This is a genomic window from Metallococcus carri, from assembly GCF_011440275.1.
In the GTDB taxonomy this organism is placed as follows: Bacteria; Actinomycetota; Actinomycetes; order Actinomycetales; family Dermatophilaceae; genus Metallococcus; species Metallococcus carri.
The window spans coordinates 452,413-509,262 of sequence record NZ_JAAOIV010000001.1; the positions used below are offsets into that span (position 1 = coordinate 452,413).

Sequence of the window (56,850 nt, forward strand, 5' to 3'; positions counted from 1 at the left end):
CGCCATCTCGACGTCGTCGACGGGCGCTCCGGTGAGCGCCCAGCCGATGTCCTTGGCGACGTGGTAGTCCCCGAAACTCACCGCGTCAGCGTCACCGAGAGCGCGCTGCGCGGTTTCGGCGGCGGTCCACAGCCCGACCCCGGGCACCGAGCGCAGCCGCGCCCAGGCCTGCTCGCGGGGCAGATCGACCGCGCGTTCGAGCGCGGCGGCGGCGTCGACGGCGCGCATGATGGTGCGCGACCGGGCCGGGTCCACCCCGGCCCGCAACCACTCCCAGGACGGGATGCGCTTCCAGTCTGCCGCGCTCGGCGGGGTCATCAGTCCACGGTCGGCGCCCGGGCCGGGTGCCGGGGCGCCGAACCGGCGCACCAGCTGGCGATAGGCGCCGAAGGCCTGCACGCCCGTCACCCGCTGCTCGATGATCGCCGGGACGAGGGAATCGATCACCAGGCGCGATCGGCATACCCGCCAGTGGGTATGCCGGCGTGCGGGCTCGCGCAGCACGTCGTGCCGGATCGTGAAGCCGGTGGGGTCGTCGCTGCCGCCGAGCAGCTCGGGCAGACCGGCGAGCAGCCAGGCGGCACCGGCGCCCCACGCCCGGGCGCGGACGCCGTCGCGGTGCTCGCGCAGGTTGAGGGTGCCCGCGCCGTCGGGGGTGACGCAGGCCCGCCAGACGCCGTCGTCGTCGGCGCGCCAGGTGGGGTCACCGCCACCGTGGCGCAGGGCGCCGAGGATCAGCCGGATCGGCACCGGCCGGCCCGGCGACCAGGTCGTCTCCAGCGGGTCGGTCACCGGCGCCGGAAGGTGAGCAGGGCCAGGCCGTAGGACGCGTCGGCGCGGTGCGCGGAGCGGTGGCGGGCACCGTCGCGGATGTCGAGGTCACCGACCACGCTGAGGCCTTGTTCGCCGGCGCGGGCGATGATCGAGCGCAGGTCGGCGAGCCCGACGCCGCCCTCATCGGCGGGGCCGAGGCGCATCGTCACCGACAGCAGTCCGCCCCGGCGCAGCGCCCAAGAGGCCCGGGTGAGGTCTTCGTCGACGGTCTCGGGCTGGGTCGAGTGCGGATGCAGCCGGGCGACCATGTCGACGCCGGCGCGCGGCACCTGCTCGCCGACCACGTCGGGGCGCATCACGTCGAAATGCACCGGCGCAAAGCCAGCCTGCTCGGCCCACCGACTGAAGGTCGACCGCGGACCGGCGGTGTCGACCACGACCGAGCGGCGACCACCGTCGTCGACCACGCGCAGCAGGGCGGCGAGCCCGCCGAGCGCGGCCCAGGCTCCGGTGTCGTCGACGGTGCGGGCCAGGCCGAGCGAACGGGCCATCCGCCGCGCGCGTCGCGCCACCGCGCCATCGGTCAACAGGTCGGTCAGCCGCACACCGCTCAAGTCGGCGGCGCGCAGCGGCGTGGGTTGGTCGGCACGCGGCATCCGGGCTGCGGTATCACGAGCCGCCTGACGTGCCCGGTCGACGATGCGTTGCACAGCCGGCGTGCCGCTGAGGCGGCTCGCCGAGGAGACCTTGCCCTTCACGACACCGACTCTAACCGTCCGTCCTGACGGACCCGGGTTGCTTGCGGCAGATGGCGGGCAAGCAGCGCGCGCTGATCGCGCCCCAAGGCGTCCTCGAGGTGCTCGAGCCCGGGGATCACCAGGCGGGTGGCCGGCCGGTCGAAGATCGCGGCGAGGTTGAGCAGCGCCGTGCTGGTGGAGCCGGCGACCTGGGCCGCGGTGACCACCCGGGGGTCGAGCTCCGCGGGCAGCGGACTGGTCACGAGCGGCAGCCCGGCATACATCGTGGTGTCCTCGGTGGGGTGGGGTCGCACGACCAGCCGCATCCCCTCGCGCCGGGCGTGGGCGGCAACCGCGTCGATGTGCGCGCGGTAGTCGGGTTCGGTGATCACGCCGAGCCGCACCCAGGGCTGGGTGAGCAGCACGAGGTCCCCGCTCGGGGTGCGGTCCACGTCGGCCGTATGCCGGTGGAACTCGCGCGCGATCTCCTCCCGCACCGCCCACTGCTGCTCCTTGACGTAGAGCGCGAAGCGTTCGCCGGTGAGCAGTCGGCTGGCTGAAGCGACTGCGGCCGCGCGGACGGTGCGTTGGGGTTCGCCCGCGCCCTCACGGGCGAGGGCGGCCCGGCGGGTGCGCCAGTCGCCATACGTCCCGAGACCCTCGTCGGTGACGACCACGCGGACGCGACGACGAATCTCCTTGCGGTGCAACGCGATCCACGGCTTGATGCCGGGTGCGCCGACGGACAGATAGGTGAGATCCCCGGTCGGCCAGGCGGCCGCGCGCGGCTCGAACCGCAGCTCGACGTGGTCGGGCAACAACGCTCGGATGTCGTCTTCGGACACCGCGGTGCGGGCGAGATCGTCGCCGACGGTCAGGGTCACGCTCTGCTGCGACCGCAGCCAGGCGGCGAGGTGGACCAGGTGGGTGCGGCTGCGGATCCCGGTGGTGAGGACCTGCATCTACAGCACCGGCGGCCGGCCGAGGCGGGTGAGTTCGGCGACCGTGCGCCAGCTGATCGGCCGGCGCGGGCCCGCCGGCTGGCGCAGTCCGTCCCTGAAGCCGTTGAACCACACCTTGAGATCCTGCGGGTTGCGGCGGCCCCGCAGCACGGTGATGGCCGCCCAGTCGGCGAGATAGATCGGCACCAGCGGCGCCGGCAGATTGCGGCGCGCGACCCAGACCCGGTTGCGCGCGGTGTAGGCGAGATAGCGCGGGTGGCGGTTGTCGGGCGTCGCCGGGTGGTTGACGACGATGCTCGGCACGTACTGGATCAGCCAGCCCGCGTCGATCAGCCGCCAGGCCAGGTCGATGCCCTCGTGACCGAAGAAGAAGTCGTCCGGCCAGCCGCCTACCTGCTCGAAGGCGATCCGCCGCGACAGGTGAATGCCCTCAAGGAACCAGGTCGCCGGGCCGGCTTTGCCGCCGTTCTTGACGTTGAGCCGCGGGATCCAGCGACGCGGCGTGGGTTTGCCGGTGGGGTCTTGCCCGCGCGGGCCGATCACCGCGTTGCGCGGATCCTGGTCCATCTCGGCGACCATCCGCGCCAGCGTGTCGGTGCGCGGGAGGGTGGCGTCGTCGTCGTAGAAGAACAGGTAGTCGCCGCGCGCTTCCTTCGCGCCGACATTGCGTCCACCCGGTATGCCGAGGTTGGTCGGCTGGTAGACCGTGCGCACCCAGTCGGGCAGGCCGGTGGGCTGCCAGCCATTGCCGACGACCACGATGTCGAGTTCGACGCCTTGCTGGGCGTGCACGGAGTTCAACGCCGTGGCCAGCACATCGAGGCGTTCGCCCATCGACAGCACCACCACCCCGACGGTGGGCTTGGGCTGTGCGGTGGGCCCTGGCTGGGCGGTCTGCTTCGGCTGGGCGGTTTGCTTCGGCTGGGTGGTCTGCTTCGGCTGGGCGGTTTGCTCCGGCTGGGCGGTTTGCTCCGGCTGGGCGGTCGCGCTCGGCCGGGCGGTTGGCGCCTGCTCGGGTGCGGGAGCCTGCTCGGAAGACGGCTTGCTGTCGGTCACGCCCCACATCCTCCCCGAAACGCCATCACTCCGGCGCGTCGCGGTCAACCGTTGACGCCGACGCGCCGGTGCGACGCGATTCCCCGGCGCGTCGCAGTCACCCATTGACGCCGACGCGCCGGTGCGGCGCGATTCCCCGGCGCGTCGCGACCACCCATTGACGCCGACGCGCCGAAATGCGGCAATTCCTCGGCGCGTCGCGGTCAACCGTTGACGATGACGCGCCGGGGTGGGGGCCTAAGGTCGAGGATCGTGGAGACGCTTCGCCGGGCCGTGCGCGCCGTGATCCTGGACGAGGCCGACCGCATCCTGTTGGTGCAGTTCCGCTGGCCCGGCATGCCCTATCCAGGAGGGCTCTGGGCCTGCCCGGGCGGCGGCATCGAACCAGGTGAGAGCACCGAGGACGCGTTGCGCCGGGAGCTGCTGGAAGAAGTCGGCCTCGACGAACCGCCGGTCGCGGCGCTCCTGTGGCGCAAGACCTCGCGGTGGGACCTCGGGCTCGCCGAGACCCGGTATGACGGACAGGTGGACGACTACTTCCTGATCCGCGTGCCCCACTTCGAGCCTCGCCCCGCCATGACACCGGAGGAGCTGCGCGCCGAGAACGTCCACGGCATGCGCTGGTGGACCCGCGGTGAAATCTCTTCCGGCACAGACGTTTTCGGCCCGCGGGCGCTAGCCGACCTGCTCGGTGGCGTGATCGCGAACGGAGCACCCGCCATACCGATCGAGATCGAGGGGTTCTGAGGTGGCACTCACGCGGTGGGAGCAGACCGACCACAGCGGCTACGGCCGCACGTTCGGCGAACTGGTGGCGGCGGGCGAGGACGTCGAGGGCGAGGCGCGGCTCGCCGACGCGATGATCGCGCGCGGGTCGCGGGTGCTCGACGCGGGCTGCGGCATGGGCCGGGTCGGTGCGGCGCTGCAACGCCGAGGGCACGACGTGCTCGGCGTTGACCTCGATGAGCAGCTGCTGGATCAGGCGCGCAACACCTATCCCGAGCTGGTCACGATGCTCGCGCGGTTGGACGATCTGACGCCCGAATCGCTTGCGGCACAAGGACATTCGACGACATACGACCTGGTCGTGTGCGTCGGCAATGTGATGATCCTGCTCGCACCCGACACCGAACGCGACGTGCTCGCCCGCTTGCGCGACCTGCTCGCCGACGACGGCCGCATGCTCGTCGGCTTCCACACCACGGGCAAACCGGCGAGTTCGCGCACCTACTCCGCCGACGAGTTCGCCGCCGACGCCGAAGCCGTCGGGCTGGTCGTGGAGCAGCGTTTCGGCAGCTACGACCTCCTGCCGTATGACGGTTCAGGAGACTATGTCGTGCACCTGCTAAAGCACGCGAATTCGCCTGAGCCGCAACGCAATTCGTGGGGCCTGCCGACGCGCTCCGCACCAGCGGACTGATCGGTCAGTCGGCGCGAACGCCGAAGCACAGCTGAATGCCGTCAAACTCGACATGGCGTAGCACGACGCGCTCGGCGATGGCTGCCGGCACCTCGAGCGAGGGCCAGTGCAACCACGACAGCACCGGCAGGTCGAGCACCTTGGCCGCCGCCTCACACGCTGTCCACCGCGGCCAGACCACTGCGGGATCGTCCGAACGCGCACATCGGGCGAGGCGGGGTGACACCCGCTGGCTCGCCAGCTCCGCGTCGACCGCGAGGGTCAGACCGTCCGGGTTGGGCGGGGCCCACGCGACACCCCGACCGTCGCCGAGATAGGTGCGCACCGAATCCGGGTGGGTGTCACCGTTCACGCCCGGCCCGATGGTGAGCCAGCGCGGGTCGGCATACGAGGCGAGATAGGCCTCGAGATCGCTTCGCACCTGACCAGCATGCCGACCCGGGTCGAGGCCCTCGTCACCGGGTGACCGCGACGCGCCGGGCTGACGCACTCCGTCGGCGCGTCCGCGTCAACCAGCGACCGCGACACGCCCGGGTGACGCACTCCGTCGGCGCGTCCGCGTCAACCAGCGACCGCGACGCGCCGAGGTGAAGTCTCGCGCTAAATCGAGCCGCCGCCGTCGACGACGATGACCTGGCCGTTCATGTTCGTGTCGTCGAAGAGCAGGCCGCGCACGATCGGCGCGATATTCGCCGGCGTGACGAGCCGGCCGGACGGCGTGCGCCGGCTGATCGTCGACAGCTGCTCGGTGCCGAGCACCGAGCTCATCTCCGAGGCGAAGAAGCCCGGCGCCACCGAGTTGACCAGGAAGCGCCCGTGCATCTCGCGGGCCAGCGTGCGGGTCGCCGAGTCCAGGCCGCCCTTGGTCGCCGAATAGGCCACCAGACCCGAATAGCCCCGCTGCGCGCAGATCGAGGTGACATTGACGATCCGGCCGCGGCCGACCTTCGACATCGCGTGCCGGATGAACTGGCGGGTCAGCACCAGCGGCGCGGTGAGATTGGTCTGGATGATCTGGGCGATGCGGTCCGGCGAGGTGTGCAGGTGCATCGAGTCCTGGCCGATCGCGGCGTTGTTGACCAGCGAGTCGATCGGGCCGAGCGCGTCGGCCGCAGCCTTGATGAAGGCCTTGCCGCCGGCCTCGTCGTTGATGTCGAGGGAGTCGGCATACAGCCGCTCGGGGTGCTCGGAGCGCAACTGCTCGATCTCCGGGGTCAGCGATCGCGAGAAGGTCGCGACCTTGGCACCTTGCGCGAGGGTGTCGCGGACGATCTGCAGGCCGAGGCCCTTGGTGCCGCCGGTGATGAGCACGCAGGACGCGGCGGGGATGACGGTGGGCTCAGACATCGCTCTTCAGCGTCTCCTTCATCGGGATCTCGTCACGCACGCGGATCCGCCGCGGCACGGAGTAGTCGGGCAGCCGCTCGGCACACCAGGCCTGCAGTTCGGCATCGGTCGCAGTCGCTCCGGGAGCCAGAACCACTTCCGCCGCAACGACATTCCCGACCAGCGGCGCGCGGCGGCCCTTGACCGAGGCCCACGCCACGGCCGGGTGCGCGAGCAGCACGGCACGCACCTTCGACGCGGACGCCTTCGACCCGCCGACGTTGATCTCGTCCGAGGCGATCCGCCCGGTGATCAGCACGCGGTCGTCCACGATCTCGGCCCGGTCGCCGGTGCGGATGTCGCCGTCCATGCCCCGGGCGGCCTTGTCGGAGCGGATGACGAGTTCACCGTCGACAACGCTCAGCACGGGGCGTCCGGCCGTATGCCGATCCAGCCAGTTCGCGGGGAAACCCGCCCGGCCGTCGTGGACGGCGATCGCGGCGCCGGCCTCGGACGAGGCGTAGATCCACGAGATGCGCGCCTGCGGGAAGGCCTCGCGCAGTTGGTCCAGCACGCCCTGATCGACGGGTTCGCCGCCGAGGGTGACCTGCTCGAAGGGGATCTGGGCGAGCACGTCGCCGGAGCGGAAGAGCGCCTGCCGCCAGAAGGTCGGCGTGCCGGACGCGGCGGTGACCCCCGCCGCGAGCGCTCGCTCGGGCCAGCTGTCGAGCTCGCCCGGCTCGACAAAGAGCACGTCCTGGCCGGGCAGCTGCAGCGACATCGTGACGACCTGCCACCACGCGTAAGCGCCTGTGGCATAAGGACATAGCCACATCCGCGGGGGTTGCGGCGAGCTGATCGTGGTGAGCGACTCAAGCGTGTGCGCCACCTGCTTCGGGCGTCCGGTCGAGCCGCTGGTCAGCAGCCAGATGCGACCCGCGTCGGCCGGCCGTTCGGTGGTCGCCGGAGTGATGCCGTCGGCGCGCACCAGCGCGAGCCCGTCCGCGCGGAACTGCTCTGCCTGCTCGGCGTCGACCCGCCCTGCCGACGCGACGAGGGTCTCGCGCTCGGGTTGCGTCGCGTGCGCCCACACCGCGCGCGCCGCGTCCAGATGGGAGTCCACGAGGTATGCCGACGCCGCGGGCCAGTCCTCGAGCGCCAGCCCGGACCACGGGCCGTCATACCTCGAGGTGACGATCCGGTTGGCCGCGCCGGCCGGCATACCGCTCAAGAAGCCTGCTGCAGCTGGTCGATGAAGGTGAGCACGTCGCCCACGGTCTCGATCGAGCGCAGGCCGGGGGCGTCGAAGTTGAGCTCGGTGTCGAGTTCGTCCTCCACCCGCAGCGCGAGCTCGGAGAAGTCCAGCGAGCGGAAGCCGATCTCGGACAGCTGCGCATCGTCGTTGGCGGGCAGTTCCTTGCCCTGCGCGGCGAGCACTTCGCCCATCATCTCGCGCACCTGATCGCGGCTCAGCGTGGTCATCGATCCTCCGTCGTCGTCCGGCATTTCGCTCCGCGTCAGTGTAGGGGCGAAGCGCGCCGATCCCACATTCGTCGCGGGACTACGCTGGCGGGCGTTCCAGTCCCCGACCCTCGGAGGCCCTCGTGTTGCGCCCGGCGACCGACCAGGACAAGGAAATCGTGCGCGTCTGGCGCAACCACCCGGACGTGCGCGCGGTGTCCCTCACGCGGGATGAGATCAGCCCACAGCAGCACGAGAACTACTGGAAGTCGTTGCGCGGCAACGAATCTCGCAAGGTGTTCATCTACGAGCGGGACGGCCGACCGGCCGGAGTCGTCACCTTCTTCGACATCGATCCGAGCGCGAAGCGGGCGATGTGGGGCTACTACCTCGACAACGACGGGCTGACCCGCACCGGCGAGTTGCTGCCTGCGTGGATCGAGATCCAGCGCCAGGCGGTGCGGTATGCCGACGACGAGCTCGGCCTGGACGTGCTTGAGGGCGAGGTGCTGGACGCCAACGCAGCGGTCCGGCGGATGAACAAGCGCAACGGTTTCGAAGAGGTCGCCACCGACCAGCGGGAGATCGACGGCGAGACGGTCACCGTCCACACCATCCGCCGCACGCGCCCGGACCGGTGAGTGACGCTTCGCGAGGCACTAGCGACGCTTCGCGAGGAACTAGCGACCTTTCGCGAGGAACTAGCGACGCTTCGCGAGGAACTAGTGACCTTTCGCGAGGAACTAGTGGCGCTTCGCGAGGATTTACTGACGGTTCGCGAGGAACTACTGACGCTTCGCGATGAACTAGTGACGGTTCGCGAGGAACTAGTGACGTTTCGCGAGGATTTACTGACGGTTCGCGAGGACGGTGAGAGCGGCCTGAACGCGCGCCTCCGTCTGGTCGCGGACATGGCCGAACCACTCGTAGGCCGGGTCACCGCGCAGCGCCAGCATCGCCACACCGGCCGGCACGGGGGTGCTGGCGAGACTCACCGCCACCCCGCGACCTGACTCCACCAGTCGCATCGGCGCGGCGGTGGAATCAGCCCGCAGCGGCGCAATGGTCGGAGCCGGACCGATCAGCTCACGCACCCGCGCCACCCAGGACGGCGCGAAATCGTCCCGTGGCAGATAGTGCGGCAGGTCCACCGCGGCCAGGTCGACCGGCTCGGCGATCCCGGCCGAAGCCGGGACCGCGAGCGCCAGCGCCTCGCGCACCAACTCCACCCGCCGCAGCCCGCGCCCTTGGTCCAGCCGCCCGGCGAGCGCGAGGTCGACCGCGTGCGAGCGCAGCGCGTCCGCCTGGGCGGGCTCGGCCAGGCGGACCACCTCGATCGAGGGTACCGCGTCGGACAGGGCGTCGATCGCCCGCGCCGGCACGGCGAGCGAATCGTCGACGACCGCGATGCGCAGCGGCAGATCGCCCGTGGTGGCGGCCACCGCGAGCGCTCCCTCGCGCAGCGACCCCAACGCGGCCCGAGCGTGCGGCAGGAAGGCACGGCCGGCCGCCGTGAGCGTCATACCGTGTGGTTCACGGACGAACAGGTCGGCGCCGACGGCTCGCTCCAGGCGCCGAATCCGGGCCGACAGGGCCGGCTGGGAGACGAACAGAGCGCGCGCCGCAGCGGCCGTCGTGCCGGTCTCGTGCACGGTGACGAAGGTGCGCAGGACGTCGCTGTCGAACTCCATGACCTGTCGGTATTCGTGCGGCGGATAGGCTGATCGGCGATGTCCCTTGGACAAACCCCCGCCGTGCGAAGAAGGCTACCCGTATGACGCAATCACCCATCCGCATCGGCCGGCACGACATCGGCGCCGACCACGAGCCGTACATCATCGCCGAGATGAGCGGCAACCACGACGGTTCGCTGGACAAGGCGCTCGACATCGTCCGGATGGTGGCCGACTCCGGCGCGCAGGCGATCAAGCTGCAGACCTACAAGCCCGAGACCATCACCATCCAGTCCGACGCGCCCGACTTCCGGCTGTCGGAGGGGCACGAGCTGTGGGGCGGGCGCACCCTGTGGGATCTCTACGAGGAGGCGCACACCCCCTGGGAGTGGCACGAGCCGATCTTCGACCTCGCCCGCGAGCTCGGCCTGGACGCCTTCTCCTCGCCCTTCGACCCGACCGCGATCGATCTGCTGGAAAGCCTGGACGTCCCGGCCTACAAGATCGCCAGCTCCGAGATCGTCGACCTGCCGCTGATCCGGCTCGCAGCGAGCAAGGGCAAGCCGATCATCATCTCGACCGGCATGGCGTCGGTCGGTGAGATCTTCGCCGCCGTGCAGGCGGCCCGCGAGGTCGGCAACGAGCAGATCGTCGTGCTCGCCTGCACCGCCAACTACCCGGCCGACCCGAGCGAGAGCAACCTGCGCGGCATCCCGGTCATGGGCGACACCTTCGGCACCCTGATCGGCTACTCCGACCACACCATCGGCATCGGCGCGCCGATCGCGGCGGTTGCTCTCGGTGCGTGTGTCGTCGAGAAGCATGTCACCCTCGCCCGCGAGGGCGGCGGCGTCGACGCGGCCTTCTCCTCCGAGCCCGACGAGCTGAAAGCCCTTGTCTCCCAATCGAAAATCGCCTGGCAGTGCCTCGGCCAGCCGCGCATCGGAGCCCGCCAGCAGGAGAAGGAAGGGCTGCGTTTCCGCCGCTCGCTCTATGTCGTGCAGGACGTCAAGGCCGGGGAGCCCGTCACCGCCGACAATGTGCGCTCGATCCGCCCGGCCAACGGCCTCGCGCCCGATGAGTTCGCGCGCGTCGAAGGACGCACGTTCAGCAAGGACACCCCCAAGGGCACCCCGCTGTCCTGGGACCTGATCTGAGCCGTATGCCGCTGCTGTCGGTCGTCGTCCCCTTCTACAACGTCGAGGCCTATCTCGAGCAGTGCCTGGTCTCCCTGCGCGATCAATTGCTGCAGGACATCGAGGTGGTCCTCGTCGACGACGGCTCCCCCGACGGCTCGCTGGCGATCGCCGAGCGGTTCGTCGCGGCCGACCCCCGCTTCCGGCTGGTCCGGCAGGACAACGCGGGCCTCGGCCCGGCCCGCAACACCGGCGTCGCCCACGCCACCGGCCGCTATCTCGCGTTCGTCGACAGCGACGACGTCGTGCCGCCGCGGGCCTACACCGCGCTCGTCGGCACCCTCGAGCAGACCGGCTCCGACCTCGCGGGCGGCAATGCCTACCGCTTCAGCGCGGACCGCGGTGTCTACCAGTCCTGGACGCACGCCGACCCCTTCGCCGAGACCGTGCTGCGCACCACGCTGGACCGGACCGTGATCCTCACCAAGGACCGGATGGCGTGGAACAAGGTCTACCGGCGCAGCTTCTGGGACGAGCACGGGCTGGCGTTTCCCGCGATCAAATACGAGGACTACCCGGTCACCCTGCGCGCCTATCTCGAGGCGAGCAGCGTCGACGTGCTCGCCGACCACGTCTACTTCTGGCGCGATCGCGAGTCCGGCGACTCGATCACCCAGCAGGTCGCTGACCTCGGCAACGCTCGCGAGCGCTTCGAGTCGGCCCGCATGGTGCTCGACGTGCTCGCCCATCACGACGCGAATTCCGCTGTGCGACAAGCGGTTCAGGGCTATTTCGTGCACGTGGATCTCGTCTCGCTGTGCCTGGCGATGGTCGCCGTGCCACCCGCCGACCGTCCGGCCGTCGAGGGTATGGCGGTCGAGCTCGCCCGGTTGCTCCCCGCCTCGGCCGGCGCGGACGCCACGCACATCGCCCGACTGCTGCACCGCAGCCTGCTCGCCGGTGACCTGCCGCTGGCGCGCAGCCTGGCCCGCTGGCGGCTCGGTGGCGGCGGCCGTGCGCTGGCGACCGAGTTCGCCCGCCGACCTCGCCCCGCTGCCCTGCCGTTGCTCGCCGGCGCCGTGGTGCGCTCCGGGCTGCGTCAGAACCCCCTGGGGTCGCGCCTCCTGCGGGCAACGCTGCAGGACGCCCGCTGGGACGGCGACCGGTTGCTCCTGACCGTGCGCGCACGCATCCGCGGCAGCTTCGCCGGGCGGGTCCGCGCGAGCGCCTCGGCCGGCGGGTTGCCGGTGACGGTTGAGGCGGTGCGCCCAGCCGGCCACGCCGTGCTGGTCGACCTCACGGTGGGCGGCCTGGACCACCTCGAGGCCCCCGCTGCCCTGCACCTGACGCTGCGCGCCGGACCGCTGCGGTGGGCCGGCCCGGTGACCTTCGACGCACAGGCGAGCACACCCGGCATACATCGGGTCGGAGACCACTGGGTCGACCTGGTCGAGGGCGAGGACGGGCTGCAGCTCACCCGGGTCGCGGACCCGGTCGTCGTGCGAGCGAGCGCCGAGGGCTCCCGGTTCACCCTGCGCCCCGCCACCGGTTCCGGTATGCCGGCCGTGGTCCAGCGACCCGCGCCCACCCCCGACCTGCCCCTCGACCTGGACGGCACGACCGAGGCCACCACGCTGGTCGCCGGTGACCCGCCCGACGACCCGGTGACCGGCAGCTCCCAGCGGCCGGTGCTGCTCGCCGACGGACGCCCGGTGCGGCTGACCGGTGCCCCGGCGACCGTCCGCGCCGGAGCCGACGAGCTGAGCCTCACTCGGGACACCGCCGGAGGATTGGTGCTGCGACGGGCCCGCCGCCTGCGCGACGCGGGGACCCCGGCTGGCTAGGCTGGGGCACCGTTCCGCGCCCCCGTCACCGAGGACCCCTTCCCCATGAGAGCCCGCCCCTTGCTGTCGGTCGTCGTGCCGTTCTACGGGGTGCAGGATTACATCGGTGACTGTCTGAACTCCATTGCGGCGCAGACCTATCAGGACATCGACGTGGTGATGGTCGACGACGGTTCGCCGGACGGCAGCCGGGCGGTCGCCGAAGAATGGGCGGCGCGGGACTCCCGTTTTCGGATCATCACCCAGGACAACGCCGGCCTCGGTCCGGCCCGCAACACCGGCGTGCGGCATACCGACGGCGTCTACCTCACCTTCGTCGACTCCGACGACCTGGTGACCCGGCACGGCTTCGACCGGATGGTGTCGGCCCTGGAGACCACCGGATCCTCCTTCGCCGGCGGCAACGCGCGCCGGTTCAACAACAGCGGCGGCGTCAAGCCCTCCTGGGCCCATCAGCTGCCCTTCCAGCGCACGCGATATGTCACCCACGTGCTCGAGCAGCCGGTGCTCGCCCGCGACCGGATGGTCTGGAACAAGGTCTATCGGCGCAGCTTCTGGGATGAGTTCGGCTATGAGTTCCCCGCGATCCGCTACGAGGACTACCCGGTCACCCTGCGCGCGCATCTCGAGGCATCGACGGTGGACATGCTGGCCGAGCCGGTCTACTACTGGCGCGAGCGCGAGTCCGGCGACTCGATCACCCAGCAGGTCTTCCGCTACGACAACCTGCTCGACCGGGTCACCTCGGCGGGCATGGTGATCGATCTGGTCGCCGGCGCCCCCGCCGATGTGCGGCTGCGCACCCACGTGATGCTCGCCGAGACCGACTTCGTAGCGATCGTGCAGGCCTTCGCCGATGTGCCCGAGTCGGAGGTCGACCGCTTCCTCGACCTCGGCCACGATTTCGTCGGCCGGCTGAGTTTCGATGCGCTCGAGAAGCGCACACGCTACGACCGGCTGCAGTATCACGCGATGATGCACCGCGATGTGGAGTTGCTGCGCGAGCTGGCGGTCTTCCGGCGTGAGGGCGGTCTGCGCGGCGGCGCCCGCGCGGTGAAGGTCCGGCCGCGGTCGCGACGCTATGAATACCGCTATCCCGGCCACGACCGCAGGTATCTGCCGCGCGATGTCTTCCTCACCCCGACAACGGACATGAACCTGCGCACGGCGGTCAACCACATCGCCTGGACTGACGCCGGTCTGGTGGTGCGGGGCACCGCCGAGGTGCGCCACATCCGGTCCGGCCCGGACTCCACGATCACCGTGCGCGCCGTGTCCACCAAGGTGCGAGAACTGTTGCCGCTCAAGCGTTTTGACGACATCGACTCGCATGGCCAGCTGTCCGCGGTGGGCTTCGAGTTCGTCATACCGCGGGACAAGCTGCGGGCCTGGGGGGACGAGGACGCGCCCGTGCGGTTCGACATACAGATCGCCAGCAAGGGCATCCGTCGCAACGGTCTGCTGCGCGGGCTGCGCGCCGGCAGCGCCACCTGGCAACCCGGCTCCTTCCTCGGCGACGACTGGTGGGCCCAGCCCTCCCCCTTCCGCGACGGCAGCCTGTCCGTGCGCTTCGTCGAACGCCCCTGGGAGCTGCGGTCGGCCACGGTCGAGGGGACGGATCTGGTGATCACCGCGCGGCTGCCGCGCCCGCTGCAGGTCGCCCGGGTGGTGCTGTCCGGCAGCCGATGGGCCGAGCCGCTGAACTTCCCCGCGGAGTGCGAGATCCGCGGTCGGCATACGGTGTTGACCGCGCGCCTGTCGTTGCGGGAGATCCAGGAAAACACCGCCGACGACGACCCCTTCCTGCAGACCTCACACCGCACGGTGCGCGTGAAGGCGGCAGGCGAGCTGCACTCGCTGCTGTGGACCGGCGACCCGCAGACGGTCGCGGCCAAGATCGACGATCACCAGTTCCGGCTCACCCGCACCCAGGGCAATTTCACCGTGCTGACCGAGTCGGCGGTCCGGCTCACCGCGGACGCGGTCGAGCTGGTCGGCACGGAAGGCACCGATGGCGCGCCCGGCGCCGCCACGATCATCGTGCGCGGGCGCGACTGGACCGGCACGGCCGACTGGCGGATCGCCTGGCGGCGCTATCTGCCCGGCACCGAGGACTTCGTCGAGAGCTCGGCCACGACGGTGGCCGAGGACGGCACCTGGCAGCTGCGCGTCCCGGCGGCCGACCTGCTCTCCCCCGGCGAACGCACCAGCGACATCGACCCGCTCGCGAGCATCGTCGACTGGGCCCTCTTCGCCACCTCCGACTCCCGGGACCTGTCGACCTCGGTGATCCCCGAGCCCTTCCTCGTGGCCGCCGCGCCCTGGGTCGTGATCGAGGGTGAACGCCGTGGCACGATCGCCCCACGTGCCGAGACCCTGCACGTCGACGTCCGCGAGAAGTCCCCGTCCTCAACCCCGAGGGTGAGCTGATGCACCACCACAACCACTACTACGGCCACAGCCACATCCTGGCGAGGTATGCCGGCCTCGACGACCGGCACCCGCCGCGGCTGCGCGGCTACCTACAGCACGGCTGGAATGTCGCCGACGGGTACAACCCGACGCACGAGTTCTTCGACGGCGCGGTGCGCTATGTGTGGAGCCCCCGGATCGCCGAGCGCGGCTACGCCCTCGGCCGGCGCAATTACACCGTGGTGGGCGCGCCCTGGCTCTACCTGCAGCGCCTCGAACCGGAGCTGGGGTTCCTGGAGGACCCGGAGACCAACCGCAAGCCGGTCGAGCGCGAGGGCACCTTGTGGTTCCTCTTCCACGGCTGGGAGGGCGGCAAGATCGAAGGCGACCACAAGCGCCTGATCGATGAGATCCGCGAGACCGAGGACGGCCCGGTCACCTTCTCGCTCTACTACACCGAATACGACCGCCCCGAGATCCGCAATGCCTATCTCGACGCCGGTTTCGAGGTCATCTCCTTCGGCCGCCGCGGGTTCTCCTATCTCGGCACCGACACCGAATTCCTCTACAAGCAGCTCACCGCGATGCGCCGTCACAAGCGCGTCGCCGGCAACCGGCTGGCCACCGCCATCCTGTATGGCGCCGCCGCCGGCTGCGAGATCGCCGTCTACGGCGACCCGATGATGATGGAAGGCGAAGACCCGCGGTTCGGCGGATACGCCCGGGTGCAGCGTCTGTGGCCCGACCTGATCGGCAAGGACATCGACCAGCGGGTCGCCCAGCAGATCACCCGGGAAGAGCTCGGGGCACGCTACCTGCTGACGCCGGCCGAAGTGCGCCGCACGATGTTCGATGGGAGCAACGAATGACCGACCAACCGACCTACGAGCTCGTGCGCGGAGAGATGCGGCCGTGGACCGACTACGAGGGTGAGAACTTCCCCGCCGGCGGCCCCGTGCTGACCTCGGTGCTCGCCGACCTGGCCTCCTCGGTCACCGGTCGGGTGCTCGTGGCCGGACCCACGAGTGCCGACACGGTGCGCGCAGTGGCCGGCGAAGGCCGCTCGGTCGACCTGCTCGTGCGCGGCGCCGACGACGCCGAGCGTCTCGGCGCGGAGCTGACCGGCGTGCGGGTGATCGCCGGAGCGTTGGACGGCCTCGTCGCCGACAACCCCCAGCCCTACGACCTGGTGATCGCGGTCGCGGGAGTGGACCGGCTGACGTCATACGACGCTCAGCGGGTGTCCTTCGCAGACCAGCTGCAGATGCTCGCCGGGTTGACCACCGACGGCGGTGTGCTGGCGGTGGCGCACGAGTTCGACACCGCGCCGGCGTCGGTGCTCGACGCCCGGCCGGAGGACCAGCGCCACGGTGACAACGACTGGCGGCCGGTCGACACGGACACGACGCGGCCGGTCGACCATGCCGGCTTCGTCGCCGCGGTGCGCGCCGTCCGGGCCGGAGAGGTCGATGACCTACTGCTCTTCGGCCCGCCCGCCGCGCCGCGAGCCGCGGTCAACTCCCGGGTCACGCGGGAGGCGGAGAATCTCACCGACCTGCTCGTCGCCGCTGCGGGTGCGACGCACCGGCCGCTGCTGGCCGCGCCGGACGAGCAGGTGACCCGCCTCGTGCGCGTCGGCCGGGTGGCCGATGCCGCGGACGCGGCGCTGCTCATCGTCGGTGGCCGGGTGGCGGGCGATGTCATCACGGCGGCCGGAGACCGGGCGCTGACCGCGACCCTCGCCGCCACCGGTGAGCCCGGCTGGACCTCGATCCGCACCAGCGAACCGGTCGCCTGGCCGGACGCCCGGTTCGCGCCGGGTGGTTCTCGCGACACCGCCCAGCCGTCGGAGACGGGGCGCTATGTGCCGGCACCCGCCGCGAGCGAGCCTTCGCCGCTGGTGACAGTCGAACCGTCGCTCGCGCCATCTCGGGTCGCGCTGTCGCCGACCCTGCACCAACTGCTGAGGTATGCCGCGGCCACCGACGACGTGCCGGAGTTCCGCCGCCTCGCCGCCGAGTTCGGTGGCCTCGTCGAGACGGTCCCGGTGACCGAGCGGCGGGTGCTGACGACGACCACGACCGTGCTCGACGGCGGGTCGGTGCGGCCGGGTCTCGACATCCGCGCGTGGACGACGACGGTGAGTGTGGACGAGGCGCTGGCGGCGGCATTCTGGTTGTTGCAGGACGCCTTCGTGCGGGCCCGGGTGCGGCTGCCCTGGCCGCATCACGTGCGCGATGCCGCGCTGACCGCCACCTGGGTCGAGATGGCCGGCGGCACGGCCGATGACGCGAGCCTGGCCCGCGGTCGCGAGCTGGCCGATGCGCTGTCCCAGGCCGCGCCGGTCGTCACCACCGACCTGCGTGCCGCCCTCGCCGACGCCGACGCCGCGCGCCGCGAACTCGGCGAGGCCCAGGGTCACATTGCCGGGTTGGAGCGCACGATCGGCTTCCGCGACAAGCAGTTGCGCACCCGCGAGGACGTCATCCGCAACCTGCGCAAGTCACCGGGTGCCGGGCTGGCCGCCAGCAAGTCGACCGGCACGTCGGTGGCCAAGCTGGTCAAGCGCACCTCCGAAGTGCGCAGCTTTGGTGAGCTCACCGCGGGGGTGAACCGGGTGGTGAAGCGCCGTCAGCGGCAAAAGCAGATGCGCAGCAAGGCCTGACGCATTCGCCTTCGCCGAGCTGCGCACTCTCACCAACCCAGGGGCGCGCCTTCGCCGTACCGACCGTGGGGCCCACCGTCAGCACCAGTGGCACCAAATCTGGCCGCAGCGCCTGACACCCACCGACCATGACGCCCGTCGTCAGCACCACCGGCACGGAACCGGCCGCATCCCCTGACACCCACCGACCATGACGCCCGTCGTCAGCACCACCGGCACGAAACCGGCCGCATCCCCTGACACCCGCCGACCATGACGCCCGTCGTCAGCACCACCGGCACGAAACCCGCCTCATCCCCTGACAACGGTCGGTGCATAGCCGTGCTGTCAGGCGTTCCGGGCGGTTCGATGGCTTCGCCGCGGGTCTCGCGGTTTCGAGGCGGTGCTCCCTTCGACACGGGCTCGTGCCTCGCCCTGCTCAGGACGGCGCGCAGGCTCGCACCTTCCTCAACCAGTGGCTTGGGGCCGCACGACCAACGGGCAGGCGGGAGGAAGGCGGCCCGCTCGAGGGATGCTCCGGCGGGCGCTGGGCGGCGGCGCCGCACGCGCCGAAGGCGCCCCTCCCGGTGGGGCGCATCCCGAAGCGGTGCCGCCGCCTCCCGCCACCCAGCACCGCGGCGAGGCATCGCAAGGGGCGGGGTGGTTTCGAGGCGGCCTCGTGCCTCGGCCTTCCTCAACCGGCGACGTGGTGGCCTTGCTCAACCAGCGATGGTGCTGCTCAGGCGCCCACGAAAGTGCGGACGAGGTCGATGACGCGGTCGACCTGGTCGTCGGTGAGGTCGGGGTACATCGGCAGGCTGATCTCGGCGTCCGAGTAGGCCTCGGCCACGGGGAACATCCCAGGCCGGTAACCCTGCTCGGCGAAGATCGGCTGCAGGTGCACCGGAATGTAGTTGACCTGCACCGCAATCTCGTTGGCGCGTAAGTGATCGAACAACGCCCGGCGTCGCCCGTCGAGGATCCGCAGCGGGTAGAGATGCCACATCGGCGAGGCGCCGGCTCGGTGGCCCGGCGTGCGCAGCACGTCGATGTCAGCGAAGCCCGCGTTGTAACGGTCGGTGATCTCCTGGCGTCGCGCCTTGAACGCCGGCAGCCGCTTCAGCTGACTCGAACCCAGCGCGGCCAGCACATCGGGGAGCCGGTAGTTCAGGCCCAGCGAGTTGACCTCGTAGTACCAGCCGCCGTGCTCCGCCATCTGCTCGGGCACCCGCTCATAACCAATCGACTTGAACAGCCGCGCCCGCTCGAGTAGGTCCGCGTCGCGCGCGACGACCGCGCCGCCCTCGGCGGTCGTGAGGTTCTTGGTCGGGAAGAAGCTGAACGTCGTGACATCGGCGAGCGACCCGACCGGCATACCGTCCAGGGTGCCCGCGATCGAGTGCGCGGCGTCTTCGAGCAACAGCGCACCGGCGTCGTGGGCGACCTTCGACAGCGCGGGTGCGTCGATCGGATGCCCGGCATAGTCGACGCCCGCCACCGCGCGGGTGCGCGAGGTGATCGCCGAGGCTGCCGCCTCAGGGTCGAGGTTGCCGGTGTCCTCGGACACATCGGCAAACACGATCTTGGCGCCGAACCACATCGCGCAGGTCGCCGTCGCGAAGAAGGTGAGCGGGGTCGTCACGATCTCGTCCCCGGGCTTCAACTGCATGGCGCCGTATGCCGTGTGCAGGGCGGCGGTGCCCGACGTCACTGACACGGATTGTCCGGAAAGCCCTGCGAGAGAAGCGATTTCGCGCTCGAAGGTGTCGACGGCCGGCCCGGTCGTGAGCCAGTCGCCCTGGAGCACCGAGACGACGGCGTCGATATCGGACCGGTCGATCGATTGCCGACCGTAGGGCAGCATCAGATGCCCGAGTCCAACAGCTCGCGGATGTCCTCGGCGGAGTACCACAGGTCGTTCTTGTCCGAGGCGCAGTGGAATCCAGCAGGCACCGGCACGGCGTCCTTCGGCGGCTCGTAACCCCAGGTGGCGAGCTCGGGCTGCAGCACGTAGTACTTGCCGTCCATGACGGTGACCGCGCGGCGGCCCTCCTCCTCGCTGATCATCTCCTCGTGCAGCTTCTCGCCGGGGCGCAGGCCGATGTCGTGCATCTTGGCACCGGGGGCGACCGCCTGGGCGAGGTCGGTGACCATGTGCGAGGGGATGTGCGGCACGACGAGTTCGCCGCCCTGCATCATCTCGAAGGTGTCGAGCACCATGTCGACGGCCTGCGGCAGCGTGATGAGGAAGCGGGTGCAGCGCAGGTCGGTGATCGGCAGCGACTCGCCCGCCTCGTGCAGCGCGCGGAACTTGGGGATGATCGAGCCGCGCGAGCCGGTGACGTTGCCGTAGCGCACCACGGCGAACCGGGTCGGGTATGCCGCGGCGTAGTGGTTGCCGAGGATGAACAGCTTGTCGGCGGTCAGCTTCGTCGCGCCATACAGGTTGATCGGGCTGGACGCCTTGTCGGTCGACAGGGCGACGACCTTCTGCACGCCCGAGTCGATCGAGGCCTCGATGACGTTCTGGCTGCCGAGCACGTTGGTCTTGACGAACTCGTGCGGGTTGTATTCGCCGGTGTCGACCTGCTTGAGGGCCGCGGCGTGGACGACATAGTCGATGCCGTGCATCGCGCGGCGCAGCCGGTCCAGGTCGCGCACGTCACCGATGAACCAGCGCAGCCGCGGGTCGTCCTTGAACAGCTGCCGGGTCTCCCACTGCTTGAGCTCGTCGCGCGAATACACGACGACGCGCTTGGGGCCGATCTCGTTCAGCAGCTTGGTGATGAACGCCTTGCCGAAGGACCCGGTACCACCGGTGACCAGGACGTTGGCCCCTTGCAGAATGCTCACGCGTATTGCTCCCGTGGAGTGGACGTTGACCGGACGGCTCCACCGGTTCAGTCCGGGCCGGAGCCACCGGAAAAGGCTAACATCGAGCCGCCTTGACCCCCGCCCGTGACACGGCGGGCCGCCCCCGACGAGGACCTGCGATGACCACTGAGCGCGTAGCGATCCGGGTGGATGCCGCGCCGAGCACCGGTGTGGGGCACGCGATCCGCTGCCTCGCCCTCGCCCAGGAGCTGCTTGCCCGCGGGGTGCCGGTCACCGTGTTCGGCGAGTTCTCGGTCCCCTGGGTCACCCAGGCGTATGCCGCAGCCGGGCTGGCTCCCGTGCCCGCCGGGGAGTTATCGTCCGCGCCGGTGAGTCACGCCGTGCTCGACGGTTACGACCTTTCCCCGCAGGTGGGGATTGCGTTGCGGGACAGGGGCATTCGCCTGCTGGCCCTGGCCGATGGCGACTTCGGCGCGGGCCAGGTGGCCGACCTCTACCTCGACCAGAATCTCGCCGCCCGGCTTGATTCGGGTCGCTATGCCAACCCGCAGGCGGAGGTGCTCGCCGGCACCGACTACACCCTGTTTCGCGACGAGGTGCTGCAGCATCGCCGGGAGCTGCCGTGGCAGGAGTCCGCTCCCCCTACTGTGCTGGCGGTCTTCGGTGGCACCGACCCCTATGACGCGGCCGCGACCGTGGTGCCACTGCTGCTGGAGACGGGGAAACCCATGGCGCTCAAGGCGATTGCCGCTCAACCGGCCACCGCCGACGCACTCCGGAGGCTGCCCGTGACCGACGGGCAACACCTGGAGGTGCTCGGTCCCCAGCGCGACCTCGCAGCCGTCGCCGCCGGCTGCGACGCGGCGGTCTCAGCCGCCGGTTCGACGGTCTGGGAGTTGGCCTGCCTGGGGGTGCCCACCGCCGTGGTGTGTGTGGTGGACAACCAGGAGCCCGGTTATGCGGCCGCGCTGTCGACCGGTGTGGTCGGCGCGGCGGGCCGATTGGAGGCGCTGCGCAGCGGCGACCCGGCCGAACGCCGACTCGCGCTCGACACCCTCACCCGCCTCACGGGCGACCCGGCATACCGCGGGGAGTTGGCGCAGCGCGGGAGGTCACGGTTCGACGGGCTCGGCCGCCGGCGCGTCGTCGACCGGCTCCTCGCTCGCTGACCGGGGCGCCAGCGCGATCGGCAGGACCACCGCGGCGAGCACGCAGATCATCGGGACATGCCCGAGCAGATAGCGCGAGCGCCCCTGGAACAGGTCGGTGAACGCGGCGATCCCGAGCAGGGAGGTCGCCATCACCAGCAGGTCGAACCGATACCGCGACCGCAGCAGTCCGACGCCGGCGAGCACGAGCAGCAGCAGCCACCCGATCTGGGCGACATCGACATGCAGCTGCCACGCCGAGCCCGAGGGTGCGGCGAACCCTTGCACGGCACGCGAGACGGGGTCCGAGCGCATCGGCGGCTCGAACCGGTCGTGCCCTTCGCCGTAGGCCCAGAAGGTGCCGTCGCCCCAGTTGAAGATGGTCTTGTTGACCGCGAAGGACGCCATCCCGCGCGCGCCGCGCCGCTCGATCGTGTCGCGGACCATCTGCCGGGCGATCTGCGCCTGCTGCCCGGTCGGCAGCCCGGTGGTGCGGTGCTCGATGTCGTCGCTGAACAGGCCGTAGTACACGCCCCCGCCTATGCCCGGGCTCGTGCGGATGCCGGACGCGACATAGGTCCACGGCGAGGCGCTGATGCCCGGGGTCAGCCCGGACAGGCCGCTCATCGAGATGGCCGCCTGGTTGACTCCCCACGCGCTCACCAGGCAGGCCACCGCGCACACGCCGATCGCCGCGGCCCGGGTGAGCCACGCTCCGCGCCGCACCAGGATCGCCAGCACCACCGCGACCAGGCCGACGAGCGGCGTCACCTTGATCGCGTACCCGACGCCCAGGCTCGCCCCGGTCATGGCCCACCAGAGCGCGGCGCGGGCACCGCGACGCTCGATCGCCATCAGGCTGGCTGCGAGCGCCGCGACCGGCGACCACAGCGCGAGCAGGTCGGTGTAGGGCACCGACAGCCACGGCGACAGGGACACCAGCAGCGTGAAGGGGACCAACGACAAGGCCCCCGCGCGGGCTCCGGCGATCCGCCGGGCGCACCACCACACCAACGCCACCGTGCCGGCGACGATCAGCGTGTTGACGATCGCCCACCACAGCGCGTAGCCACCACCGACCTCCCGGTCGAGCGTGTTCGCCAGGCGGGCGACTGCGAGCAGGACGCGGTTGTTCGGGAAGCGGGAGAAATAGGCCGCGTGCTGGCTCATGCTGAACTTGCTGTATGACGCCAGGTGCACCAGTTCGGCGTCCCAGGTCGTGCGGTATGCCGAACCCCACGCCACCAGCCCGGCGATGAGCGTGGACGCCACACCCGCGCCGAGGCCCACTCGCCGCCAGGCGCGCTCGGACCACGATGGCGAGCGCAACCGGCCGGACCACCACAAGGCGGCGACGGCCGCAACGACCAGCAGCACCACGGGAGTGACGACCCAGCGGTCGGGCGGGTAGATCGACGGGCGCGGGTGCACCAGCACCAGGAGCACCACGGCGAGCAGGCAGCCGCCGGTGAACCGCTGCACCCACGTGCCGGTACGTTCCCCCAGGTCCACGGCGATCCCCCTGAACTTCGCTCGACCGGGCCGGTTCGAGTCTACGGCTGGATGCGCCGTGGTCACCGTCAGCGGGCGGTCCAGCCGCCGTCCACCGGGATCGTGGCACCGGTGACGAAGCGTGAATGCGGCGAGGCGAGGAACAGCAGCGCGGTGCGGATGTCGTCGGGCGCGCCGATGGTGCCGGTGAGGGTGTGGTCCTGCAGCGACTGCACGAAGGCCGGGTCGGCCTGCGCGGCGGTCGCGGGGAACGGACCCGGCGTGATCGCGTTGACCCGGATGCCGTCCCGGCCCAGTTCGGCCGCGGCATACCGGGTCAGCTGCAGCAGTGCCGCCTTGGCCGCGCCGTAGAACGGCGGGTTGCGGCCCTCCTCGGCGGCATACATCGACAGGTCCGGCGCGACCACGCCATACATCGAGGAGATATTGACGATCGAGGGTGACGACCCGGCGGCGACCGCCGCGGCCAGACCGGGGCGGGCGGCGTTGATGCCGGCCCAGGCCGCCTTGACCGCGAGGTCGAAGGCCTCGTCGAAGTTGGCGGCGGTGGCGGTGCGCAGGGAGCCGCCACGACCCACATGGGCGTTGTTGACCAGCACGTCGATGCGGGACAGGGAGCCGAGCAGGGCGGGCCAGGCGTCGGTGGTCACATCGGCCTGCTGGAGGGCGATGTCACCCTCCAGCCCGTCCAGCGCTGCGCGGAGTCGGCCGGTGTCGCGGCCGACCGCGTGCACGGTGGCGCCGGCCTCCGCGAGCGCCCCGACCATGGCCCGGCCGAGCCAGCCGGAGGCGCCGCTCACCACCGCGGTCGCGCCGTCCAACCGGAACAGGCGCGCACTGTCCGACACCATCACTCCACCTTCCAGCTGCTGGGGTCGATCAGTGTGGCACTGCCGGCTGGGAGCACCTCGTCGACCCGAGCGATCTGCGCGCGGGTGAGTGCGGGGCGGGCCATGAGTTCGGCCTGGCTGCGCACCTGGTCGGTGGTTTCGGCGCCGAGCACGACCGAGGTGACGAACTCGTGCCCGCGCACATAGGCGACCGCCAGGTCCGCGACGCTGGCCCGGCCGAGCTCTTGCACGCACCGGTCGAGGCCGGCGCGGATGGCGGCGACGTCGTCGGGCAGGTTGACCGGCCAGCGAGCGGCGTCGGGAGCGGCGAGCAGCCCCTGCAGGAACACGCTGCGGGCGGTGCAGATCACGTCGGGACGGGCGGCGAGCGCCTCCTGCACCTCAGGCGCGGTCCAGCGGCGGTCGGCGAGATTGAAGGGCAACTGCACGTACCCGAGCCGGGGGTCGCCCAGCGCCTCGATCAGCTCCGCCGGGGTCGACAACGAGGTGCCGATCACCGTGGTCATGCCGTCGGCGCGCACCTGCTCCAGCGCGTCGGCGACCGCGCCACCGCCCTTGCCCCAGTCGGCCCAGCGGTGCAGCAGCAACGCCGCCACCGTGCTGGACCGCAGCAGCCGCAGCGACTCCTGCACCGAGGCGGCCACCGCATCGCGCGCCGCGCCCGTCGTCGCGTCCGGGGCCAGGTCGTCCAGCGGCCGGATCTTGGTGACCACGCCGATGCGTTCGGACAGGCCGTGCGCCAGCGAGGCACCGATGCGGGCTTCGGACTCGCCATACGCCCGCGCCGTGTCGACATGCGTGACACCCGAGGCGGCCGCGACGGCGAGGATGCGAGCGGCACCCACGGCGTCCGGCTGGCCGACGCTGTTGGCGGCGCCATAGGTGATGCCGAGCTGGACCGCGCCGAGCACCCAGGGTCCCTGCGCGATCGCGTTGTCACGGCTGCCGGCGAGCGGGGTCGGCAGCGCGCCGCCCGCTCCTGCCCAGGCCCGCAGCAGGTCGCGCCAGGGCGCGCGCACCGCGTCGTCGACCCGGCCGAGGGCGGTCGCGGCGACGACATAGTCCTGCAGCGTGTCGATGGTGCAGCGCACCCGGGCGGGGTCGCCAGCGGCGAGGGTCGGCACAAAGTCCAGGTCGGCCGTATGCCGGCGCACCCACGGCGTGACGTGTTCGCGGTCGAAGGCGTCGGTGGCGTCCCGGGCCGCCTCGCGCAGCAGCCGCACGCGGATCACCTCGGCGCCGACGCCGTAGATATCGGCCATGGTGACGCGGATGTAGTCCTCGCCGGCTGCCTCCATGGTGTCCACGAGCTCGGTGAGGAAGGAACCGTCGGGCACGGCGTTGTCGCCGGTGAGGCGCACGACGAGGTCGTCGTCGGCCAGGTCGGCGGTGGCCGCGACGAACCGGCCGAGCGGGTCGTGCAGCGAGCCCCGGAAGACGCGCACGCCCGCGGCCTGCACCGCCTCGGCGAGCACGTCGTCGTCGGACTGATCGCTGGTGGCGACCACCACATCCATGCCGGTATTGCCGGCCCGCCGCGCGGTCAGCACCACGGCCGGCATACCCGCGAGCGTCAGCATCGCCTTGCCGGGCAGCCTCGTGGACGACAGGCGCGACTGGATCACCACACGGATCATGTGTTGGACGCTATCGGCCGGTGCGGGCTGCCGTGCCGCGGCACGCCACCCTACGCTCGGAGGATGCGCATCGAGGCTCTCCTGCCGGCCCTGCTCGCCGACCCCGCGCGCCCCCGTGTGACCTGGTATGACGAGGGCACCGGTGAGCGGATCGAGCTGTCCGGCCGGGTGCTCGCCAACTGGGTCGCCAAGGCCGGCAACTGGCTGCAGGACGAAGCCGATGTCTCGGTCGGCACCACCCTCGGGCTGCGGCTGCCGACCGATCATTGGCGGTGCGTCTACTGGGCGCTCGCCGGATGGGCTTGTGGCACAACGGTATTGCTCGACGCAGATGCCGAGGTGACGGTCGGCTTCGCCGACGCCGAGCTGGTCGAACCGACCCGCTCCCTGTCCCCCAGCCCGCTGATGTCGATGCCGGATGTCTTCACGCCGTATGTCGTGCCCGCGCCGACCGATGCTGCTCTCGGGACGATCACGTATGCCGACCTGATCCGCCCGGCCGGCGCCGACCGGGAGTTGCTGGAGGGTGACGGGGTGGAGACGCTGCGGCGCGTCCTGGACCTGCTCGCGGCAGACGGGTCAGTCGTGCTGGTGCGGAATGCCACACCGCAGCGGCGGGCCGAGATCGCCGAGACCGAGGGGGCGACGGCCGGCTGACCGCCCGGATGTAGCCTGCGTCACATGGACAAGGTCGTCTCCTCCGCCGCGGACGCGGTGGCCGACATTGCCACCGGGTCGTCGCTCGCGGTCGGTGGTTTCGGTCTCTGCGGCATGCCGATGGTGCTCATCAAGGCTCTTCACGACACGGGTGTCACCGACCTCGACGTCGTCTCCAACAACTGTGGAGTCGACGACTGGGGTCTGGGAATCCTGTTGCAGGACAAGCGCATTCGTCGGATGACGGCGTCATACGTCGGGGAGAACAAGGAGTTCGCGCGGCAATATCTGTCCGGTGAGCTCGAAGTGGTGCTCACCCCGCAGGGGACGCTCGCGGAGAAGCTGCGGGCGGGCGGCTGCGGCATACCGGCGTTCTTCACCGCGACGGGCGGCGGGACCCAGATCGCCGAGGGCGGACTGCCGTGGCGGTATGCCGAGGATGGTTCGGTCGCGATCGCGTCCCCGCCGAAGGAGACGCGCACCTTTGGTGACCGCGAGTACGTGCTGGAGGAGGCGATCAGCACCGACTTCGGGCTGGTGCGGGCGGCGGTCGGTGACCGGCACGGCAATCTGGTCTTCCACTCCAGTGCCCGCAACTTCAACCCGTTGTGTGCGATGGCCGGGCGGGTGACTATCGCCGAGGTCGAGCAGCTGGTGGAGCCGGGTGAGATCGACCCGGACCGGGTGCATCTGCCGGGGATCTTCGTGCACCGGGTGGTGCCGTTGACACGTGAGCAAGTGGCGGAGAAGCGCATCGAGAAGCGAACGGTCCGCGCAACGAAAGGCGAGGCACAGTGACGGCGACGTGCGCGCGGGCCGAGAGCTCGACCAAGAACATCGAGAAGCGAACGGTCCGTGCAACGAAAGGCGAGGCACAGTGACGGCGACGTGCGCGCGGGCCGAGAGCTCGACCAAGAACATCGAGAAGCGAACGGTGAGGGGGCAGGGCTGATGGCGTTGACACGGGAGCAGATGGCGGCGCGGGCGGCCGCGGAGCTGCAGGACGGCGACTACGTCAACCTCGGCATCGGGTTGCCGACGCTGGTGCCCAACTATGTGCCGGACGACGTCGAGTTGGTGCTGCAGTCCGAGAACGGCCTGCTCGGCGTGGGTCCCTATCCGACCGAGGATCAGGTCGACGCCGACCTGATCAACGCCGGCAAGGAGACGGTGACGCTGCGGCGTGGGGCGAGCATCTTCGACTCGGCGCTGTCCTTCGGGATGATCCGCGGCGGCAAGGTGGACGCGGCGATCCTCGGGGCGATGCAGGTGTCCGAAACCGGTGACATCGCCAACTGGATGATCCCGGGCAAGATGGTCAAGGGCATGGGCGGCGCGATGGACCTGGTGCATGGCGCCAAGAAGGTCGTGGTGCTGATGGAACATGTCGCCAAGGACGGCTCGCCGAAGATCCTGCCCGAGTGCACGCTCCCCCTGACCGGTCAGCGGGTGGTGCAGCGGATCATCACCGACCTGGCAGTTATGGATGTCACCGACACGGGGCTGGTATTGCGCGAGCTCGCGCCGGGCGTGACGCAGGAGCAGGTGCGCGAAGCGACCGCGGCGAGCTTCACCACCGACCTGGGCTGAGCTCGCCTGCGCGACAGACTCCGACAGCCTTAGCCGAGCACGGCGCGGCGGGCGGCTTCGTCCTCAAGCTTGGCCCGCTCGGCTTCCCGGCGCAGCCGGCGCTTGATCTTGGCGTCCTCGCGCGACAGCCGCTGGTCTTCGCGCTCCTCCAGCGAGGGCTGCTGGTAGTCGTCGCCCATGAGCTCACTGAGGTAGCGGTCCATGATCTCGTCCATCGGCCCGTCGCCGACGAGGGTGCCGCCGTTGAGGTAGAGCCCGCGGGTGCAAAAGCGCAGCAGGTCGCTCGCCGAGTGCGAGACGAGGAAGAGCGTGCGGCCCTGGTCGAGCAGCGACTCCATCCGGTTGTAGCACTTCTCCCGGAAGGCCGCATCGCCCACGGCGAGCACCTCGTCGACCAGGATGATCGGCTCGTCCAGGCAGGTGATCACCGCGAAGCCGAGGCGCACCTGCATGCCGGAGGAGAAGTGCCGGTAGGGCACGTCGAGCCCGTCGCGCACCGCCGGGCCGGCGAAGTCGACGATGTCGTCGAAGCGCGCCTCGGTCTCCTCCCGCGACATACCGTGCAGGCCGGCGGTGAGGAAGATGTTCTCGCGCGCGGTGAGCTCGCCGATGAAGCCACCGGTCAGCTCGATCAGCGGCGCCACGCCCTCGCCGACCCGGGCCTGGCCCTCGTCGGGCAGCAGCGTGCCGGCGATCATCTTCAGCAGGGTCGACTTGCCGCCACCGTTGCCGCCGACGAGGCCGACAGCCTCGCCGCGACCGACGGTGAAACTGACATTGCGCAGCGCCCAGAAGGTCTCCCGGTTGTGCGCGCTCTTGCCGGTGAAGATGATCTCGCGCAGCGACAGATTGCGCCGGCGGCCGCGCAGGAACTCGATGCCGAGGTTGTCGACCTCGATGACCGGTTGGCCCTCCTGCGTCTTCCACTCCACCGTGCTCGGCACGTCCGGGAAGGCGTAATCCGCCATCGTCCGCTTGTGCTCGGGGTCGTAACCGGCCGGGTCGTTCGCGCGGCGCTCAGGCCGCCAGCGGGTCTTGCCGTTCTCGCCGATGACGGGCTCGCCGACGGGGCCGAGGGGCGGGGTGTCGGACATCTCAGATCTCCTTCAGCACGGCCGGCTCGAGCTTGCGGAACACCCACAGACCGAAGACCAGCCACAGCAGCGTGACGACGCCACCGGCGATCCACGCGTGATAGTCCGGCGACACCCCGGGCTTGAGGAAGCTGAGCCGGTACATGTCGTTGATCGCGGTCAACGGGTTGAACTGCTGCAGGTGTTTGGCCCACGGGGCGCGCTTGCCGAGCATCTCGGCGGAATAGACGATCGGGGTCAGGTAGAACAGCATTCGCAGCCCGATCCGCACCAGCCGGACGAAGTCGTCGACGAGCGCGGTCACCGGCGCCATCACCAGCCCCATGCCGATGCACAGCAGCAACTCCATGATCAGCGCTGGGATCCAGTAGACGATCCGCCAGTTGACCGCCACATCGCCGCGCCAGGCGAAGAACGCGATGAACCCCAACAGGATCGGCAAGGACATCAGGTGCTCGATGCCCTTGGACAGCACGACCCGGATGACCCACATCTCGCGCGGCAGGTTCGTCGATCGCACGAGGAGGCGCTCGGCATACAGCGCCCGCGAGGTCTCGTTGATCGCGTTGTTGAACCAGTTCCAGGCGAGCAGACCGGCGACGAGGTAGAGGACGAACGGGCTGCCCTGGCTGCTGCCCTCGCCGCGGGCGCGGTAGATGATGCCGAAGACCAGGCCGTAGACCAGGGTCATCGCGAGCGGGTCGATCAGCGTCCAGAGATAGCCGAGGACGCTGCGGGCGTAGCGGATCCGCAGATCGCGACGCACCAGCGTCCAGAGGATCTTGCGGTCGGCGTAGATCCGACCGATCCGGGTGGCATAGCTCATCGTGGTCCTAGCTGTTGCTGTCCTGGGCTCGCCAAATGTAGTGGTCCGTTGCTGGGAGGATCCTGGACGTCCTCCGCAAGCCGCACCCGGCTGGTGAGGAAGCCGGCGCCCCAGGCGAGGTGCATCGTCGCAAGGACCGGTGGCACCAGCGCCCGGACTTTCGCCGGCTCGCCCTGGGAGATCGCCCACCCGCCCGCTGCGATCGCGGTGAGGTATGCCGCGGGCACCAGCCACAGCGGACGCCATACGAGACCACCCACGGCCCCCACGGCGATCGCCGCGACGGCCACCGGCGGGGCGAGATAGCGGGCGTTGATCGAGCCCTTGTGGCGGCGGGCGACGACGCGGCGCCAGGTGCCGTACTGGAAGTACTGCGAGGCGAGGGTGGCGAAGGTGCCGCGCGGGCGATAGGTGACCCGCATCTGCGGGGTGAACCAGACCGTGCCGCCGAGCGCGCGCAGCCGCCAGTTCATCTCCCAGTCCTGCGCGCGGCGGAAGCGGGTGTCATAGCCGCCGACGCGCTGCAGCCAGCCGCGGTCGAAGACGCCGAGGTAGACCGTCTCGGCCTCCCCCGCCTGGCCCCCGAGTTTGAAGCGCGCGCCGCCGACGCCGATCCGGCTCTTCATCGCACACGCGACCGCCCGCTCGAAGGGGGTCGTGCCCTCGGCATACATGATCCCGCCCACATTGGCCGCGCCGGTCTCGGCGAGGGTCGTGGCGGCCGTGCGCAGGTAGCCGGGCGACAGCAGCCCGTGCCCGTCGACGCGCGCGACGATGTCGTATGCCGCCTGCCCGATCGCCAGGTTGAGCGCCTCCGGAGTGAGCCCAGTTGGGTTGTCTACCAAGCGAATTCGCGGATCAGACGCGGCCAGCCGGCGGGCGACGTCGTCGGTGGCATCGGTGGACGGCCCGAGGGCCAGGATGATCTCGAGCGGCCCATCCCAGTCCTGCTCGGTGATCGCAGCGACCGACTCCGCCAGGTGGCGTTCTTCGTTGAGGATGGGCATCACCACGGAGATCCCGCGCTGAGCGGGTTGGTCGGGCGATGGCACGCGCTCCAGGCTACAGGCTGCCCTCAGCGGTCCCGGTTACCCTGTCGCGGTGTCCCACGACGATGACGACGCGATGATCTTCGATACCCGCAAGGGCGGTGGCCGGGCCGCCCGCGGGCAACGCGACGACGCTTCGCGGGCCATTCCCACGCGGCCGCGACGGCCGCAACCGGCGGATCCCGACGCGACGCGCGAGCTGCCGCGCCGCACCGACGACAGCACCCGGGTGATGCCTGCCGGGCGCACGCCGGGTGCCCGCCCGCCGGGTCGCCCCGTCGCGGGCGATCCCGGGCGACGTCCGATGCGCGGCCCGGGAGGCGTCGGGTCAGGCGGCCCGGGTGGTCCGAGAGACCCGCGCGACCTTCGTGATGCGCGCGACCCGCGTGGCCCCCGGGGTCCGCGGCCCGGTGCGACCCCCGCTGCCGAGCCCGCGCCGCGCCGTCGCAAGCGCCCCTTCCTCAAGATCGTGACCGTCCTCGTCCTGATCGTCGCGTTGTGGGTGGGCGCGCTGCTGTGGGCCGGTATGGCGGCGTGGGGCAAGGTCACCAAGGTCGACGCCTGGCCGGCGGGCAACCGGCCGGCGGCCGGCAAGGGCACCAATGTGCTGCTCGTGGGCTCCGACTCGCGCGCGGGGCTGAGCAGCCAGGAGGCGCACAACCTCGGCACCGGTGGCTCGAATGTCGGCGGCGGCACCGCCCGCACCGACACGATCATGGTGTTGCACATGCCCGAGAGCGGCACCCCCACCTTGATGAGCATCCCGCGCGACTCGTGGGTCGACATACCGGGCCGGGGCAACGGCAAGATCAACGCGGCCTTCACGTATGGCGGTCCGCAGCTGCTCGTGCAGACCGTCGAGCAGGCCACCAACCTGCGGATCGACCGCTATATGGAGATCGGCTTCGGCGGTTTCGCCAAGGTGGTCGACGCTGTCGGCGGCGTCACGATGTGTCTGCCGAAGGCGGTCAACGATCCCTATGCCCACATCAACCTGCCCGCCGGGTGCCAGAACCTCGACGGCAAGAACGCCTTGGGCTATGTGCGCTCGCGGCACGCCTTCGCCGAGGGCGATCTCGCCCGGGTGAAGAACCAGCGTGAGTTCCTCGCCGCGCTGACCAAGAAGATCGCGACGCCGTCCAACGCGCTGCTGCCGTGGCGGCTGAAGTCGATCGGTGAGGCCGGCGCCGCGGGGGTCGCGGTCAACAAGGACATGTCGCCCTACCAGGCCTTCACGACGCTGTGGACGCTGAAGAACATCAACAGCAACGGCCAGTCGGTGCAGGTGCCGGTCAACCCGGCGATGCGGGCCGGGCAGTCGGTCGAGATCTTCGACCCGGTGCGGGCACCGGCGCTGTTCGACGCGCTCCGCAACGACCAGTCCCCGAACGCTGCGCCGTAGGACGACCTAGCGGATGCCTTTGAGCACCTGACGGGCCATCACCATCCGCTGGATCTGGTTGGTGCCCTCGTAGATCTGGGTGATCTTGGCGTCGCGCATCATCCGCTCGACCGGGTGGTCCTTGACGTAGCCGGCGCCACCGAGCAGCTGCACCGCGTCGGTGGTGACCTCCATCGCGACATCGGCGGCATAACATTTGGCCGCCGCGCCGAAGAAGGTCAGGTCGGCGTCGCCGCGCTCGGACTTGGCGGCCGCGACATAGACCAGCTGGCGGGCGGCCTCGAGCTTCATTGCCATGTCGGCGAGCATGAACTGCAGCCCCTGGAATTCCGCGATCGCCTTGCCGAACTGCTTGCGCTCCTTGACATACCCCACGGCATAGTCGAGCGCGCCCTGGGCGATGCCGACCGCCTGCGCACCGATGGTGACGCGGGTGTGGTCGAGGGTGCGCAGCGCGATCTTCAGCCCTTCGCCCGGCTCGCCGACCATCCGGCTGGCGGGGATGCGGCAGTTGTCGAAGTGCAGCTCGCGGGTGGGGCTGCCCTTGATGCCGAGCTTGCGCTCTGGCTCGCCGAAGGAGAAGCCCTCGTCGTCCTTCTCGACCACGAAGGCGGTGATATTGCGGCCGCGCTCGCCGTCGGGGTCGGTGACCGCCATGACCGTATAGAACTGGGAGACACCGGCATTGGTGATCCACGACTTCTGGCCGTTGAGGATGAAGTCGTCGCCGTCGGCCTTGGCCCGGCACTTCATCGAGGCGGTGTCCGAGCCGGCCTCCCGCTCGGACAGCCCGTAGGAGAACATCCCCTCGCCCTTGGCCAGCGGCGGCAGGTAGGTCTGCTTGACCTCCTCCGAGGCGCCCAGGATCACCGGCATCGAGCCGAGCTTGTTGACCGCCGGGATGAGCGAGGAGGACGCACACGCGCGGGCCACCTCCTCGATCACGATGCAGGTGGCGAGCGCGTCGGCCCCCATCCCGTCATACGCCTCGGGCACGTGCGGCGCGTGGAAGTCGGAGGCGACCAGCGCGTCGTGCGCGGCCTGCGGGAACTCGCTCTTGTCGTCCACCTCGGCGGCGTGCGGGGCGATCTTGTCGTCGGCGATCGCGCGGATCGCCTCGCGCAGGGCCTGGTGGTCCTCGGAGATCTGGAACAGGTCGAAGTCGGTGTTTCCGGTCACAGCCGCGATCCTACTCACGGGTATCAGTCGGCGAGTGCGGGCGCGACCTCGCGCTCGAACAACTCGATGCCGGAGGTGTCATAGGCCGCCTCGGCGAAATAGGCGATGAGGTAACCCATCCCGGCATCCTTGAGCGGCCTCAGTTGCTCGACGATCTGCTCGGGAGTCCCCACCCCGATCGCGCTGCGCTGCTTGGCGACCGCGTCGAGCTTGTCCTGCGCCAAACCGCCCCGGCGGAACCGGTCGACCATCGCCGCGAAGCGGTCGTCGATCTCCTGGTCGTTCGCGCCGATCACGATGTTGACGTTGGTGCTGCGGACGATCTCCTGCGGGTCGCGGCCGAGGTCGGTGCAGTGCTGGCGCAGGATCTGATCCTTGTGCCGGAAGGTCTCCACGTCACCGCCGAAGTTGGTGTAGTCGGCATATTCGGCCGCGATCCGCAGCGTCTTGCGCTCGCCACCACCGGCGACCCACAGCGGTATGCCGTGGCGTCCCTGCTGCAGCGGCTTCGGGTAGCACAAGGCGCCATCGGCCTGGTAGTGCTTGCCGGCCAGCGTGGCCTCGCCGCGCGTCCACATCTGGGCGAAGATCTCCACGCCCTCGCGCAGCCTGGTCAGCCGCTCCCCCGCGCCGGGGAAGCCGTAGCCATAGGCGCGCCATTCGTGCTCGTACCAGCCGGCGCCGATGCCCATCTCCACTCGGCCGCCGCTCACGTGATCGACGGTGGCGGCGACCTTGGCCAGATAGGTGGGCTGGCGATACGACATACAGGTGCACATCTGACCGAGCCGGATCCGGTCGGTCATCGCGGCGAACGCCGCCATCAGCGTCCACGCCTCGTGGGTCGCCTCGTGCGAGGGCTGTGGCGTGGTGTGGAAGTGGTCGTAGACCCACAACGACTCCCACAGCGTCGACTCATCGAAGCGGCGGGCCAGGTCGGCCATCGTTCGCCATTGCTGCGCCGGGTCGATGCCGACCAGGTCGAACCGCCAGCCCTGCGGGACGAAGACACCGAATCGCATCGCACACCTGTCTTTCCTCGGGGAACGGCGTCACCCTAGTGCGCACCCGATGTTCACCGGGCTGTTGAGCGCGAGGCGGGACGGGTCGGCATACCGGACGGGTAAGTTGGGCCGCATGCCCGCGCCCACCCCTATCACCGTCGTCGGCACCGGCTACGTCGGTCTGTCGATGGCCGTGCTGCTGTCCGCCCGGCACCCCGTGATCGCCTATGACATCAGCGAGCCGCGGATCGAGGTGCTGCGCTCGGGGGCGTCGCCGATCGTCGACGCCGAGATCGAGGAGCAGTTGGCGAGCGGGTCGCTCGACCTCACCTTCACGACCGACAAGGACGAGGCGTATGCCGATGCGCGCTTCGTGATCATCGCGACGCCGACCGATTACAACTCCCAGACGAATTACTTCGACACCACCAGCGTCGAGGGCGTCATCGCCGATGTGCACAAGGCCAATCCGGACGCGGTGATGGTCGTGAAGTCGACGATCCCGGTGGGCTTCGTCAAGGACGTCTCGACCCGGCTCGGCACCAGCAATGTGATGTTCTCCCCCGAGTTCCTGCGCGAGGGAAAAGCGTTGTGGGACAACCTGCATCCGGCGCGGATCATCGTCGGTGAGAAGAGCGAGCGAGCCCAGGAGTTCGCCGACCTGCTGCTGGAGGCCTCGCTCGAGCCGGACGTGCCGGTGCTGCTCACCGACTCCACCGAGGCCGAGGCGATCAAGCTGTTCGCCAACACCTACCTGGCGATGCGGGTGGCCTATTTCAACGAGCTCGACACCTTCGCCTCGCTGCGCGGCCTCGACACCCGGCAGATCATCGAGGGCGTGGGGTTGGACCCGCGGATCGGCAAGCACTACAACAACCCGTCCTTCGGGTATGGCGGGTACTGCCTGCCCAAGGACACCAAGCAGTTGCTCGCCAACTACGACGAGGTGCCGCAGACGCTGATCAGCGCGATCGTCACGGCCAACACCACGCGCAAGGATTTCGTTGCGGCGGACATCGTGTCGCGCAACCCGGGCGTGGTCGGCATCCACCGGCTGATCATGAAGTCCGGCTCGGACAACTTCCGCGCCTCCAGCGTGCAGGGCATCATGAAACGCTTGAAGGCCAAGGGAATTGCGGTGATCGTCTTCGAGCCGGAGCTGGTGGAGGACACCTACTTCGGCTCCGAGGTGGTGCGCGATCTGGGCGAGTTCAAGCGGCGGTCGGACCTGATCGTCGCCAACCGGCGCGTGCCCGACCTGGATGACGTGGCCGACAAGGTCTACACCCGCGACCTCTACGGCAACGACGCCTAACCCCGAAACGTCACTAATGCCCCGCGAAACGTCAGTAATACCTCGCGAAACGTCACCAATACCCCGCGAAACGTCACCAATGCCCCGCGAGAGGTCACGGACCCCATCGCCGACGACTCGCGGCACTCGAGGTGGGTGAGCCACTCCACCTGAACGGTCGTAGAGCCCTCCGCGCCGATCACCTAGCGTGGCGCGATGGGAATCGACTGGCCGCTCTACCTCGGTGTCGTCCTCCTGGCCTACCTCATCCCCGGACCAGATTTCCTGCTGGTCATGCGCTGGTCCGTGCGCCGCCGCCGACTGGGCATGGCAGCTGCGGCAGGGGCGATGACCGGGCTGACATGTCACATGCTGCTGGCCACCGCGGGACTGTCCCTGTTGTTGGCTCGCTACACCGCGGCCCTGACGGCGATCCGGATTGTCGGCGGGCTCTATCTCGTCGTCCTCGGTTGCCGCATCGTGGCAGGCACCCTGCATCGCAAGACCCCGACCAGCAAGCAAGCTCATCCTGACGCTGCGGATGATGGAGACGACGTCGGCCTGCGGCGAGCATTCCTGCAAGGTTGGCTCAGCAACATGACCAACCCGAAGGCCATCTTGTTTTTCGCTGCTGTGCTGCCGCAGTTCGTCAATCCGGCCGCCGCAACCCCCAGCTGGTTACAGATCAGCGCCCTCGGCTTCGCCGACGTCGTGACCGGGGTGCTCCCGTGGACTGTTGTCATCCTTGTCGGTGGGGCACTCAGCGGTGCTCTGAGCCGCCCCCGCGTGCAGAACTGGTGGGACCGGTGCACCGGCACGGTGCTCGGCGTCTTCGGAATAGGGGTCGTAGCTCGCGGCTAGGCGCCCGCCTACTGCGTGGTCAGGACCGCCGGCCGTGCCGCCTCGCGAGGCTTTACTGACGTTTCGCGGGGAACTAGTGACGTTTCGCGGGGAACTAGTGACGGCTCGCGGGGAACTAGTGACGTTTCGCGAGGTATTACTGACGTTTCGCGCGGAGGGCGTCGCCCTTGGCCTGCGCCTGGGCCTTCAGCGAGGCCTGGAAGTCCACCATCTGCTCCTGCACCGCGGCATCGCTCGCCCCGATGATCCGCGCAGCGAGCAGGCCGGCATTGCGCGCCCCGCCGATCGACACCGTGGCCACCGGCACGCCGGCGGGCATCTGCACGATCGACAGCAGCGAATCCATCCCGTCCAGGTACTTCAGCGGCACCGGCACCCCGATCACCGGCAATGGCGTCACCGAGGCCAGCATGCCCGGCAGGTGCGCCGCTCCCCCGGCGCCGGCGATGATCACCTGCAGTCCACGGCCGGCCGCGCGCTCGCCATACGCGATCATCTCGGTCGGCATTCGGTGCGCCGAGACGACATCGACCTCGTGCTCGATCCCGAACTCTCCCAACGCGATTGACGCCTGCTCCAGCACCGGCCAGTCGCTGTCGGAGCCCATCACGATCCCGACCTGAGCGCTCATTCGGTCACCGTTCCCTGCAGATAGTCGGCGGCATGCCGGGCGCGCTCGCGCAGCGCGTCGAGATCGTCACCGAACACATTGACATGCCCGATCTTGCGACCCGGGCGCACGCCCTTGCCGTAGAGGTGCACCTTCAGCCCCGGGTCGCGCGCCATCAAATGCCGGTATGCCGGGTAGAGTTCTCGGTACTGTCCGCCGAGCACGTTGCCCATCACGGTCCACCGGTTGCGGGCCCGCGTGTCGCCCAGCGGAAGGTCCAGCACGGCCCGCAGGTGCTGCTCGAACTGGCTGGTGACCGACCCGTCCATCGTCCAGTGGCCGGAGTTGTGCGGGCGCATCGCCAGCTCGTTGACCAGATAACCGCCGTCGCGCGTCTGGAAGACCTCGACCGCCATCACGCCGGTGACGCCGAGCTCCCCGGCAATGCGCAGCGCGCGCTCGACCAGAGCAGTCGCCAGCTCCTCGGGCAGGTCCGGCGCAGGCGCGAGCACCTCGGTGCAGATGCCGTCGGTCTGCACGGTCTCCACCACCGGCCAGACCGCGGCCTGACCGGAGGGACTGCGGGCCACGAGCACCGCGAGCTCGCGCACGAAGGGCACGGCTTCTTCGATCAGCAGCCCACCGCCACGCTCGACCCACTCGCGGGCCTCGTCCGGCGACGATGCGACGAGGACTCCCTTGCCGTCATACCCGCCGGTGGGAGTCTTCAGCACGACCGGCCAGCCATGCTCGTCGGCGAAGGCCGACACCTCCTCGAGCGATGACACGGCCGCCCAAGCCGGCACGGGAATCCCCATGTCCGACAGGCGTTTTCGCATCACCAACTTGTCCTGGGCGTGCCGCAGCGCCTCCGGGCCTGGATGGACCTCCACGCCGGCCTCGACCAGCCGCTGCAGGATCTCTTGCGGCACGTGCTCGTGGTCGAAGGTGACGACATCGCAGTCGCGCGCGAACCGCACGACATCGTCCACATCCAAATAAGAGCCGACCGGCGCGGACGGCGTCACCAATGCAGCCGCCGCATCCGGGCCTTCGGCGAGCACCGACAGCGTCAGGCCGAGGTTGACCGCGGGCGGGGCACACATCCGGGCGAGCTGCCCGCCGCCGATGATGCCGACGACGGGGAAGCCTCCAGGGGCATGACGAGGCGCAGTCACGAGCCAAACCCTATCGAGTCACCGACCGGGCAGCCGCGAGGCGGCACCCTCCGGCGGCTCGGTCGCGGACAGGAAGAGCGCGAAGACGGCCGGCTGCATCGAGCGCAACTCCAGCCGGCCACCGGACGCCGTCGCCAGGTCGCGGGCGAGCGCCAGCCCCAGGCCGGACCCGCGGGTCGACACCCGCCGCTCGAAGACGCGCGCCGCGATGCTCGGGTCGACGCCCTCGCCCTTGTCGCTCACCTCGATCACCACTGACGGGCCGCTGTGCCGCGCCATCAGCTCGACCGTGCCGCGGCCGTGCTGCAGGGCGTTCTCCAGCAGGGTGGAGAAGATCTGCGACAGGGCGGTCGGCGTCGTGAGCACCCACAGACCACGCTCGCCGAAGACGTGGATGGAGCGTCGCGCGGTTGCGAAGGCCGGCTGCCACTCGCGCTGCATCGCCGCGATCACCGCGTCGAGCGACACCGGTTCGACCGGGCCGCCCGGCGACGTGCGCGCCCGGCCCAGTAATTCGTCGACCACCGCGGTCAGTCGTTCGACCTGCGCGATCGCGGTGGTCGCCTCGTCCCGCGCGAAGTCGAGGTCGTCGGTCATCGAGATCTCCTCGAGCCGAATCAACAACGCTGTCAACGGGGTTCGCAGTTGGTGGCTGGCGTCAGAGGCGAACTCACGCTCGGAAGCAAGGCGTCGCGACAGCTCGCCCGCGCGCCGCTCGAAGACCTGGGACAACCGGTCGATCTCGTCGATACCCGACCGCATCGGCTGGAAGATCGCAGTGCCTTCACCCGCCGATTCAGCCCGCCCGGTGAGCTCCTCGATCGGTGCGGAGATCTGGCGACCGGCGCGCCGCGCGACGACATACCCGATCGCAGCAGCCAGCAGGACCAACGCCACCAGGGCGAGACGACGTTGCCAACTGATCGCCACAACGAGGGCCGGGATCGTGACGATGGTCAGCGCCGCGATCACCGCCACCAGGGTGGCCCGCAGGATCCGCCGCTGCACCGCTCAACTCTCGAGCGGGACTTCGAAGCGGAACCCGACGCCCCGCACCGTGCTGATGAAGCTGGGGTCGGTCGCGCTGTCGCCGAGCTTGCGGCGCAGCACCGAGATGTGCATGTCGAGGGTCTTGGTCGAACCCACCCAGTTGGTCGCCCAGATCTCGTGCATCAGCTGCTCTCGCGAGACCACACGCCCCTGCTCGCGCACGAGCACCGCCAGCAGGTTGAACTCCTTGGCGGTGAGGTGAATCTCGTTGCCGCCCAAGAAGACTCGTCGTGCGGCGAAGTCGATCTGCAGCCCGGGTCCGGACTGTTCGTCCGGTGGCGTCCGACGCAGCAACGCCCGCGCCCGAGCCAGCAATTCGGCCAGCCGGAAGGGCTTGGTGACATAGTCATCGGCGCCAGCGTCCAGGCCGACCACGGTGTCCACCTCGTCGGCCCGCGCAGTCAGGATCAGGACGGGCACGAAAACGCCGTCGGCACGCAAGCGCCGGCATACCTCGAGTCCGTCCATGGTGGGCAACCCGAGATCGAGGATCACCAGATCGGGCACCGTGCGCGCCTCTTCCAGCGCCTGCGCGCCGTCGTCGCTCACCACCACGTCGTAGCCCTCCCGGCGCAGCGCACGGGCGAGCGGCTCGGAGATGGCAGTGTCGTCCTCCGCCAACAGCACACGAGTCATGGCGAGCAACCTACCGTCCCGGCCACTGAGGTTTGCGACGCTCGGCGAAGGCGCGCACGCCCTCGGCGCGGTCCCCCGAGAATGCCGTGGCCCGCCAACAGGCGTCCTCGACCTCGAGGCCGGTCGCCAGGTCGGCGTCCAGACCGCGGCGCATCGCCTTCTTCGCATTCCTTAGTCCCACAGGCGAATTCGCTGCGATAAGGGTCGCGAGTTCGAGTGCCCGGTCGCGCGCCCTGCCGGCCGGCACGACCTCCTCGACGAAGCCGAGTGCGTGCGCGTCGGCCGCGGTGAACTTCTCCGCGGTGAAGATCACCCGCGCGGCGCGTCCCCAGCCGATCCGGCGGGCGAGCAACTGGGTGCCGCCGCCCCCGGGGATGACGCCGACCGACACCTCGGGCAGCCCGAGCGTCGCACCCTCGCCGGCCACGATCACATCGCAGGACAGCGCGATCTCGGCCCCACCGCCGAGTGCGTAGCCGTCGACCGCGGCGATCGTGGGCATGGGCAGATCGAGCACCCCGCCGTATGCCGACCGCGCCACCGGCCGCTGTTGCACCAGCTGCGCGTCGCTCAAACCGTTGCGCTCCTTCAAATCCGCGCCGACACAGAAGGCCTTGTCATGCGAGGAGGTAACGACCACGCAGCGCACGCCCTCGTCGGCGGCGAGTTGCGCGGTGGCCGCGGCGAGCGCCTCGGCCATCGCGGTGGACACGGCATTCATCGCCTCCGGGCGGTCGAGCACCAGCTCGGCCACGTGATCGCCGTCGCCGTGGCGATGTTGGGTGATCATCGAGACTCTCCTTCGGTGTCGGGGTCGCTGGTGCCATGACGCGTGATCGTCCACGGGGTGAGCTCGCCGAGCCCGGACAACTGCACCGCGCGATAGGGGCGGGTGTCCAGATCCGGCCGCATCGCCACCGTGCGCGCAATATCGGCGTCGGCCAGGATCGTGCCTGGAGCCGCCGCCGTCGTGAGGCGCGCCGCCCGATTGACGGTCGTGCCGTAGATGTCGCCCAGGCGGGCGAGGACCCGGCCGGTCGCCATACCGATCCGCATGCGCGGCAACAGGTCGTTGGCGGCGGTCGCCTCGATCAGGTCGACGGCGATGGCGACCGCCCCTTCGATCGAGGTGTGGGAGTAGAGGACTTCGTCACCGACCGTCTTCACCAGCGCGCCGCCGTGCTGGCTGACCACATCCGAGGCGATCGTCTCGAAGGTCACGATGAGCGCGGCGAGCTCGCGCTCGCCCATCTGGCGCACCAGCTGGGTGAAGTTGACCAGGTCGGCGAACCCGACGGTGCGGACCACACCGATGTGGGACTCCGGTTCGGAGTCGGCGATCAGCCGCGAGATCGCGACGGTGAGATTGCGCCGCCATACATAGTCGAGCAGCGGCGTGAAGCGGTCGGCGATGATCGCGGCCCGATCGGCTGCGCTGCGCGCGGTCGTCTCGTCCACCTCACCGTCCGCGGTGAACATGTCGGTCACCAGCTGCAGCACCCACATCGCCATCCGGTCGGTGCTGCGGCCGACGGCGCGGGTGATGCCGAGCGCGGTGGTCTCGTCGACCAGTCCGTCGGCGATGAGACTCATCACCCCGCGGACGGCCGCGACATCCGACTCGCTGAACACGACGTCCTCGTCGCGCGCGTTGGCGAAACCGAGCGCCCGCCAGAACCTCCGGCTCACCTCCGGGGGGATGCCGGCGGCCTGGCTGACGTCGGCGCGGCGCAGCGTGCGCGGGGCGCCCATGAGCCGCTGCTCGATGGAGTCGACGAAGGCCGCCCGCTCGACCGTCGCGGCGCGCACCTGCTCGGTCGTATGCCGTTCGCGGGGCTCGCGCGGCCGGACGTGCACGACGTCACCGACGGCGTGGGGGGTGCGGCCCCGCGGCGTCTCGAGGATCAGCCGGCCCGAGGTGTCGATGTCGACCGCGTCGCCGATCTCCTCGCGATCGTCGGCGACCTGCACCCGCACCTCCTGCCCGATCGTGACGCACGCCGCCCGATATTCGTCGTCGAGCCGGTCGGTGTGCCAGGCATCGTGCACGCGCGCGAGCTCGACGAGCAGGGCGTTGATGAGTTCTTCGGTGTCAATCTGCTTGCCGCACAACGCGATCGACGTGGCTTGTGTGGTGGGGAGTTGCTCGCGGGTCTGGAAGAGGTTGATGCCGACGCCGACCACCACGACCGGGAAGTCACCGCCGGTGGCATTGCACAGGATGCCGCCGAGCTTGAGCCACTGGTCGCCGTCGCGCACGAGGACGTCGTTGGGCCACTTCAGCCCGACGTCCAGGCCGGCCGCGGTGGCGATGGCCCGCCGGGCCGCGAGGCCGACCAGAAGCGGCACCCAGCCCCACCGGTCGGTCTCGTGCGGCAGGGGCAACGCCGCGGAGAAGGCGAGCGAGGCACCGGGCGGAGCTTCCCAGGCACGATCCCGGCGGCCGCGGCCGTCGGTTTGGTAGTCCGCCACGAGCGCACGCCAGGGCCGCGGGTCGCGCAACAGCGCGGCATTGGTGGAATCGATCGAGGCGACCCGCTCCACCGAGGACCAGGGAGGCGGCGCACCGCGTCCCACGCCTTCACCGTCCGCGTCGTGACTCACGTCACCAAGGCTAGAGTCTGTCCCCATGACCAGTGCGTCCGACCGGCAGAACACCGGCGACTCGGGGATCGACATCCACACCACCGCCGGTCGTTTGGCAGAACTCCAGCAACGCACCGACGAAGCGGTGCACGCCGGCTCCGAGCGGGCCGTTGCGGCCCAGCACGCCAAGGGCAAGCAGACTGCCCGCGAACGGGTGGAGCAGCTGCTCGACGACGGCTCCTTCGTCGAACTCGACGCGCTGGCCAGGCACCGCTCGACCGCCTTCGGGCAGGAGCAGAACCGGCCGTATGGCGACGGCGTGGTCACCGGCTACGGCACCATCGACGGGCGCACCGTGTGCGTCTTCTCCCAGGACTTCACGGTCTTTGGCGGCTCGCTCGGTGAGGTGCTCGGCGAGAAGATCTGCAAGGTCATGGACCTGGCGATGAAGATCGGCTGCCCGGTGATCGGCATCAACGACTCCGGCGGCGCCCGCATCCAGGAGGGCGTCGTCGCGCTCGGGCTTTATGCCGAGATCTTCCGGCGCAATGTGCACGCCTCGGGCGTCATCCCGCAGATCTCGCTGGTCATGGGCCCCTGCGCCGGCGGGGCGGTCTACTCCCCCGCGATCACCGACTTCGTGGTGATGGTCGACCAGACCTCGCATATGTTCATCACCGGCCCGGATGTCATCAAGACCGTCACCGGCGAGGACGTCGGCTTCGAAGAGCTCGGCGGCGCGCGGACCCACAACACCCGCTCCGGGGTGGCGCACTACCTCGGCAGCGACGAGGACGACGCGATCGCCTATGTGAAGGACCTGTTGTCCTATCTGCCGCCCAACAACCTGGATGCGCCGGTGGCCTACGAGCCGGTCGCCGAGGCCGAGCTGGCGATCACCGACCTCGACCGCGAGCTCGACACGGTGGTGCCGGACAGCCCGAATACGCCATACGACATGGTGACCGTGATCGAGCATGTGTGCGACGACGGCGAATTCCTGCAGGTGCACGAGCTGTTCGCGCCCAATATCGTGTGCGGTTTCGGGCGGGTGGATGGGCAGCCGGTCGGTGTCGTCGCCAACCAGCCCGGGCAACTCGCGGGCACGCTCGACATCGACGCATCCGAGAAGGCAGCGCGATTCGTGCGCACCTGCGATGCGTTCAACATCCCGGTGGTCACCTTCGTGGACGTGCCCGGCTTCCTGCCCGGCACCGACCAGGAGTGGGGCGGCATCATCCGGCGCGGCGCCAAACTGCTGTTCGCGTATGCCGAAGCCACCGTGCCGCTCGTGACCGTCATCACCCGCAAGGCCTACGGCGGTGCGTATGACGTGATGGGCTCCAAGCACCTCGGCGCCGATGTCAACCTCGCCTGGCCCACCGCCCAGATCGCGGTGATGGGGGCGCAGGGGGCGGTGAACATCTTGTACCGCAAGCAGATTCGCGCGGTCGAGGAGGAGAGCGGCGGAGACGCTGCGGCGGTCGAGGCCAAGCGGCAGGAGCTCATCGGCGAATACGAGGACGCCCTCGCCAACCCTTATATCGCCGCCGAGCGCGGGTATGTCGACGCCGTGATCCCGCCGCACGAGACGCGGGTGCAGATCATCCGGGCGTTGCGGGCCTTGCGCACCAAGCGCGAGAACCTGCCGCCCAAGAAGCACGGCAATATCCCGCTATGACCCCCGAAACGTCACCAAGTCCTCCCGAAACGTCACCAAGTCCTCCCGAAACGTCACCAAATCCTCCCGAAACGTCAGTAGATCCTCGCGAGACGTCACAGCCGGGGAACGTTCAGGCTGCCATCCGCATCGTCGCGCCGCAGCACGCGACGGCCGAGGAGATCGCCGCAGTGGTGGTAGTGCTCTCCAGTCAGGTGAACAAGGACACCGGTCCTCCCGTCAGGCAGTCACAGTGGGCGGGGCGCGAACGCCGCACCTGGCGTTCGAGCGGGCTGCCCAGCGCCCGCTGACCGGACCCGGTTCTCCTAACGCCTCGCGGGTTATGAGTGACGTTTCGCGAGGTACTACTGACGTTTCGCGAGGTACTACTGACGTTTCGCGAGGTTTAAGTGACGTTTCGCGAGGAATTACTGACGTTTCGCGAGGTTTAAGTGACGTTTCGCGAGGAATTACTGACGTTTCGGGTTAGAGGAGTTGGCGGAGGGTGTCGGCGCCGATCTTGACGATGAACGCCCCCACCACCACGACGAAAACCGCCCGGATGAAGCGCGAGCCGCGCGCGACCGCCATACGCGATCCGAGATAGGCGCCGGCGATATTCGCCACGCCCATCGCGAGGCCGAGACCCCACAGCACCACGCCCTGTGGCACGAAGATCACCAGCGCGGCGAGGTTGGTGGCGAAATTGGCGATCTTCGCCTTGGCCGAGGCGTCCAGGAAGCGATATCCGAGCAGGCCGACCAGCGCGAACACCAGGAACGAGCCGGTGCCCGGGCCGAGCGCCCCGTCATACATCCCGATGAAGAAACCCACCAGCCCCGCCGTGCCGTAATGCCGGCGACCGCTGAACCGCAGCGCCGTCACATCGCCGACATTCGGCCGCAGCAGCGTGTAGGCGCCGACCGCGACGAGCACCACGAGGATCACCGGGTTGAACGCCGACCGCGGGATATGTGAGGCGATCACCGCGCCGACCAGCGCGCCGGCGAAGGCCGGGATCGCCAGATAAGCCACCGTGCGCAGCTCGGGCCGCACCCGCCGCGCATAGGTGATCGACGAGGTCGAGGTGCCGCAGATCGAGCCGAGCTTGTTGGTGGCGAGGAGTTGGGCCGGCGCGGCCGAGGGGAAAGCAATCATCAGCGCGGGCAACTGGATCAGCCCACCCCCGCCGACGACCGCATCGATCCACCCGGCACCGAAGGCCGCGAGGATCAGCAGCAGGGTGGTGAGCAGGTCCGGCATCGCGCGGCGAGCCTAGCCTCGGGATCGGTCAGCCGCCGATCCGCCTCAGCCCCTCCACCAGCTCGGCGTGGTGCTCGTCGTCGAGCACGCGCGCGTCCATGCACCGCCGCGCCGCCTCGGCATCGCCGTGGAACGCCCGGAACACCACCGGCAGGTCAATGTCGTGGGCGGGCTTCTCGAGCAGCTCGACCTGGTCGCCCGGACGGATCACGCCCGGCTGCTCAACCGCGAGATAGGCACCCGAAAGCCCATGTGTCACAAAGGCTTTCAGCCAACCCCGCACCCCCATGTGTTGCCGGAAGGTGCCGCACGGGACGCGCGGACCGCTCACCCGCAATACGGTTTCGCCGACTCGCCAGCGCTCCCCCATCAGCGCGCGGTCGACCTCGAAACCCTCGATCGTGAGGTTCTCACCGAACCAGCCGTCGTCGAGCCGTCGCTCCAGCAGCTCGCCCCAGAAGTCGAGTTGCTCCCGGGCCACGGCATACACCGCCTGCGCGTCGCCGCCGTGGTGCTTGCGGTCACCGATGAAGTCGCCGACCACGCCCGAGCCGAGGCCGCCCCGCCGGGGGCCGGGCGCCCGCACCTCGATCTGTTCGACCGGGAGTTTGCGTATGCCGGTCGGGGTCGCCTTCGCGCCGTTGGGCTCGGCTGACCCCACGTTGACGGACAGGACGCGACCGGACGGCATACGGCTCCTTCGGCAGGCGGGACGGTGAGAGTCCAGCATGCGCAGGCGATCGGGCTCGGCGCCACCGCGAATCCCCTTCGCGCGCGGCCCCTCCCGCCGGGTAGGTTCGCGTCTGTGACCGACACCACACGCACTCCCACCGCCATCGATGCCATCGCGAACCGCCACCACGAGCGCACCGCGCAGCTGAGCCCGATCACTGCCACCTATCTCGGTGTCCCCGGCGCGGACGACCAGCTCGACGACTTCTCGCCCGCCGGTTATGAGCAGCACGCCGCGCTCGCCCGCGAAACGCTGGCCGCGCTGGAGCAGGAACAGCCGGCCGATGACGTCGACAAGGTCACCGTGGCGGCCATGCGCGAGCGCCTCGGCCTCGCGCTCGAGGTCGACGCGGCGGGGCTGAACCTCATGTCGCTCAACGTGATTGCCTCTCCGATGCAGGAGATGCGCGACATCCTCGACCTGATGCCGACCGACACCGAGGAGCAGGTCGCCACGATCGGCCGCCGCCTGGAGGCGATGCCGCGCGCGCTCGACCAGTGGTTCGAGTCCTTGCACGCCGCCGCCACCAAGGGCGATGTCGCCGCTCGCCGCCAGGTCGAGGCCTGCATCAAGCAGACCCAGGACCACACCGCCGGCGACGGCTATTTCGCCAATCTCGCCAAGGAGCACCCCGGGCTCAAGGACCAGGCGGGCGTCGCCGCTGCGGCATACCGGCGAGCGGGCGAACGGCTGCGCGAGGAGATCCTGCCCAAGGCACCCGAGCAGGACGCCGTCGGGCGCGAACGCTACCCCCTCTACTCCCGCCAGTTCCTCGGCGCCCAGATCGACCTGGAGGAGACCTACGCCTGGGGCCAGGAGGAACTCGCCCGGATCACCGGCGAGATGCGCAAGGTCGCCGAGCAGATCAAACCCGGCGCCAGCGTCAAGGAGGCGATGACCGCTCTCGAGCAGGACCCGCGCTATCAGCTGCACGGCACCGACGCCCTGCAGCAGTGGATGCAGACCAAGGCCGACGAGGCGATCCGCGAGCTCGCCGATGTGCACTTCGACATCCCCGAGCCGGTGCGCACCATCGAGTGCAAGATCGCGCCGACCCAGTCCGGCGGCATCTACTACACCGGCCCCAGCGAGGACTTCTCCCGGCCGGGGCGGATGTGGTGGTCGGTCCCCAAGGGCGTCGAAGACTTCGGCACCTGGCGCGAACTCACCACGGTCTACCACGAGGGCGTCCCCGGACATCACCTGCAGGTCGCCCAGACGATGTATCGCTCGGGCCTGCTCAACAACTGGCGCCGCATGGACGCCTGGACCTCCGGCCACGGTGAGGGCTGGGCGCTGTATGCCGAGCGGCTGATGGACGAGCTGGGTTATCTCGACGACCCCGGCGACAAGATGGGCATGTATGACGGGCAGTCCTTGCGGGCCGCTCGGGTCGTGCTGGACATCGGCATCCACTGCGGGTTCGACGCCCCGGCGGAGGTCGGCGGCGGGGCCTGGGATTACGACAAGGCCTGGCGCTTCCTCACCGCTCACGCCGACATGGCGGAGGGCTTCCTGCGGTTCGAGTTGGACCGTTATCTCGGCTGGCCGGGGCAGGCTCCGGCATACAAGATCGGCGAGCGGCTGTGGCTGCAGCTGCGCGACCAGGTGCGCGAGCGGGAAGGCGAGCAGTTCGACCTCAAAGCCTTCCACCGGCGGGCGCTCGACATCGGCGGCGTCGGGCTGGACACGCTGCGCGAGGCGGTCCTCGGCGAGCTCTGAGCTGCCGGTCAGCGGCCCGGCAGGGCGAGAAAGTCCCGCAACCACAGGTCGACGTCGCGCATCGTCGCGACGTCGACCTGCCCTGCGGTGCCAACGATCCGGTCGCGGGCGACGGTGCGCGGCTGCTCGGTCATCGCGAAGGTGGGCACGCTGAGCGTCAGGTCCGGTCCACGCAGCGGGACGTGGTTGGGCCACCCGCGATCGGTGGTCGTGCCGGGTATGACGATCGCGAGCGTGTCGGCCTGGGCGAGGTAGAGGTCGCTGGCGACCACGAGCGCTGGGCGTCGGCCGGTTTGCTCGCGCCCGCGCACCGGGTCGAGCTCGACCCAGATCACCGAGCCCCGCCTCAGCTCAGTCATCGCCGGACGACGCGCGGTCCCACGCAGCGGTCTCATCCCGATACGCCTGGTCCGCCTGCTGGATCGCCGCCCCGAAGGCGTCCATGCGCTGGCGGCGGTCGTGGGCATCGAGCAGCCGCTCGATCAGACCGGCCGCGGTCATGCCGTGCTCGCGGGCGTCCCGGTTGATCCGATCGCGCAGTTCTTCGCTGACCTTGATCGTCGTCGCCATGCCCGCGAGTATACCGCTTGGGATACCTAGCCTCCGGGCCAACACGGAGGGCGCGGGCCGTCAGCGTTCGCGGCCCGCGCCCTCTCGTGGCTGAATCAGCGAGTTGCTTGCACCGCTGCCGCCGCGTCGACGACACCGCGGCCGTACTGCAGCGAGTAGCCGCCGCGAATGCCGGTCAGCGGGTTGATCGCGGTGTCCTGCAACGACTTCTGCACATTGTCGACGCCGCGCCCCTGGGCGAAGAGCAACGCTGCGACGCCCGCGACATGCGGCGTGGCCATCGAGGTGCCGGCGAAGGAGGCATAGTCGCCACCATTGGCGCCGGTGCCCTGCGGCACGCTGGACCAGATGTTCTCGTCGTCGCTCAGGCCCGAACCGCCAGGCGCCGCAACGGTATTCAGGTCCGGCTTGATCGGGAACTCCGAGTAGTACGCCTTGAGGTTGCGCGGCCCGATCGCCCCGACGCAGATCGCGACGGAGTTGAACGCCGGGTCATTGCACAGCGCCGTCGAGGAGTTGCCCGCCGCCGCGACGGTCAGCACGCCCTTGTCGCGCGCGTACTTGATCGCGTCGGTCGCGGTGGTGTCGAGCAGTCCGAGCACCTGCCCACCGGGCAACGAGCCGAGCGACAGGTTGATGACGCTCGCGCCGTGGTCGGCGGCATACCGGATGCCGGCGGCGATATCGACGTTGTTGCCGGACCCGCCCTCGAGGACCTTGATCGGCATGATCTTGGCGTCGGGCGCAACGCCGGCGACCCCGATGCCGTTGTTCGCCGTCGCGGCGACGATGCCCGACACGTGGGTGCCGTGGACGTCGTCGGGCTGGCCGACGCCGTCATAACCCTTCCAGTCGCCGTTGCCGCAGGAGACGCCCTGGGTGGGGCAGCCGGCGAAGGTCGCACCGGGGACCAGGTGACCGACCAGATCGGGCTGGGTGAGGTCGACGCCGGTGTCGACGACGGCGACGGTGACGCCCGCGCCGGTCGAGGTCGGCCAGGCCTGCTCGGCGTTGACCGTCTGCAGACCCCACAGCTTCGGGTAATAGGGGTCGTTGGTCGTGGCGTTGGCGGCCGGGGCGACCGCAGTGCCGAGGGCCAGCGCGGCCGCGGCGGCGAGGCTCGCGGTGGTCGTGCGACTCATGAGGAGTCCTCCTAGGTCGGTGTGACGGACGCCACCCACCCTGGCATGCTCCTTACCAAATCGTAGGTATAACCGCAGGATCGGCGTCTGGCAGGATTGTGCGGTGCAGATCGCCCTCGCACTCCTCGCCCTGACCGCCACCGTCGTCGCCGTCGCCGCCATCGCCCGCCGCATCGGGCTGTCGGCGCCCCTGCTGCTGACCGCAGTGGGCATCGGCGCCGGTTTCCTCCCCTTCGTGCCGGATGTCGCGGTCGAACCCGAGGTCATCCTGCTCGGCTTCCTGCCGCCGCTGCTGTATGCCACGGCGATCAACACCTCGCTGATCGACTTGGGGCGCAACAGGTTTCAGATCCTCAGCCTGTCGGTGGTCGCGGTCTTGGTGACTGCTTTCGCGGTCGGTGGGGTGGCCTGGGCCTTGCTCACCGCCGTGCCCTTCTCGATCGCCGTTGCGCTCGGTGGCGTGGTGGCGCCACCCGACGCGGTGGCCGCAACCGCCGTCGCCCGGCGCATCGGTCTGCCACGCCGCGTCGTCGCGGTGCTGGAGGGCGAGTCGCTCTTCAACGACGCGACGGCACTGGTCACCGTGAGCACCGCCGTCGCGGCCTTCACCGGGTCGCTGTCGGTCGGTGGCACTCTGCTCGACTTCGCCCGCGCCGCCCTGGGTGGGGTGCTGATCGGCTATGTCGCAGCCAAGCTGATCGCCTTGGTGCGCAAGCACATCACCGACACCCTCACCTCGGTCGCGCTGTCCTTCATGACCCCCTGGATCGCCTACCTGCCCGCGGAAGAACTGCACTCCTCCGGCGTCATCGCGGTCGTGGTCTGTGGCGTGCTCGTCGGCCACCAGGCGCCGCGCATCCAGACCGCGCAGTCGCGGATGGCCGAGCGCATCAACTGGGCCTCGATCCAGTTCCTGCTGGAAAACCTGGTCTTCCTGCTGATCGGCCTGCAGGTGCACCAGATCCTGACGGCGGTCCAGCACTCCCGTCTCGGCCTCGCGCGCACCGCGCTCTTCGCCGCCGCGGTGCTGGTCACCGTGCTGCTCGTCCGGCCCCTTTACGTGCTGACGTGGGCGTATGTCGGCCGCCGATTCTCGATCATCCGCGACCCGCTGCGGCCCCGCGAGTCGGCGATCGTCTCCTGGGCCGGTATGCGGGGTGTGGTCACCTTGGCGGCCGCGTTCCTGTTGCCGAGTGACACCCCAGAACGCGAGGCGCTCGTCTTCACCGCACTGGTCGTGGCGATCGGCACCCTTGCGCTGCAAGGGTTTTCGCTCGGCTGGGTCGCCCGGAGGCTGGACCTGCACGGGCCGGATCCGCGCGAGGACGCGCTGCAGCGCGCTCAGCTGATGCAACTCGCGATCAACGCGGGCGAACGACGCCTGGACGACGTGCTCGCCGACGCGCACAACGTGCCGGATGAGGTGGTGTCCGCCCTGCGCACCCAGAGCGACCGCCGCGCCAATGCCGCGTGGGAACGCCTCGGCCTCGGGTCCGCCGAGTCCGAAACACCCGGTCAGTCCTATCGGCGGCTGCGCGGGATGATGCTCGACGCCGAGCGGGGCAAAGTGATCACCTTGCGTGACAAGGGCGTCATGGACCACGACGTGCTGAGCGAGGTCATGAGCAGCCTGGACATCGAGGAGTCGATGCTGACCGTGATCGACGACCGCGAGGCCAACAGCCGCGAGCAGTTGCTGCTGACCCCCGAGCAGCGCCAGTTCGGCTGCGAGCACCTGAACTGCGCGCCGGCCGCGGTCGAGCCGCTCACGCCGGAAGGCTGTCCCGAATGCCTGCGCGATGGCACCAACCCGGTGCACCTGCGGCTGTGCCTGGAGTGCGGACACGTCGGCTGCTGCGACTCCAGCGTCGGCCGGCATGCCACCCGCCACTTCGAGGAGACCGGTCACGCGGTGATGCGCAGCTTCGAGCCGGGTGAGGCCTGGCGGTGGTGCTATATCGACCAGCGCCTCGGCTGAGCGGCGCCATACCCCCGGCAGCGTCCGGCAGCGTCCGCAGTTGCGCACCACCGCTCGTGCGCCCACGCGGACACACCCGCCGTACCCTCCCCCGGCAGCGTCCGCAGTTGCGCACCACCGTTCGTGCGTCCACGCGGACGCACCGCCGTACCCCCCGGCAGCGTCCGCAGTTGCGCACCACCGCTCGTGCGCCCACGCGGACACACCCGCCGTACCCCCCGGCAGCGTCCGCAGTTGCGCAGCACCGTTCGTGCGCCCACGCGGACGCACCCGCCTATTCGGTGGCGATAGCGCGCAGCACGTCCAGCCGCGCCGCGCGGCGGGCAGGCAGCCACGCCGCGAGCACCCCGACGAGAGCGGCGAGGACGACATACAGACCGAGCTGGGTCCACGGGACGGCGAGCACGGTGATGCCCTGGTCGCGTTGTGACCGCTGGAGCGCATAACCGAGCGCGACCCCCAAGGCGACGCCGAGCACCGCGCCGAGCAAGGACACGACGACCGCTTCGAGGCGCACCATCCGCCGCAACTGTCGCCGGCTCAGGCCGACGGCGCGCAGCAGCCCGATCTCGCGCGTCCGCTCGATCACCGACAGCGCGAGGGTGTTGACGATGCCGAGCACGGCGATGATCACCGCGAGGCCGAGCAGGGCGTAAATGATCCGCAGCAGCGTGTCGATCTGCTCGTGCTGCTGGGCGGCAAACTCCTGCTGGTTCTTCACGGTGACCGTCGGCACCGGCGCGACGATCTGCTGCAGTCGCCGCTCCACCGCCGCAGGATCCGCGCCGCCCCGCTGGATGACGTAGACGAAGGTGTCCTGCGGGCGCCCGCCCGCGGCGGCATACCCCTCGAGGCTGGTGAGATAACGCACGAGGATCGCCGGGCTCTTCTTGAAGATCCCGATCACCGTGAAGGTCGCCGGACGTCCGCCGAGCGAGACCGGCACCTTCGAGCCGACGCCGAGCCGGCGCTGGGCCGCCACATCGTCCTGCACCAGCAGGGTGTGACCCTTCACGGCCGGCATCCGGCCGGCGACCAGCTCGATCTTGACGATGTCACCGAAGGTGCGCGGCTCGATCCCCGCCAACGCATCCTTGTCGGTGCCGATCTGCGCGGGCGAATACCGCAACCGCGAAACCTCTTGCACGCCAGGCACTTTCGCCATCGAGTCGGCCAGTGACGGAGAGAACGGTATGCCGGTCTGGCTGGACACGACGTAATCTCCGGTGAAGTTGTCGGCAATCAAGGCGTCCACGCTCGACTTGGCCGAGGCACCGAAGACGGTCATCATCGACACCAGCGTCATGCCGATCATCAGCGCCGACGCAGTGGCGGCGGTGCGCCGGGGATTGCGCAGGCTGTTCTCCTCGGCCAGCCGCCCGACGGCACCGAAGATCCAGCGATAGGGCACGCCGGCCGCGCGCAGCACCGGCCGGGCGACCACCGGGCTGATCAGGATGACCGCGAAGAGCGCGGCGATCATGCCCACGGCGAGCACATAGGTCGAGTGCTGGACCGGCCGGATGCTGGCCTTGATCAACGCACCGGCCGCGCCGCCGAGCAGGATCATGCCGAGGTGCCAGCGCCGCCATACGGCACGCTCGGGCAAGGCGATGTCGTCGCGCAACGCAGCCACGGGAGGGATCGAACTCGCCCGTCGCGCAGGCAGATACGCCGCGATCGCGGTCACCACCATGCCGATCCCGTAGGCCGCGAGCACGGTCCGAGCCCGGAAGACGAGCGGGGTGCCGGACAGGTCGAGCCCGAAGCGGGCGAAGAGCGCACGGATGCCGATGGCGAGCAGGAAGCCGAGCCCGAGGCCGACGGTGGACCCGACCAGGCCGACGACCAGCGCCTCGGCGAGCACGGACCTGGTGACCTGGCCGCGCCGCGCCCCGAGAGCGCGCAGCAGCGCGAGCTCACGACTGCGCTGGGCGACCAGCATCGAGAAGGTGTTCACGATCAGGAAGCCGCCGACCAGCAGCGAGATGCCCGCGAAGATCAGCAGGAAGGTCGTGATGAAGCCCAGCGCCTGCTTGATCTGCCCGCCGCTCTCCTTCGCGACTGCGTCACCGGTGTCGGCCTGCACCCCGCGTGGCAGCACCGCGGCGATCCGCGAGCGCAGTTCGGTGTCAGACACTCCAGGTTGGGCGGTCACCCAAATGTCTTGGTAGCCACGGGAATTGCCGACGAAGAGACGTTGGGCGGTCGCCGGGTCGAAGGTCGTCAGGGTTGCTCCGACGAGGCTGCCCTGGCCGAATTTCGCGAAGCCGACGATCCGCGCGGTGATCCGTGGTGGCGTCCCGGCGGTGAGCAGGCTGACGGTGTCGCCAATGCGGTATGCCGCCGCCCCCGCGGTGGCCGGGTCGATCGTCACCTCGCCCGCCCGGGTGGGCGGCCGCCCGGCGGTGAGCGTGAGCGCCGGGATCCCGTGTGCCGCGGGGAGGGTGTGGTAACCCATGGCGAAGCCGGGGGCCCCTTGTCCCCCAAGGGGTTTGCCGCGCTTGTCGAGCACGTAGACGGTGGGTGAGCGGGCCTCGCCGACGGCATCCCGCACGCCCGGCACCTGTTTGACGCGGGCGACCAGCGACACGGGCACGGTCGCGGTGGTGCCCGCGCGGGTGCTGGCCTGGGCTCCCTGCGGCCGCACCATCACATCGCCGACGGTGCCGGACACGATGCCGGTGAACGCCCGATCGAGGGTGTCGGTGAAGACGAGCGATCCGGCCACGAAGGCCACGCCGAGCACGATCGCGAAGGTGCTCATCAGCAGCCGCATCCGGCGCGCGATCAGGCTGCGCCAGGTGGCTCGCAGCATCTCAAGACCTCGCGCGGCGCGGGTCGAGGGCGGTCATCCTGGACAGCACGGATTCGGCTGTGGGAGAACGCAGTTCGTCCCTGACCTGGCCGTCGGTCAGGAAGATCACCCGGTCGGTGTAGGACGCTGCGACTGGGTCGTGGGTCACCATCACGATGGTCTGCCCGAAGTCGTCGACCGACCGGCGCAGGAAGCCCAGCACCTCCGCGCCCGAGGTGGAGTCGAGGTTGCCGGTCGGCTCGTCGGCGAAGACGATCTCGGGCTTGCTCACCAGCGCCCGCGCGCAGGCCACCCGCTGCTGCTGGCCGCCGGAGAGTTCGCTGGGGCGGTGCTTCAGCCGCGGGCGCAGATCGACGGTGTCGATCACCGTGTCGAACCACTCCGGGTCGGGCGAGCGCCCGGCGATCGACAGCGGCAGCAGGATGTTCTCCTGGGCGGTCAGCGTCGGCACCAGGTTGAAAGATTGGAAGACGAAGCCGATCTGGTCGCGGCGCAGCGCGGTCAGCCGGTTGTCGTTGAGCCGGCCAAGTTCGGTGTCTCCCAACAGGATCCGGCCCTCGGTGGGCTGGTCCAGGGCCGCCATACAGTGCATCAGGGTGGACTTGCCCGACCCGGACGGACCCATGATCGCGGTGAACTCCCCGGCATAGAACTCGACCGTCACATCGTCGAGGGCGCGCACGGCGGCCGCGCCGGCGCCATACGCCTTGACGAGGTGCTCGGCGCGCGCGGCGACCTGGTGCGACATACCGCCGAGCCTATGTGGCCCCTCGGGTCAGTCTTGGGGCAGTGGGGTGATCGCCAGCTCGACCATATGCGTGCCGGACCGTCCGGTCCCGCGCTCGAGCCACCGGTTGCGCAGGTCTTCGAGCTCGTCGCGCAGCCGTCGGGCGTCGGCGGCGGACAGGCGGACGGTGAAATCGCAGCTGAGGATGTCGCCTCGTCGCACCGCCCCGTCGGTCGTGCGGTCCGTGCTGACCTGCCCGTCGGTGCCCTCGTTGTAGACCCGAAGCACCGCCGCATGCTGCAGCTCCGGGACGGCCTCCTCGGCCGCGGCGCGCTGCACCCGCCGGCTGCGCGCCATCCGGGCCTCGAACTTCTCGTGCGGCAACGAGCCGGCGGGCACCTCGAACAGTTGCGCCACGGTGCGGTAGACGCGGATCGGCCGGCCGCCGCGGCGCCGCTCCTCGACCACCTCGAGCAGGCCGAGCTCGTGCCAGCGGCGGGTCCAGTAGTGCACCTTCGCCAGCGGCTCGCCCAGCCGGTCGGCCGCCTCCTTGATCGACCGCGCGGTGGTGAAGTACTGCGCGAGATAAGGCAGCCCGCGCCCGTCGGCGAGGGCGGCGGCAGCGTCGGGTGAGCGGACGACATACACGGTGCGCACCTACTCAGATTAAACCTATGGCGGTCGAAGTAGCCCTCCGCCTAGCGTCGGGGACGCTTGAGTCGAACCACTCCCCGAGGAGATCCCGTGCCCACCGTCCTGCGGCGTGAAGCCACCTTCTGGCGCTCGCTCTGGCACGCCTCGCCGAAGCTCACCGTGGCGTGCTCGCTGCTGGTCGCCCTCTCCGCGATCGCCTTCCTGACGGGCATCCTCAGCACCGCACAGTTCATCGCCGCGGTGGCCCACCGCGAGGCCGCGGATGTATGGCGGTGGTTCGCGCTCACGATCGTCGCGCTCATCCTCCAGCCGATCGCGGTCAACGCCCTGTCCGCCTGCTCCGCCGCCCATCAGGCCGCGGTCACCGCCGACCAACACGCGCGCCTCGCCGCGCTGGCGAATGCCCCGCACGGCATCGCCCACTTGGAAGACCCGGCCCGCAGCGGCCCGCTGACCGGCCTGCTGGACGAGCTGCGCGGCAACTTCGGGCTGTGGTCGATCGGTGAGGCCTGGCGCAGTCTGCAGGTGCGCTCCACCGGCCTGATGAGCCTGGCGGTGCTGGCCCGCTGGTCGGTGCTCGCCACCGCGGCCCTGCTCGTCGTCCAGCTGGTGATGGCCCGCACCTTCGGCGCTTATGTCCATCAGGTGCAACGCGACCTGCTGGAGCTGAGGGAGACCGACGGGCGCCGTGCGAAATATCTCGCGCAGCTGCTCACCCGGCGCCCGCCCGGCAAGGAGGTGCGGCTCTTCGGCCTCACCGAGTGGTGCCTCGCGCAATACCAATCCGCCTGGCGCACAGCGCAACTCGGCGTCACCGCACGCCGCAACCGGGCGCTGCGACCGGTCCTGGCATCGGGCCTGGTGATGATCGCGGTCTCGGTCGGAGCCGCCGTCTGGCTGATCCGGGATGCCTGGGTGGGCGCGGTGGGCACCGCCACCCTGACCGCAACCTTGCAGGCGCTGATCGGCATGCGGGCCTTCGGCCCCCTCGGTGACACCTCCACCCAGGCGGCCCGATCCCGGACGTATGCCGAGCGCCTGGCAGCTCTCGAGACCGCCGCGCCTGCCGATCACCCAGCCGCCCAGCCGGCCGCTCCCCCGGCCGCTCACCCTGTCGCCGCCACGCCGGTCGCCGGGCG

At 70.0% G+C, this 56,850-nt stretch carries 52 protein-coding genes (2 of these 52 cut by a window edge); 19 read left to right on the forward strand and 33 right to left on the reverse strand.

From position 1 onward, the window contains the following. The 4 genes in view from G9U51_RS02190 to G9U51_RS02205 are tightly spaced (each overlapping or abutting the next) and all read right to left on the reverse strand, a layout consistent with a single transcriptional unit that may run on beyond the window. On the reverse strand, window positions 1-792 hold the 5' portion of the coding sequence (locus G9U51_RS02190) for a DNA-3-methyladenine glycosylase family protein (protein ID WP_328823257.1). 123 nt of this gene lie to the left of the window's left edge; only the first 792 of its 915 coding nucleotides appear in the window; it begins with the start codon at window positions 790-792; the stop codon falls past the left edge of the window. Next, entirely contained in the window at window positions 789-1,532 is a 744-nt protein-coding gene (locus G9U51_RS02195) for a hypothetical protein (protein ID WP_166192390.1), read from the reverse strand. Before G9U51_RS02195 ends, G9U51_RS02190 begins: the two co-directional genes overlap by 4 nt. Further along, window positions 1,529-2,473, reverse strand: a complete 945-nt coding sequence (locus G9U51_RS02200; protein ID WP_166192393.1) for a hypothetical protein — start codon at window positions 2,471-2,473, stop codon at window positions 1,529-1,531. Before G9U51_RS02200 ends, G9U51_RS02195 begins: the two co-directional genes overlap by 4 nt. After that, window positions 2,474-3,529, reverse strand: coding sequence for a glycosyltransferase family 2 protein (locus G9U51_RS02205; protein ID WP_328823258.1), 1,056 nt, complete (start codon window positions 3,527-3,529; stop codon window positions 2,474-2,476). 252 nt (window positions 3,530-3,781) lie between these two features. Between G9U51_RS02205 and G9U51_RS02210 the strand changes: the two genes are divergently transcribed. Continuing rightward, on the forward strand, window positions 3,782-4,276 hold the full coding sequence (locus tag G9U51_RS02210; RefSeq protein WP_328823259.1) for an NUDIX hydrolase: 495 nt from the start codon (window positions 3,782-3,784) through the stop codon (window positions 4,274-4,276). 1 nt (window position 4,277) lies between these two features. Beyond that, entirely contained in the window at window positions 4,278-4,949 is a 672-nt protein-coding gene (locus G9U51_RS02215) for a class I SAM-dependent methyltransferase (protein ID WP_328823261.1), read from the forward strand. A gap of 4 nt (window positions 4,950-4,953) precedes the next feature. Here the strand turns inward: G9U51_RS02215 and G9U51_RS02220 are convergent, their stop codons facing one another. The 4 genes from G9U51_RS02220 to G9U51_RS02235 form a co-directional block, all read right to left on the reverse strand. Next, window positions 4,954-5,370, reverse strand: a complete 417-nt coding sequence (locus G9U51_RS02220; RefSeq protein ID WP_166192398.1) for a hypothetical protein — start codon at window positions 5,368-5,370, stop codon at window positions 4,954-4,956. 179 nt (window positions 5,371-5,549) lie between these two features. Further along, the gene (locus tag G9U51_RS02225; protein ID WP_166192401.1) at window positions 5,550-6,296 is read right to left on the reverse strand and encodes an SDR family NAD(P)-dependent oxidoreductase; all 747 of its coding nucleotides are present in this window, start codon (window positions 6,294-6,296) and stop codon (window positions 5,550-5,552) included. After that, window positions 6,289-7,497 (reverse strand): AMP-binding protein, encoded by a 1,209-nt coding sequence (locus G9U51_RS02230; RefSeq protein WP_166192661.1) that lies wholly within the window; start codon window positions 7,495-7,497, stop codon window positions 6,289-6,291. Before G9U51_RS02230 ends, G9U51_RS02225 begins: the two co-directional genes overlap by 8 nt. Window positions 7,498-7,502: 5 nt before the next feature. Further along, window positions 7,503-7,757 (reverse strand): acyl carrier protein, encoded by a 255-nt coding sequence (locus tag G9U51_RS02235; protein ID WP_166192404.1) that lies wholly within the window; start codon window positions 7,755-7,757, stop codon window positions 7,503-7,505. A 122-nt stretch (window positions 7,758-7,879) separates the two neighbouring features. On the opposite strand from G9U51_RS02235, the gene pseH reads away from it, so the two are divergent. Continuing rightward, window positions 7,880-8,377, forward strand: a complete 498-nt coding sequence (gene pseH / locus G9U51_RS02240; protein ID WP_166192407.1) for a UDP-4-amino-4,6-dideoxy-N-acetyl-beta-L-altrosamine N-acetyltransferase — start codon at window positions 7,880-7,882, stop codon at window positions 8,375-8,377. Between the two features lie 207 nt (window positions 8,378-8,584). On the opposite strand, the gene G9U51_RS02245 is transcribed toward pseH, so the two are convergent. After that, window positions 8,585-9,427, reverse strand: a complete 843-nt coding sequence (locus tag G9U51_RS02245; protein WP_166192410.1) for a LysR family transcriptional regulator — start codon at window positions 9,425-9,427, stop codon at window positions 8,585-8,587. Between the two features lie 83 nt (window positions 9,428-9,510). Here G9U51_RS02245 and pseI point away from each other — a divergent pair, with 83 nt between their 5' ends. From pseI to G9U51_RS02270, 5 genes are read left to right on the forward strand one after another with little or no spacing between them, the layout of a single operon-like run. After that, entirely contained in the window at window positions 9,511-10,566 is a 1,056-nt protein-coding gene (gene pseI / locus G9U51_RS02250; protein ID WP_166192413.1) for a pseudaminic acid synthase, read from the forward strand. A gap of 5 nt (window positions 10,567-10,571) precedes the next feature. Continuing rightward, window positions 10,572-12,389 (forward strand): glycosyltransferase, encoded by a 1,818-nt coding sequence (locus tag G9U51_RS02255; RefSeq protein WP_166192416.1) that lies wholly within the window; start codon window positions 10,572-10,574, stop codon window positions 12,387-12,389. Between the two features lie 45 nt (window positions 12,390-12,434). Next, entirely contained in the window at window positions 12,435-14,819 is a 2,385-nt protein-coding gene (locus tag G9U51_RS02260) for a glycosyltransferase family 2 protein (protein WP_166192420.1), read from the forward strand. Beyond that, window positions 14,819-15,670 (forward strand): hypothetical protein, encoded by an 852-nt coding sequence (locus tag G9U51_RS02265; protein WP_166192423.1) that lies wholly within the window; start codon window positions 14,819-14,821, stop codon window positions 15,668-15,670. Before G9U51_RS02260 ends, G9U51_RS02265 begins: the two co-directional genes overlap by 1 nt. Beyond that, window positions 15,667-17,466 carry a hypothetical protein gene (locus G9U51_RS02270; protein ID WP_166192426.1) on the forward strand — a complete coding sequence of 600 codons (1,800 nt, stop codon included), beginning with the start codon at window positions 15,667-15,669 and terminating at the stop codon, window positions 17,464-17,466. Before G9U51_RS02265 ends, G9U51_RS02270 begins: the two co-directional genes overlap by 4 nt. A gap of 718 nt (window positions 17,467-18,184) precedes the next feature. On the opposite strand, the gene G9U51_RS02275 is transcribed toward G9U51_RS02270, so the two are convergent. Both G9U51_RS02275 and pseB read right to left on the reverse strand, forming a co-directional pair. Next, window positions 18,185-19,309 (reverse strand): DegT/DnrJ/EryC1/StrS family aminotransferase, encoded by a 1,125-nt coding sequence (locus G9U51_RS02275; RefSeq protein ID WP_166192429.1) that lies wholly within the window; start codon window positions 19,307-19,309, stop codon window positions 18,185-18,187. Continuing rightward, complete coding sequence (pseB, locus tag G9U51_RS02280; protein WP_166192432.1) at window positions 19,309-20,298, reverse strand: UDP-N-acetylglucosamine 4,6-dehydratase (inverting); 990 nt, start codon at window positions 20,296-20,298, stop codon at window positions 19,309-19,311. The genes G9U51_RS02275 and pseB overlap by 1 nt, the downstream gene beginning before the upstream one ends. 140 nt (window positions 20,299-20,438) lie before the next feature. Here pseB and G9U51_RS02285 point away from each other — a divergent pair, with 140 nt between their 5' ends. Then, window positions 20,439-21,449 carry a PseG/SpsG family protein gene (locus G9U51_RS02285; RefSeq protein ID WP_166192435.1) on the forward strand — a complete coding sequence of 337 codons (1,011 nt, stop codon included), beginning with the start codon at window positions 20,439-20,441 and terminating at the stop codon, window positions 21,447-21,449. Here G9U51_RS02285 and G9U51_RS02290 read toward each other — a convergent pair. From G9U51_RS02290 to G9U51_RS02300, 3 genes are all read right to left on the reverse strand, one after another. After that, a complete protein-coding gene (locus G9U51_RS02290) occupies window positions 21,393-22,940 on the reverse strand; it encodes a glycosyltransferase family protein (RefSeq protein ID WP_166192438.1) in 1,548 nt (515 codons plus the stop codon). The genes G9U51_RS02285 and G9U51_RS02290 overlap by 57 nt on opposite strands. A 68-nt stretch (window positions 22,941-23,008) precedes the next feature. After that, a complete protein-coding gene (locus G9U51_RS02295) occupies window positions 23,009-23,791 on the reverse strand; it encodes an SDR family NAD(P)-dependent oxidoreductase (protein WP_166192441.1) in 783 nt (260 codons plus the stop codon). Then, window positions 23,791-25,428, reverse strand: coding sequence for an aldo/keto reductase (locus tag G9U51_RS02300; protein ID WP_166192444.1), 1,638 nt, complete (start codon window positions 25,426-25,428; stop codon window positions 23,791-23,793). Before G9U51_RS02300 ends, G9U51_RS02295 begins: the two co-directional genes overlap by 1 nt. 63 nt (window positions 25,429-25,491) lie before the next feature. On the opposite strand from G9U51_RS02300, the gene G9U51_RS02305 reads away from it, so the two are divergent. From G9U51_RS02305 to G9U51_RS02315, 3 genes are all read left to right on the forward strand, one after another. Next, window positions 25,492-26,085, forward strand: a complete 594-nt coding sequence (locus G9U51_RS02305) for a TIGR03089 family protein (protein ID WP_166192447.1) — start codon at window positions 25,492-25,494, stop codon at window positions 26,083-26,085. A gap of 24 nt (window positions 26,086-26,109) precedes the next feature. Next, on the forward strand, window positions 26,110-26,883 hold the full coding sequence (locus G9U51_RS02310) for a CoA transferase subunit A (RefSeq protein WP_166192450.1): 774 nt from the start codon (window positions 26,110-26,112) through the stop codon (window positions 26,881-26,883). Window positions 26,884-27,036: 153 nt separating this feature from the next. Continuing rightward, on the forward strand, window positions 27,037-27,675 hold the full coding sequence (locus G9U51_RS02315) for a CoA transferase subunit B (RefSeq protein ID WP_166192453.1): 639 nt from the start codon (window positions 27,037-27,039) through the stop codon (window positions 27,673-27,675). 29 nt (window positions 27,676-27,704) lie between these two features. Here the strand turns inward: G9U51_RS02315 and G9U51_RS02320 are convergent, their stop codons facing one another. From G9U51_RS02320 to G9U51_RS02330, 3 genes are read right to left on the reverse strand one after another with little or no spacing between them, the layout of a single operon-like run. After that, window positions 27,705-28,769: an ABC transporter ATP-binding protein gene (locus G9U51_RS02320; RefSeq protein ID WP_328823262.1), complete on the reverse strand. Its 1,065-nt coding sequence runs from the start codon at window positions 28,767-28,769 to the stop codon at window positions 27,705-27,707. A 1-nt stretch (window position 28,770) separates the two neighbouring features. After that, the gene (locus G9U51_RS02325; RefSeq protein ID WP_166192456.1) at window positions 28,771-29,595 is read right to left on the reverse strand and encodes an ABC transporter permease; all 825 of its coding nucleotides are present in this window, start codon (window positions 29,593-29,595) and stop codon (window positions 28,771-28,773) included. Beyond that, a complete protein-coding gene (locus G9U51_RS02330) occupies window positions 29,592-30,647 on the reverse strand; it encodes a glycosyltransferase family 2 protein (RefSeq protein ID WP_328823263.1) in 1,056 nt (351 codons plus the stop codon). Before G9U51_RS02330 ends, G9U51_RS02325 begins: the two co-directional genes overlap by 4 nt. A gap of 49 nt (window positions 30,648-30,696) precedes the next feature. On the opposite strand from G9U51_RS02330, the gene G9U51_RS17730 reads away from it, so the two are divergent. After that, the gene (locus G9U51_RS17730; RefSeq protein WP_328823264.1) at window positions 30,697-32,046 is read left to right on the forward strand and encodes an LCP family protein; all 1,350 of its coding nucleotides are present in this window, start codon (window positions 30,697-30,699) and stop codon (window positions 32,044-32,046) included. Window positions 32,047-32,052: 6 nt separating this feature from the next. Here G9U51_RS17730 and G9U51_RS02340 read toward each other — a convergent pair whose 3' ends face one another. Continuing rightward, complete coding sequence (locus G9U51_RS02340; RefSeq protein WP_166192459.1) at window positions 32,053-33,225, reverse strand: acyl-CoA dehydrogenase family protein; 1,173 nt, start codon at window positions 33,223-33,225, stop codon at window positions 32,053-32,055. 23 nt (window positions 33,226-33,248) lie between these two features. Further along, a complete protein-coding gene (locus tag G9U51_RS02345) occupies window positions 33,249-34,247 on the reverse strand; it encodes an LLM class F420-dependent oxidoreductase (RefSeq protein WP_166192462.1) in 999 nt (332 codons plus the stop codon). 115 nt (window positions 34,248-34,362) lie between these two features. On the opposite strand from G9U51_RS02345, the gene G9U51_RS02350 reads away from it, so the two are divergent. Beyond that, on the forward strand, window positions 34,363-35,544 hold the full coding sequence (locus G9U51_RS02350; RefSeq protein ID WP_166192465.1) for a nucleotide sugar dehydrogenase: 1,182 nt from the start codon (window positions 34,363-34,365) through the stop codon (window positions 35,542-35,544). A gap of 195 nt (window positions 35,545-35,739) precedes the next feature. After that, on the forward strand, window positions 35,740-36,384 hold the full coding sequence (locus tag G9U51_RS02355; RefSeq protein ID WP_166192468.1) for a LysE family translocator: 645 nt from the start codon (window positions 35,740-35,742) through the stop codon (window positions 36,382-36,384). Window positions 36,385-36,520: 136 nt separating this feature from the next. On the opposite strand, the gene purE is transcribed toward G9U51_RS02355, so the two are convergent. From purE to G9U51_RS02385, 6 genes are read right to left on the reverse strand one after another with little or no spacing between them, the layout of a single operon-like run. Beyond that, window positions 36,521-37,015 carry a 5-(carboxyamino)imidazole ribonucleotide mutase gene (gene purE, locus G9U51_RS02360; RefSeq protein WP_166192471.1) on the reverse strand — a complete coding sequence of 165 codons (495 nt, stop codon included), beginning with the start codon at window positions 37,013-37,015 and terminating at the stop codon, window positions 36,521-36,523. Continuing rightward, window positions 37,012-38,172 carry a 5-(carboxyamino)imidazole ribonucleotide synthase gene (locus tag G9U51_RS02365; protein ID WP_166192475.1) on the reverse strand — a complete coding sequence of 387 codons (1,161 nt, stop codon included), beginning with the start codon at window positions 38,170-38,172 and terminating at the stop codon, window positions 37,012-37,014. The genes purE and G9U51_RS02365 overlap by 4 nt, the downstream gene beginning before the upstream one ends. 18 nt (window positions 38,173-38,190) lie before the next feature. Then, entirely contained in the window at window positions 38,191-39,180 is a 990-nt protein-coding gene (locus G9U51_RS02370; RefSeq protein ID WP_166192478.1) for a sensor histidine kinase, read from the reverse strand. 3 nt (window positions 39,181-39,183) lie between these two features. Then, entirely contained in the window at window positions 39,184-39,858 is a 675-nt protein-coding gene (locus G9U51_RS02375; RefSeq protein WP_166192481.1) for a response regulator transcription factor, read from the reverse strand. Window positions 39,859-39,868: 10 nt separating this feature from the next. Beyond that, window positions 39,869-40,648, reverse strand: a complete 780-nt coding sequence (locus G9U51_RS02380; protein ID WP_166192483.1) for an enoyl-CoA hydratase-related protein — start codon at window positions 40,646-40,648, stop codon at window positions 39,869-39,871. Further along, a complete protein-coding gene (locus G9U51_RS02385; RefSeq protein WP_166192486.1) occupies window positions 40,645-42,462 on the reverse strand; it encodes a biotin--[acetyl-CoA-carboxylase] ligase in 1,818 nt (605 codons plus the stop codon). The genes G9U51_RS02380 and G9U51_RS02385 overlap by 4 nt, the downstream gene beginning before the upstream one ends. A 25-nt stretch (window positions 42,463-42,487) precedes the next feature. Here G9U51_RS02385 and G9U51_RS02390 point away from each other — a divergent pair, with 25 nt between their 5' ends. Beyond that, complete coding sequence (locus G9U51_RS02390) at window positions 42,488-44,125, forward strand: acyl-CoA carboxylase subunit beta (protein ID WP_166192489.1); 1,638 nt, start codon at window positions 42,488-42,490, stop codon at window positions 44,123-44,125. 465 nt (window positions 44,126-44,590) lie between these two features. On the opposite strand, the gene G9U51_RS02395 is transcribed toward G9U51_RS02390, so the two are convergent. Next, entirely contained in the window at window positions 44,591-45,367 is a 777-nt protein-coding gene (locus G9U51_RS02395) for a TSUP family transporter (protein ID WP_166192491.1), read from the reverse strand. A 28-nt stretch (window positions 45,368-45,395) separates the two neighbouring features. Then, window positions 45,396-46,058 (reverse strand): MOSC domain-containing protein, encoded by a 663-nt coding sequence (locus G9U51_RS02400; protein WP_166192493.1) that lies wholly within the window; start codon window positions 46,056-46,058, stop codon window positions 45,396-45,398. A 114-nt stretch (window positions 46,059-46,172) separates the two neighbouring features. On the opposite strand from G9U51_RS02400, the gene G9U51_RS02405 reads away from it, so the two are divergent. Then, window positions 46,173-47,822 carry a DUF885 domain-containing protein gene (locus G9U51_RS02405; protein WP_166192495.1) on the forward strand — a complete coding sequence of 550 codons (1,650 nt, stop codon included), beginning with the start codon at window positions 46,173-46,175 and terminating at the stop codon, window positions 47,820-47,822. Window positions 47,823-47,830: 8 nt separating this feature from the next. Here the strand turns inward: G9U51_RS02405 and G9U51_RS02410 are convergent, their stop codons facing one another. From G9U51_RS02410 to G9U51_RS02420, 3 genes are all read right to left on the reverse strand, one after another. Then, entirely contained in the window at window positions 47,831-48,181 is a 351-nt protein-coding gene (locus G9U51_RS02410) for a type II toxin-antitoxin system PemK/MazF family toxin (RefSeq protein WP_166192497.1), read from the reverse strand. Further along, window positions 48,174-48,392: a ribbon-helix-helix protein gene (locus tag G9U51_RS02415; RefSeq protein WP_166192499.1), complete on the reverse strand. Its 219-nt coding sequence runs from the start codon at window positions 48,390-48,392 to the stop codon at window positions 48,174-48,176. Before G9U51_RS02415 ends, G9U51_RS02410 begins: the two co-directional genes overlap by 8 nt. Before the next feature lie 95 nt (window positions 48,393-48,487). Beyond that, a complete protein-coding gene (locus tag G9U51_RS02420) occupies window positions 48,488-49,534 on the reverse strand; it encodes a S8 family serine peptidase (RefSeq protein ID WP_166192501.1) in 1,047 nt (348 codons plus the stop codon). 103 nt (window positions 49,535-49,637) lie between these two features. Here G9U51_RS02420 and G9U51_RS02425 point away from each other — a divergent pair, with 103 nt between their 5' ends. Next, a complete protein-coding gene (locus tag G9U51_RS02425; RefSeq protein ID WP_166192503.1) occupies window positions 49,638-51,512 on the forward strand; it encodes a Na+/H+ antiporter in 1,875 nt (624 codons plus the stop codon). Window positions 51,513-51,786: 274 nt separating this feature from the next. Here G9U51_RS02425 and G9U51_RS02430 read toward each other — a convergent pair whose 3' ends face one another. Genes G9U51_RS02430 through G9U51_RS02440 form a run of 3 tightly spaced genes read right to left on the reverse strand, consistent with a single transcriptional unit; the run spans window position 51,787 to window position 55,714 of the window. Beyond that, complete coding sequence (locus tag G9U51_RS02430) at window positions 51,787-54,330, reverse strand: ABC transporter permease (protein ID WP_166192505.1); 2,544 nt, start codon at window positions 54,328-54,330, stop codon at window positions 51,787-51,789. 1 nt (window position 54,331) lies between these two features. Next, window positions 54,332-55,078, reverse strand: a complete 747-nt coding sequence (locus tag G9U51_RS02435) for an ABC transporter ATP-binding protein (protein WP_166192507.1) — start codon at window positions 55,076-55,078, stop codon at window positions 54,332-54,334. 27 nt (window positions 55,079-55,105) lie between these two features. Continuing rightward, window positions 55,106-55,714: a hypothetical protein gene (locus G9U51_RS02440; RefSeq protein ID WP_166192510.1), complete on the reverse strand. Its 609-nt coding sequence runs from the start codon at window positions 55,712-55,714 to the stop codon at window positions 55,106-55,108. Between the two features lie 87 nt (window positions 55,715-55,801). Here G9U51_RS02440 and G9U51_RS17735 point away from each other — a divergent pair, with 87 nt between their 5' ends. Continuing rightward, a protein-coding gene (locus G9U51_RS17735; RefSeq protein ID WP_166192513.1) for an ATP-binding cassette domain-containing protein crosses the window boundary here: on the forward strand, window positions 55,802-56,850 show its 5' portion. It continues 799 nt past the right edge of the window; only the first 1,049 of its 1,848 coding nucleotides appear in the window; its start codon is at window positions 55,802-55,804; the stop codon falls past the right edge of the window.

What these genes read in the sequence shown, in the direction of transcription:
- G9U51_RS02200 (WP_166192393.1), bottom strand. Translation starts at nt 2,473, where the DNA reads ATGCAGGTCCTCACCACCGGGATCCGCAGCCGCACCCACCTGGTCCAC.
- G9U51_RS02225 (WP_166192401.1), bottom strand. Translation starts at nt 6,296, where the DNA reads ATGTCTGAGCCCACCGTCATCCCCGCCGCGTCCTGCGTGCTCATCACC.
- G9U51_RS02230 (WP_166192661.1), bottom strand. Translation starts at nt 7,497, where the DNA reads ATGCCGGCCGGCGCGGCCAACCGGATCGTCACCTCGAGGTATGACGGC.
- G9U51_RS02235 (WP_166192404.1), bottom strand. Translation starts at nt 7,757, where the DNA reads ATGACCACGCTGAGCCGCGATCAGGTGCGCGAGATGATGGGCGAAGTG.
- G9U51_RS02245 (WP_166192410.1), bottom strand. Translation starts at nt 9,427, where the DNA reads ATGGAGTTCGACAGCGACGTCCTGCGCACCTTCGTCACCGTGCACGAG.
- pseI (WP_166192413.1), top strand. Translation starts at nt 9,511, where the DNA reads ATGACGCAATCACCCATCCGCATCGGCCGGCACGACATCGGCGCCGAC.
- G9U51_RS02255 (WP_166192416.1), top strand. Translation starts at nt 10,572, where the DNA reads ATGCCGCTGCTGTCGGTCGTCGTCCCCTTCTACAACGTCGAGGCCTAT.
- G9U51_RS02260 (WP_166192420.1), top strand. Translation starts at nt 12,435, where the DNA reads ATGAGAGCCCGCCCCTTGCTGTCGGTCGTCGTGCCGTTCTACGGGGTG.
- G9U51_RS02265 (WP_166192423.1), top strand. Translation starts at nt 14,819, where the DNA reads ATGCACCACCACAACCACTACTACGGCCACAGCCACATCCTGGCGAGG.
- G9U51_RS02270 (WP_166192426.1), top strand. Translation starts at nt 15,667, where the DNA reads ATGACCGACCAACCGACCTACGAGCTCGTGCGCGGAGAGATGCGGCCG.
- G9U51_RS02275 (WP_166192429.1), bottom strand. Translation starts at nt 19,309, where the DNA reads ATGCTGCCCTACGGTCGGCAATCGATCGACCGGTCCGATATCGACGCC.
- G9U51_RS02285 (WP_166192435.1), top strand. Translation starts at nt 20,439, where the DNA reads ATGACCACTGAGCGCGTAGCGATCCGGGTGGATGCCGCGCCGAGCACC.
- G9U51_RS02295 (WP_166192441.1), bottom strand. Translation starts at nt 23,791, where the DNA reads ATGGTGTCGGACAGTGCGCGCCTGTTCCGGTTGGACGGCGCGACCGCG.
- G9U51_RS02300 (WP_166192444.1), bottom strand. Translation starts at nt 25,428, where the DNA reads ATGATCCGTGTGGTGATCCAGTCGCGCCTGTCGTCCACGAGGCTGCCC.
- G9U51_RS02305 (WP_166192447.1), top strand. Translation starts at nt 25,492, where the DNA reads ATGCGCATCGAGGCTCTCCTGCCGGCCCTGCTCGCCGACCCCGCGCGC.
- G9U51_RS02310 (WP_166192450.1), top strand. Translation starts at nt 26,110, where the DNA reads ATGGACAAGGTCGTCTCCTCCGCCGCGGACGCGGTGGCCGACATTGCC.
- G9U51_RS02315 (WP_166192453.1), top strand. Translation starts at nt 27,037, where the DNA reads ATGGCGTTGACACGGGAGCAGATGGCGGCGCGGGCGGCCGCGGAGCTG.
- G9U51_RS02320 (WP_328823262.1), bottom strand. Translation starts at nt 28,769, where the DNA reads ATGTCCGACACCCCGCCCCTCGGCCCCGTCGGCGAGCCCGTCATCGGC.
- G9U51_RS02325 (WP_166192456.1), bottom strand. Translation starts at nt 29,595, where the DNA reads ATGAGCTATGCCACCCGGATCGGTCGGATCTACGCCGACCGCAAGATC.
- G9U51_RS02345 (WP_166192462.1), bottom strand. Translation starts at nt 34,247, where the DNA reads ATGCGATTCGGTGTCTTCGTCCCGCAGGGCTGGCGGTTCGACCTGGTC.
- G9U51_RS02350 (WP_166192465.1), top strand. Translation starts at nt 34,363, where the DNA reads ATGCCCGCGCCCACCCCTATCACCGTCGTCGGCACCGGCTACGTCGGT.
- G9U51_RS02355 (WP_166192468.1), top strand. Translation starts at nt 35,740, where the DNA reads ATGGGAATCGACTGGCCGCTCTACCTCGGTGTCGTCCTCCTGGCCTAC.
- purE (WP_166192471.1), bottom strand. Translation starts at nt 37,015, where the DNA reads ATGAGCGCTCAGGTCGGGATCGTGATGGGCTCCGACAGCGACTGGCCG.
- G9U51_RS02375 (WP_166192481.1), bottom strand. Translation starts at nt 39,858, where the DNA reads ATGACTCGTGTGCTGTTGGCGGAGGACGACACTGCCATCTCCGAGCCG.
- G9U51_RS02380 (WP_166192483.1), bottom strand. Translation starts at nt 40,648, where the DNA reads ATGATCACCCAACATCGCCACGGCGACGGCGATCACGTGGCCGAGCTG.
- G9U51_RS02390 (WP_166192489.1), top strand. Translation starts at nt 42,488, where the DNA reads ATGACCAGTGCGTCCGACCGGCAGAACACCGGCGACTCGGGGATCGAC.
- G9U51_RS02395 (WP_166192491.1), bottom strand. Translation starts at nt 45,367, where the DNA reads ATGCCGGACCTGCTCACCACCCTGCTGCTGATCCTCGCGGCCTTCGGT.
- G9U51_RS02400 (WP_166192493.1), bottom strand. Translation starts at nt 46,058, where the DNA reads ATGCCGTCCGGTCGCGTCCTGTCCGTCAACGTGGGGTCAGCCGAGCCC.
- G9U51_RS02410 (WP_166192497.1), bottom strand. Translation starts at nt 48,181, where the DNA reads ATGACTGAGCTGAGGCGGGGCTCGGTGATCTGGGTCGAGCTCGACCCG.
- G9U51_RS02415 (WP_166192499.1), bottom strand. Translation starts at nt 48,392, where the DNA reads ATGGCGACGACGATCAAGGTCAGCGAAGAACTGCGCGATCGGATCAAC.
- G9U51_RS02420 (WP_166192501.1), bottom strand. Translation starts at nt 49,534, where the DNA reads ATGAGTCGCACGACCACCGCGAGCCTCGCCGCCGCGGCCGCGCTGGCC.
- G9U51_RS02430 (WP_166192505.1), bottom strand. Translation starts at nt 54,330, where the DNA reads ATGCTGCGAGCCACCTGGCGCAGCCTGATCGCGCGCCGGATGCGGCTG.
- G9U51_RS02435 (WP_166192507.1), bottom strand. Translation starts at nt 55,078, where the DNA reads ATGTCGCACCAGGTCGCCGCGCGCGCCGAGCACCTCGTCAAGGCGTAT.